The organism is Curtobacterium sp. RIT-PI-V (genome assembly GCF_025642935.1).
Taxonomy (GTDB): Bacteria; Actinomycetota; Actinomycetes; order Actinomycetales; family Microbacteriaceae; genus Curtobacterium.
This window is the reverse complement of the sequence record NZ_JANZKM010000019.1, coordinates 1-56,786: the sequence shown is the minus strand read 5'-3', so window position 1 is coordinate 56,786 and position 56,786 is coordinate 1. Positions and strand designations below refer to the sequence as shown.

At 71.3% G+C, this 56,786-nt stretch carries 55 protein-coding genes and 3 tRNA genes (1 of these 58 running past the window's edge); 24 read left to right on the top strand and 34 right to left on the bottom strand.

What is annotated here, in order from left to right:
* On the bottom strand, positions 1–1,104 hold the 5' portion of the coding sequence (locus tag OGL88_RS12520; RefSeq protein ID WP_263091586.1) for an LLM class flavin-dependent oxidoreductase. It extends 327 nt beyond the left edge of the window; 1,104 of the gene's 1,431 nt are visible here — the first part of the coding sequence; it begins with the start codon at positions 1,102–1,104; its stop codon lies beyond the left edge, outside the window.
* Positions 1,101–2,141, bottom strand: coding sequence for an LLM class flavin-dependent oxidoreductase (locus tag OGL88_RS12515; RefSeq protein ID WP_263091585.1), 1,041 nt, complete (start codon positions 2,139–2,141; stop codon positions 1,101–1,103). Before OGL88_RS12515 ends, OGL88_RS12520 begins: the two co-directional genes overlap by 4 nt.
* Before the next feature lie 235 nt (positions 2,142–2,376).
* Here OGL88_RS12515 and OGL88_RS18075 point away from each other — a divergent pair, with 235 nt between their 5' ends.
* Together OGL88_RS18075 and OGL88_RS12505 are read left to right on the top strand one after the other, a co-directional pair.
* Positions 2,377–3,384: a helix-turn-helix transcriptional regulator gene (locus OGL88_RS18075; RefSeq protein ID WP_263091584.1), complete on the top strand. Its 1,008-nt coding sequence runs from the start codon at positions 2,377–2,379 to the stop codon at positions 3,382–3,384.
* Between the two features lie 54 nt (positions 3,385–3,438).
* Positions 3,439–3,942, top strand: a complete 504-nt coding sequence (locus tag OGL88_RS12505) for a hypothetical protein (RefSeq protein ID WP_263091583.1) — start codon at positions 3,439–3,441, stop codon at positions 3,940–3,942.
* Positions 3,943–4,050: 108 nt separating this feature from the next.
* On the opposite strand, the gene OGL88_RS12500 is transcribed toward OGL88_RS12505, so the two are convergent.
* Together OGL88_RS12500 and OGL88_RS12495 are read right to left on the bottom strand one after the other, a co-directional pair.
* Positions 4,051–4,383: an ASCH domain-containing protein gene (locus OGL88_RS12500; protein ID WP_263091582.1), complete on the bottom strand. Its 333-nt coding sequence runs from the start codon at positions 4,381–4,383 to the stop codon at positions 4,051–4,053.
* 3 nt (positions 4,384–4,386) lie between these two features.
* Complete coding sequence (locus OGL88_RS12495; RefSeq protein WP_263091581.1) at positions 4,387–5,376, bottom strand: hypothetical protein; 990 nt, start codon at positions 5,374–5,376, stop codon at positions 4,387–4,389.
* A 130-nt stretch (positions 5,377–5,506) separates the two neighbouring features.
* Here OGL88_RS12495 and OGL88_RS12490 point away from each other — a divergent pair, with 130 nt between their 5' ends.
* Together OGL88_RS12490 and OGL88_RS12485 are read left to right on the top strand one after the other, a co-directional pair.
* Complete coding sequence (locus OGL88_RS12490; RefSeq protein WP_263091580.1) at positions 5,507–6,193, top strand: HAD family hydrolase; 687 nt, start codon at positions 5,507–5,509, stop codon at positions 6,191–6,193.
* 64 nt (positions 6,194–6,257) lie between these two features.
* Positions 6,258–7,424, top strand: a complete 1,167-nt coding sequence (locus OGL88_RS12485) for a N(5)-(carboxyethyl)ornithine synthase (protein ID WP_263091579.1) — start codon at positions 6,258–6,260, stop codon at positions 7,422–7,424.
* Positions 7,425–7,522: 98 nt separating this feature from the next.
* On the opposite strand, the gene OGL88_RS12480 is transcribed toward OGL88_RS12485, so the two are convergent.
* Positions 7,523–8,101: a TetR/AcrR family transcriptional regulator gene (locus OGL88_RS12480; protein ID WP_123292596.1), complete on the bottom strand. Its 579-nt coding sequence runs from the start codon at positions 8,099–8,101 to the stop codon at positions 7,523–7,525.
* An 81-nt stretch (positions 8,102–8,182) separates the two neighbouring features.
* On the opposite strand from OGL88_RS12480, the gene OGL88_RS12475 reads away from it, so the two are divergent.
* Positions 8,183–9,064 carry an NAD-dependent epimerase/dehydratase family protein gene (locus tag OGL88_RS12475; RefSeq protein WP_263091578.1) on the top strand — a complete coding sequence of 294 codons (882 nt, stop codon included), beginning with the start codon at positions 8,183–8,185 and terminating at the stop codon, positions 9,062–9,064.
* Between the two features lie 171 nt (positions 9,065–9,235).
* Here the strand turns inward: OGL88_RS12475 and OGL88_RS12470 are convergent, their stop codons facing one another.
* Positions 9,236–9,433, bottom strand: a complete 198-nt coding sequence (locus tag OGL88_RS12470; protein WP_205462265.1) for a hypothetical protein — start codon at positions 9,431–9,433, stop codon at positions 9,236–9,238.
* 25 nt (positions 9,434–9,458) lie between these two features.
* Positions 9,459–9,531, bottom strand: a tRNA-Val gene (locus tag OGL88_RS12465).
* Between the two features lie 111 nt (positions 9,532–9,642).
* On the opposite strand from OGL88_RS12465, the gene OGL88_RS12460 reads away from it, so the two are divergent.
* Positions 9,643–10,287, top strand: coding sequence for a SatD family protein (locus OGL88_RS12460; protein WP_263091577.1), 645 nt, complete (start codon positions 9,643–9,645; stop codon positions 10,285–10,287).
* Positions 10,287–11,144 (top strand): hypothetical protein, encoded by an 858-nt coding sequence (locus OGL88_RS12455; RefSeq protein WP_263091576.1) that lies wholly within the window; start codon positions 10,287–10,289, stop codon positions 11,142–11,144. Before OGL88_RS12460 ends, OGL88_RS12455 begins: the two co-directional genes overlap by 1 nt.
* A gap of 181 nt (positions 11,145–11,325) precedes the next feature.
* Here OGL88_RS12455 and OGL88_RS12450 read toward each other — a convergent pair whose 3' ends face one another.
* Positions 11,326–12,081, bottom strand: a complete 756-nt coding sequence (locus tag OGL88_RS12450) for a hypothetical protein (protein ID WP_263091575.1) — start codon at positions 12,079–12,081, stop codon at positions 11,326–11,328.
* A gap of 389 nt (positions 12,082–12,470) precedes the next feature.
* Here OGL88_RS12450 and OGL88_RS12445 point away from each other — a divergent pair, with 389 nt between their 5' ends.
* From OGL88_RS12445 to OGL88_RS12435, 3 genes are all read left to right on the top strand, one after another.
* Positions 12,471–12,998 carry a hypothetical protein gene (locus OGL88_RS12445; RefSeq protein ID WP_205462262.1) on the top strand — a complete coding sequence of 176 codons (528 nt, stop codon included), beginning with the start codon at positions 12,471–12,473 and terminating at the stop codon, positions 12,996–12,998.
* Positions 12,999–13,083: 85 nt separating this feature from the next.
* Positions 13,084–14,064, top strand: coding sequence for an aldo/keto reductase (locus tag OGL88_RS12440; protein WP_263091574.1), 981 nt, complete (start codon positions 13,084–13,086; stop codon positions 14,062–14,064).
* Positions 14,061–14,612: a hypothetical protein gene (locus OGL88_RS12435; RefSeq protein WP_263091573.1), complete on the top strand. Its 552-nt coding sequence runs from the start codon at positions 14,061–14,063 to the stop codon at positions 14,610–14,612. The genes OGL88_RS12440 and OGL88_RS12435 overlap by 4 nt, the downstream gene beginning before the upstream one ends.
* A gap of 87 nt (positions 14,613–14,699) precedes the next feature.
* Here the strand turns inward: OGL88_RS12435 and OGL88_RS12430 are convergent, their stop codons facing one another.
* Positions 14,700–16,274: a phenylacetate--CoA ligase family protein gene (locus tag OGL88_RS12430; protein ID WP_263091572.1), complete on the bottom strand. Its 1,575-nt coding sequence runs from the start codon at positions 16,272–16,274 to the stop codon at positions 14,700–14,702.
* On the bottom strand, positions 16,271–17,308 hold the full coding sequence (locus tag OGL88_RS12425) for a hypothetical protein (RefSeq protein ID WP_263091571.1): 1,038 nt from the start codon (positions 17,306–17,308) through the stop codon (positions 16,271–16,273). The genes OGL88_RS12430 and OGL88_RS12425 overlap by 4 nt, the downstream gene beginning before the upstream one ends.
* A gap of 103 nt (positions 17,309–17,411) precedes the next feature.
* On the opposite strand from OGL88_RS12425, the gene OGL88_RS12420 reads away from it, so the two are divergent.
* From OGL88_RS12420 to OGL88_RS12400, 5 genes are all read left to right on the top strand, one after another.
* Complete coding sequence (locus tag OGL88_RS12420) at positions 17,412–17,789, top strand: holo-ACP synthase (RefSeq protein WP_263091570.1); 378 nt, start codon at positions 17,412–17,414, stop codon at positions 17,787–17,789.
* A gap of 161 nt (positions 17,790–17,950) precedes the next feature.
* Positions 17,951–18,259: an acyl carrier protein gene (locus OGL88_RS12415; protein ID WP_263091569.1), complete on the top strand. Its 309-nt coding sequence runs from the start codon at positions 17,951–17,953 to the stop codon at positions 18,257–18,259.
* On the top strand, positions 18,256–19,431 hold the full coding sequence (locus OGL88_RS12410) for an acyl-CoA dehydrogenase family protein (protein WP_263091568.1): 1,176 nt from the start codon (positions 18,256–18,258) through the stop codon (positions 19,429–19,431). The genes OGL88_RS12415 and OGL88_RS12410 overlap by 4 nt, the downstream gene beginning before the upstream one ends.
* Entirely contained in the window at positions 19,428–20,378 is a 951-nt protein-coding gene (locus OGL88_RS12405; RefSeq protein WP_263091567.1) for an amino acid--[acyl-carrier-protein] ligase, read from the top strand. Before OGL88_RS12410 ends, OGL88_RS12405 begins: the two co-directional genes overlap by 4 nt.
* Positions 20,375–21,961 (top strand): alpha/beta hydrolase, encoded by a 1,587-nt coding sequence (locus OGL88_RS12400; RefSeq protein ID WP_263091566.1) that lies wholly within the window; start codon positions 20,375–20,377, stop codon positions 21,959–21,961. Before OGL88_RS12405 ends, OGL88_RS12400 begins: the two co-directional genes overlap by 4 nt.
* A 173-nt stretch (positions 21,962–22,134) precedes the next feature.
* On the opposite strand, the gene OGL88_RS12395 is transcribed toward OGL88_RS12400, so the two are convergent.
* Both OGL88_RS12395 and OGL88_RS12390 read right to left on the bottom strand, forming a co-directional pair.
* On the bottom strand, positions 22,135–23,061 hold the full coding sequence (locus tag OGL88_RS12395) for an alpha/beta fold hydrolase (RefSeq protein WP_263091565.1): 927 nt from the start codon (positions 23,059–23,061) through the stop codon (positions 22,135–22,137).
* A 53-nt stretch (positions 23,062–23,114) separates the two neighbouring features.
* The gene (locus tag OGL88_RS12390) at positions 23,115–23,603 is read right to left on the bottom strand and encodes a peroxiredoxin (RefSeq protein ID WP_111085695.1); all 489 of its coding nucleotides are present in this window, start codon (positions 23,601–23,603) and stop codon (positions 23,115–23,117) included.
* Positions 23,604–23,844: 241 nt separating this feature from the next.
* Between OGL88_RS12390 and aceE the strand changes: the two genes are divergently transcribed.
* From aceE to OGL88_RS12360, 6 genes are all read left to right on the top strand, one after another.
* Positions 23,845–26,589, top strand: coding sequence for a pyruvate dehydrogenase (acetyl-transferring), homodimeric type (aceE, locus tag OGL88_RS12385; RefSeq protein WP_263091564.1), 2,745 nt, complete (start codon positions 23,845–23,847; stop codon positions 26,587–26,589).
* A gap of 37 nt (positions 26,590–26,626) precedes the next feature.
* On the top strand, positions 26,627–27,841 hold the full coding sequence (locus OGL88_RS12380) for a PucR family transcriptional regulator (RefSeq protein WP_111085717.1): 1,215 nt from the start codon (positions 26,627–26,629) through the stop codon (positions 27,839–27,841).
* 78 nt (positions 27,842–27,919) lie between these two features.
* The gene (locus tag OGL88_RS12375) at positions 27,920–28,861 is read left to right on the top strand and encodes an ACP S-malonyltransferase (protein ID WP_263091563.1); all 942 of its coding nucleotides are present in this window, start codon (positions 27,920–27,922) and stop codon (positions 28,859–28,861) included.
* Complete coding sequence (locus OGL88_RS12370) at positions 28,858–29,862, top strand: beta-ketoacyl-ACP synthase III (protein ID WP_111085698.1); 1,005 nt, start codon at positions 28,858–28,860, stop codon at positions 29,860–29,862. Before OGL88_RS12375 ends, OGL88_RS12370 begins: the two co-directional genes overlap by 4 nt.
* A gap of 162 nt (positions 29,863–30,024) precedes the next feature.
* Positions 30,025–30,273: an acyl carrier protein gene (locus tag OGL88_RS12365; protein WP_017886710.1), complete on the top strand. Its 249-nt coding sequence runs from the start codon at positions 30,025–30,027 to the stop codon at positions 30,271–30,273.
* 83 nt (positions 30,274–30,356) lie between these two features.
* Complete coding sequence (locus tag OGL88_RS12360; RefSeq protein WP_123292578.1) at positions 30,357–31,601, top strand: beta-ketoacyl-[acyl-carrier-protein] synthase family protein; 1,245 nt, start codon at positions 30,357–30,359, stop codon at positions 31,599–31,601.
* A 168-nt stretch (positions 31,602–31,769) separates the two neighbouring features.
* On the opposite strand, the gene OGL88_RS12355 is transcribed toward OGL88_RS12360, so the two are convergent.
* The 6 genes from OGL88_RS12355 to OGL88_RS12330 form a co-directional block, all read right to left on the bottom strand.
* On the bottom strand, positions 31,770–32,270 hold the full coding sequence (locus tag OGL88_RS12355) for a DUF3145 domain-containing protein (protein WP_235035923.1): 501 nt from the start codon (positions 32,268–32,270) through the stop codon (positions 31,770–31,772).
* 169 nt (positions 32,271–32,439) lie between these two features.
* Positions 32,440–33,261, bottom strand: a complete 822-nt coding sequence (locus OGL88_RS18070) for a DUF1684 domain-containing protein (RefSeq protein ID WP_263091561.1) — start codon at positions 33,259–33,261, stop codon at positions 32,440–32,442.
* The gene (locus OGL88_RS12345) at positions 33,258–34,385 is read right to left on the bottom strand and encodes an AI-2E family transporter (RefSeq protein ID WP_263091602.1); all 1,128 of its coding nucleotides are present in this window, start codon (positions 34,383–34,385) and stop codon (positions 33,258–33,260) included. Before OGL88_RS12345 ends, OGL88_RS18070 begins: the two co-directional genes overlap by 4 nt.
* 7 nt (positions 34,386–34,392) lie before the next feature.
* Positions 34,393–34,467 (bottom strand) — tRNA-Ile (locus OGL88_RS12340).
* Between the two features lie 10 nt (positions 34,468–34,477).
* Positions 34,478–35,689 carry a glycosyltransferase gene (locus OGL88_RS12335; RefSeq protein WP_263091560.1) on the bottom strand — a complete coding sequence of 404 codons (1,212 nt, stop codon included), beginning with the start codon at positions 35,687–35,689 and terminating at the stop codon, positions 34,478–34,480.
* Between the two features lie 142 nt (positions 35,690–35,831).
* Positions 35,832–36,743, bottom strand: coding sequence for a DMT family transporter (locus OGL88_RS12330; protein WP_181437562.1), 912 nt, complete (start codon positions 36,741–36,743; stop codon positions 35,832–35,834).
* 39 nt (positions 36,744–36,782) lie between these two features.
* Here OGL88_RS12330 and def point away from each other — a divergent pair, with 39 nt between their 5' ends.
* A complete protein-coding gene (gene def, locus OGL88_RS12325; protein ID WP_263091559.1) occupies positions 36,783–37,355 on the top strand; it encodes a peptide deformylase in 573 nt (190 codons plus the stop codon).
* Positions 37,356–37,372: 17 nt separating this feature from the next.
* Here def and OGL88_RS12320 read toward each other — a convergent pair whose 3' ends face one another.
* The 11 genes from OGL88_RS12320 to dusB all read right to left on the bottom strand — a co-directional run bounded on the left by OGL88_RS12320 (position 37,373) and on the right by dusB (position 50,771).
* Complete coding sequence (locus OGL88_RS12320) at positions 37,373–37,861, bottom strand: hypothetical protein (protein ID WP_263091558.1); 489 nt, start codon at positions 37,859–37,861, stop codon at positions 37,373–37,375.
* A gap of 90 nt (positions 37,862–37,951) precedes the next feature.
* Positions 37,952–38,024: transfer RNA gene (locus OGL88_RS12315), tRNA-Asn, on the bottom strand.
* Between the two features lie 114 nt (positions 38,025–38,138).
* Entirely contained in the window at positions 38,139–39,140 is a 1,002-nt protein-coding gene (locus OGL88_RS12310) for a D-isomer specific 2-hydroxyacid dehydrogenase family protein (RefSeq protein WP_263091557.1), read from the bottom strand.
* A complete protein-coding gene (locus tag OGL88_RS12305; protein WP_205462250.1) occupies positions 39,137–40,066 on the bottom strand; it encodes an ATP-binding cassette domain-containing protein in 930 nt (309 codons plus the stop codon). The genes OGL88_RS12310 and OGL88_RS12305 overlap by 4 nt, the downstream gene beginning before the upstream one ends.
* A gap of 148 nt (positions 40,067–40,214) precedes the next feature.
* Positions 40,215–41,903, bottom strand: a complete 1,689-nt coding sequence (locus OGL88_RS12300) for an ABC transporter ATP-binding protein (protein WP_263091556.1) — start codon at positions 41,901–41,903, stop codon at positions 40,215–40,217.
* Complete coding sequence (locus tag OGL88_RS12295) at positions 41,900–42,907, bottom strand: ABC transporter permease (protein ID WP_263091555.1); 1,008 nt, start codon at positions 42,905–42,907, stop codon at positions 41,900–41,902. Before OGL88_RS12295 ends, OGL88_RS12300 begins: the two co-directional genes overlap by 4 nt.
* A 2-nt stretch (positions 42,908–42,909) precedes the next feature.
* On the bottom strand, positions 42,910–43,986 hold the full coding sequence (locus OGL88_RS12290; RefSeq protein WP_205464439.1) for an ABC transporter permease: 1,077 nt from the start codon (positions 43,984–43,986) through the stop codon (positions 42,910–42,912).
* 117 nt (positions 43,987–44,103) lie between these two features.
* Positions 44,104–45,735 carry an ABC transporter substrate-binding protein gene (locus tag OGL88_RS12285; RefSeq protein WP_263091554.1) on the bottom strand — a complete coding sequence of 544 codons (1,632 nt, stop codon included), beginning with the start codon at positions 45,733–45,735 and terminating at the stop codon, positions 44,104–44,106.
* A 527-nt stretch (positions 45,736–46,262) separates the two neighbouring features.
* A complete protein-coding gene (dnaG, locus tag OGL88_RS12280) occupies positions 46,263–48,176 on the bottom strand; it encodes a DNA primase (protein WP_131846214.1) in 1,914 nt (637 codons plus the stop codon).
* A gap of 112 nt (positions 48,177–48,288) precedes the next feature.
* Entirely contained in the window at positions 48,289–49,620 is a 1,332-nt protein-coding gene (locus tag OGL88_RS12275) for a deoxyguanosinetriphosphate triphosphohydrolase (RefSeq protein ID WP_263091552.1), read from the bottom strand.
* Positions 49,617–50,771: a tRNA dihydrouridine synthase DusB gene (gene dusB / locus OGL88_RS12270; RefSeq protein WP_263091551.1), complete on the bottom strand. Its 1,155-nt coding sequence runs from the start codon at positions 50,769–50,771 to the stop codon at positions 49,617–49,619. The genes OGL88_RS12275 and dusB overlap by 4 nt, the downstream gene beginning before the upstream one ends.
* 47 nt (positions 50,772–50,818) lie before the next feature.
* On the opposite strand from dusB, the gene OGL88_RS12265 reads away from it, so the two are divergent.
* Positions 50,819–51,304 carry an aminoacyl-tRNA deacylase gene (locus OGL88_RS12265; RefSeq protein ID WP_205462244.1) on the top strand — a complete coding sequence of 162 codons (486 nt, stop codon included), beginning with the start codon at positions 50,819–50,821 and terminating at the stop codon, positions 51,302–51,304.
* A gap of 118 nt (positions 51,305–51,422) precedes the next feature.
* On the opposite strand, the gene OGL88_RS12260 is transcribed toward OGL88_RS12265, so the two are convergent.
* From OGL88_RS12260 to OGL88_RS12245, 4 genes are all read right to left on the bottom strand, one after another.
* The gene (locus OGL88_RS12260; RefSeq protein WP_263091549.1) at positions 51,423–51,632 is read right to left on the bottom strand and encodes a hypothetical protein; all 210 of its coding nucleotides are present in this window, start codon (positions 51,630–51,632) and stop codon (positions 51,423–51,425) included.
* Complete coding sequence (locus OGL88_RS12255) at positions 51,629–52,363, bottom strand: DsbA family oxidoreductase (protein ID WP_263091548.1); 735 nt, start codon at positions 52,361–52,363, stop codon at positions 51,629–51,631. The genes OGL88_RS12260 and OGL88_RS12255 overlap by 4 nt, the downstream gene beginning before the upstream one ends.
* A 75-nt stretch (positions 52,364–52,438) precedes the next feature.
* On the bottom strand, positions 52,439–53,824 hold the full coding sequence (locus tag OGL88_RS12250; RefSeq protein WP_111085729.1) for a glycine--tRNA ligase: 1,386 nt from the start codon (positions 53,822–53,824) through the stop codon (positions 52,439–52,441).
* Positions 53,825–53,931: 107 nt separating this feature from the next.
* Positions 53,932–54,987 carry an aminotransferase class V-fold PLP-dependent enzyme gene (locus OGL88_RS12245; RefSeq protein ID WP_263091547.1) on the bottom strand — a complete coding sequence of 352 codons (1,056 nt, stop codon included), beginning with the start codon at positions 54,985–54,987 and terminating at the stop codon, positions 53,932–53,934.
* Positions 54,988–55,057: 70 nt separating this feature from the next.
* Here OGL88_RS12245 and OGL88_RS12240 point away from each other — a divergent pair, with 70 nt between their 5' ends.
* The gene (locus OGL88_RS12240) at positions 55,058–56,041 is read left to right on the top strand and encodes a LysR family transcriptional regulator (protein ID WP_263091546.1); all 984 of its coding nucleotides are present in this window, start codon (positions 55,058–55,060) and stop codon (positions 56,039–56,041) included.
* Between the two features lie 8 nt (positions 56,042–56,049).
* On the opposite strand, the gene OGL88_RS12235 is transcribed toward OGL88_RS12240, so the two are convergent.
* Positions 56,050–56,786 (bottom strand): isoprenyl transferase (locus OGL88_RS12235; protein WP_276583203.1); only part of this gene is annotated, 737 nt, incomplete at its 5' end.

The window sequence follows — 56,786 nt, the reverse complement described above, 5'->3', positions numbered from 1 at the left end:
CGGCAGGAACCGCCGGCGCAGGATCGTCCGGTAGACCTCGCGCAGCGTGGTGGCCTCGGCGGCGATGCGGCGGATCGACTCGTACACGGACTTCGACTGGTTGATGGCCGTCTCGTCGAAGACGTGCTCGAACGGTGCGTCGAGCGGCCGGTCGGACAGGTCGGTCTGCAGGTAGTGGGACAGCAGGTCGAGCGAGACGCGGTCCGGGGTCAGCTCCTCGATCTCGTCGAGCTGCCGCAGCGCGTCGGCCTCGGTGTCGCCGATCACCGGCGACACCGCAGGCAGGATGAGCATCGACGACGCGTCACGTCCGTGCTCGACGGCGCGGCGCTTGTAGTCGGCGTACAGGGCCTGCGCGTCGGCGAGGTCGTCCTGCCAGAGGGTGAAGACGCCCTCGGCCTTCGCACCGGCCAGCGCACGGCCGGCCTCGGACGCCCCGGCCTGGAACAGCACCGGGTGGGCCTGCGGCGGACGGGCGATGTTGAGCGGCCCGCGCACGCGGAAGAACTCGCCCTCGTGGTCGAGCACGTGCAGTCCGTCGCGCTTCGCGAAGTACCCGGACTCCTGGTCGTACAGGAACGCGTCGTCGTCCCAGCTGTCCCAGAGGCCCTGCACGACGTCGACGAACTCGGCACCCCGGCGGTACCGGACGGCGTGGTCGAGGTTCGCGTCGCGACCGAAGTTCCAGGCCTCTTCGTCCGAGGCGCTCGTGACGAGGTTCCAGGCGGCCCGGCCCTCGCTCAGGTGGTCGATCGACGCCAGCTTGCGGGCCACGTGGTACGGCTCGTTGTAGGTGGTCGAGACCGTCGCGGCGAGCCCGATGTGCTCGGTCCGCTGCGACAGGGCACCGAGCAGGGTGAAGGGCTCGGTGCGGATGTTCACGGCGTGGTCGATGCCCGACGCGAAGCGGTCCCAGACGTACAGCTCGTCGGCGATGAACAGCGTCGCGAACCCACCGCGCTCGAGCGTCTGCGCGAACCGGACGTAGTACTCGACGTCCAGGTAGGCGTCCGGTTCGCTGCCCGGCAGGCGCCAGCTCGTGACGTGCTCGCCACCGGGGTAGAACACCATCCCGCCGAGCACCAGGCCGCCGTCGCGGGTCATGCCGTCACCGCCTGGTGCGCCAGGACGGCGCCGACCTGCGGGGCCACCTGTTCGGCGAACAGCGCGAGGGCGTCCGTCCGTGCACCGACGTCGGCGTAGCCGTCGTCGACCTGCACGTTGAGCTGCGTCGCGTACCGCGAGTACGGCTTCGACGCGATCGACTCCGCGATGTCGTCGGCCGTGCCGTAGTGCAGGTTGAGCGATGCGGCCTTCTCGGCCAGGGTCGTCGCCGGCGGCAGGAACGACTCGCCCCACGCGTACTTCGCCTCGATGCCGGCACGCGCCTCGCGCAATGCGGTCTCGCGGTCCGGGGCCGGGTAGATCGCCGTCGAGAGTGCGACGCGGGGAACGGCGTCGTCCGGCAGCGCGGCGTAGTAGGCGTCCGCGGTGACCTCGGCCGGCACGGTCTGCGTGGTGCCGATCAGCACCCCGTGCCCCCGACGGGCGGCGATGGCGGCGCTCTCGGCGCTGAGCGTGGCGTCCCAGATCCGGTCGAGCAGCCCGCTGCCGTCCGGGTTGAGGCGTGCGGTCCCCGTGCCGAGTGACGCACCGCGCAGCGCGTCGAGCAGCCGTGCGAGCTGCTCGTCGAACGCTGCACGACGGGTGTCGTGGTCGGCGCCGACCAGACCGGGCGCGAAGACGTCGAGGCTCTCCGGGCCGCCACCGTTCGCGACGCCGAGTTCCACGCGGCCGTCGCTGATCGCGTCGAGGACGGCGGCGTCCTCGGCGACCCGGACCGGGTCCTCGTGCGGCAGCGTGACCGCGCCGAGCCCGAGTCGCAGGCTGGATGTCCGTTCAGCGAGGGCGGCGAAGAAGACGAACGGGGACGGTAGTCCGCCGCGAGCCGGTGCGTCGTCGTGCCGGAAGTGGAACTGGCGGACCCAGGCCCCGTCGTACCCGAGGCGTTCCGCCGCGGTGAACAGCTCGAGCTCCTCGCGGTAGGCCCGGGTCGCCGCCGGCGCCTCGGTGCCGTGCGAGAACACCGCGATCCGCAGCGGCACCGTGGCCGCGCGGGCGGTGCGTTCGACGTGCGTCATGCAACACTCCCTCGTCAGTGGAGCGATGCAAACACGAGCGAGCGACGCGCACGAGTGTCGACGTAACGCAGCGCAGTGATTCGTCACGGAACGTAGGAGAGCGCGCGCAGCTCGGGACAGGAGCATGATCACCGCTCTTGTGCCCGGAGCAGGACCGACGTAGCTTTGCGGCAGCTGCCCCGGACCCCGGTTGCCGGAACTCCTGTGTTCCTCGAGACGATCAGGGATCTTCACCGTGCCGCAGCAATCCGTCGACGAGACGTCATCCGCGAACACCACCGCGCAGACCACCGTCACCGCGGTGGCACCGGTCCGCCTGGAAGCGTCGGCGTCCTCGCCCGAACAGGCCCTCGAGCAGTTGCCGGGCCTCGTGACGGGCACCGCCTGGCAGACCCGGCCGACGACCGGCGCGTACTCGTTCCGGTACCTGGCCGTCGGTGACGGCAACGTGACGCTCCGCCGGTCGCAGATGCGCGGGTACGTCCGTGGCATCGTGGCCCCCGACGACGCGTACGTCGTCGTCCTGGTGCTCGGCGGTGTCGTCTCGCTCGACCTGCTCCGCGGCGGTGGAGCGGTCGACAACGGCACCCCCGCACTGATGCCCACCGAACGACGCGCCGTGGTCGAGGCCCGCAACCACGACGCGGTCATGGTCCACCTCGACCGCGCCTTCGTCCGCTCCGTCGCCGAGGAGCGCCACGGCCTGCCCTCGGGCGGCCTGCACCTCGACGAGCACACCGCACCGACCGCGGACGCCGTCACCCGGTGGCGTCAGGTCCTCGAGTCCGCGCGGCGGGTGCTCGCCGAGCACGGTGTCGCGACGACCGCGTGGTCGGACGCCACACGCGCCGTGGCCGTCGCGTTCCTCGCCCTCTACCCGCCGAAGGCCGCCGAACCGTCGAGCGCCCTGTGGGCACCGCGGAACGCCCGCATCCGCCGCGCGGTCGACCACGTGCACGAGCACGCCGCGGAACCCATCGCCGTGTCGGACCTCGCGGCCGTGTCCGGATTGAGCGTCCGCGCCGTGCAGGAGTCGTTCCAGCGGCTGTTCGGGATGCCGCCGTCTGCGTACGTCCGCTACGTCCGGCTGCAGCGGGTCCGTGGCGACCTGCTCCGCCTGGACGCCGCCAGCAGCTCGGTCAGCGAGGTCGCCCGGCGCTGGGGCTTCGCGCACCTCGGCCGGTTCTCCGCCGAGTACACGACCCGCTACGGGGAGTACCCGAAGACGACGCTGCACCGCTGACCGGCCGGACGCACCTGGGTCGCTGTGCACCGACCGTCGCCTACCGTCCCGGCCATGTCCCCGCGAACGAAGTCCACCGCCGCGCTGTTCGGTGCCGCCACCATCGCCTTCCTGCTGACCGGCTGCGACCCCGGCGGAGCCCAGAACCCGAACCCCGTCGGGCAGCTCCCCGGTTCCGAGGAGAAGTCGCAGGCCGCCGAGTGCGACCTCGCCTCGGGTGCCGCGGTCGACCTCATCGCGGACGCCGTCGGCCCGGACGACACCGTCACCGCCGCCAACATCCAGAAGGGCGACGGCGGCTGGTACCTCGGCGCCACCATCATGTCGAAGGGCGACGACGACACGAACGAGGACGACGAGGAGGACGCCGTGTCGGTCTGGGCGAGCACCGCCGACCCGACCGCCGACGACTTCGACGGGCCGCTCTACGCCGTCAACGACACCGCGCAGGACGCGGTGTCGGACACCGCCGCGACCGCGGCGCCGAACTCCTTCAGCGACGACTCGCAGCTCGCGCAGCAGGTCGAGGACTGCGTCGACGGCGAGACCGACGGCTGATCCTGCCACGCGCCCTGGGCAGGGCCGACGGGCGGACGGGAGGCGCGGGGCGGGCCCGGACCGCGCCTCCCGTCCGTCAGGTCGTCCCGTCCACCGCCCTGGCGGACGTCACGCAGGCGGTGTCGCGTCGAGCGCGATGACCGCGACCTGGACCACCGCGTCGTCCGGCATGTCCGGGTAGTAGTTGGCGCGCAGCTGTCGAGCAAAGTCGACCATGTCGGTGTCGGCCGGCTGGTGCGCCGCCCGAGGGGTGAGCTCCGCCAGGCGGTGGTCGGTCACCTCGGTGACCCGGCCGGCCAACGGGCTCGCCGAGGGGTGCTCGTCGAAGACGAACACCGCGGGGCCGGTGCGGACGTCCTCGTTCCAGCGCACCGTCGTGACCTTGTCGCCGCGGTGGACGGCGTCGTGGTGCTTCTGGTGGAAGTGGATCGTCTGGGGCACGGATCAAGTCTGGTCGATGTCAACCAGGTCCGCGTGCCGCGCGGCGTAGGCCGTCGCACGGCGGATCCGGCGGAGCGTCAGCGGGACGATCCAGACGAGCACCGCCACCATGAGCACGAGGAACACCGGCGGCAGGATCCCGAGGTCGCCGCGGATCCACGTCGACACCATCTGGAACGCGAGCGCCGTGTAGAGCAAGCCGATGTACACGAGCTGGAACCGCAGCGCGAGTGGGACAACCGTGGCGTACCGGACGACGCCGACCTGGTCAGCCGGTTCGAGCGGCAAGTCCGCGCCGCGGAGCACGATCTTCGAGAACCGGCGGAGCCGACCGAGGTCGTGGCCGGCGGACGCCCGCAAGAGCCCGTTCAACGGCAGCGACTGGAGCAGGGCCGCGAACGCGGTCGCAGTGAAGACCAGCTGGCCGGCGAGGAAGGCCGCCTGGGTGAGTCCAGCGGGGTCGTCCCCGGTGAAGGCGGCCAGGACCACCACGCCGATCGTCACGACGACGATGGACACGCCGAAGGTCACCGCGATCACCACGATCGTGTGGCGGAGTTCGGCCGGTCCGAACCGGTAGCCGACCGGGTACGCCGACGGCGACGGCTCCGTGCGCCGGAACAGCGCACCGAGTGGCCGCGCGATCACCAGCAGCACCGCCGCTCCCCCGATCAGCACGACCGGCACCCAGACCGGCGCGCCGGCCGAGACCGACGCGAGCACAACGACCACCGCACCCGCCACGTCCACGGCGACCACGCCCAGCAGCCACCATCGCAGGTACCGGGAACTGTCCGTGGACGACCGGTGGTCCCAGTAGCCCGCCAACGACCCGACCACCGCAGGTCCGACGACGAACATCGGGATGCTGACGCTCACCGCGATGATCAGGACGTCCGAAACGTCGCTGAGTTCGAACACCGCCAGCAGGGTGCCCCCGAGGGTGAGCGCCGTGATCAGCACGATGAGCAGGACGTAGCTCAGGACCCGCATGGGGTGACTCCTCTTCCGGCAGGACGACGCCTCCCAGTGCATCCTGGCCGAGCTCCGACGGGCCGGCCCACATCGTGCGGAGAACCGCAGCACGTCAGGTCGGCGAGGTCGCCGTCCCTACGCTGAGGACATGGCGCATCTGCGAGCGGTCGGGTTCGACCTCGACGGGACGCTGTTCGACCACCGTGGCGCAGCGACCGCCGGTGCCGCCCGGTTCCTCGAGTCGCTCGACGTGCCCGCCTCGGCGTTCGCCATCGCCCGCTGGTTCGCCGCCGAGACCGAGCAGTTCGAGCGGTGGCGAGCCGGGCAGATCAGCTTCCCCGAGCAGCGGCGCGAACGGCTCCGGGCCGTCCTGCCCGCGCTCGGCGTGCCGATGCCCGCCGACGACGGGGGGCTGGACGAGCTCTTCGACGCCTACCGGCGCCAGTACGAGGCATCGTGGCGCGCGTACCCGGGGAGCATGCCGCTCCTGCGGACGCTCCGTCTCCAGGGGTACCGCATCGGCGTGCTGACGAACGGCACCGAGACGCAGCAGGTCGACAAACTGCGCCGGACCGGCCTGCTCGACGCGGTCGACGTCGTGTGCACCTCGGAGCGGATCGGCGTGCAGAAGCCGGACCGTCGAGCGTTCGAGACCCTGTCCGCCGAACTCGGCGTCGAGCCGAGCGGCTGCTTGTTCGTCGGGGACAGTGTCGCGCACGACGTGGAGGCGGCCCGGTCCGCCGGGATGCACGGGCTGTTGATCGACCACGAGGCCCAGGACGGCCCCGACATGGAGGCCCTGGTGCTCACGGCGCTCGCCGACCGCCGCGGGTGACGTGGCCGCTCGGCGGCTCGGCCACTCGGCCGCTCGGCGGCGGCAAGCGGCCGTAGAGTGCACCATGACCCAAACACCGGCAGCATCGCCGCTGCTGCACCTCGGGGTGCTGGCCGAGTCGCGGAAACCCGACGAACGCCGCCTCCCGATCCATCCCGCCCACTTCGAGCGCATCGACCCAGACCTGCGCGCGAACATCATCCTGGAACGTGGGTACGGTCGCCGCTTCGGCGTCACGGACGACCACCTCGAAGCCCTCGTCGGCGCCATGGCGGACCGAGACGAGCTCATCGCCGCGTCGGACGTCGTCCTGCTGCCCACGCCCCAGGTGTCCGACCTCGAGGACCTGCGGGACGGACAGGTCCTGTGGGGCTGGCCGCACTGCGTGCAGGACCCCGCCCTCACCCAGGTCGCGATCGACAAGCGCCTGACCCTCATCGCGTGGGAGTCGATGAACCACTGGCGGTCGGACGGCGGGTTCAGCCTGCACGTGTTCCACAAGAACAACGAGCTCGCGGGCTACTGCTCGGTCATCCACGCCCTGCAGCTCTGTGGTTCCACCGGGGACTACGGCCGCCGCCTCACCGCGGTCGTGATCGGCTTCGGGGCCACCGCCCGCGGTGCCGTCACCGCGCTGAACGCCCACGGGATCCACGACGTCCGCGTCCTGACCAACCGCGACATCGCGGCCGTGGGGTCGCCGATCCCCTCCGTCGACATGCTGCAGATCAGCCAGGACGACCACGACCCCAGCGGCAACACGGTGAAGACCGAGGACGGTCCGGTGCCGCTGGCGCCGTACCTGGCCGAGAACGACATCGTCGTCAATTGCACGCTCCAGGACCCGAACGCTCCGCTCACGTACCTGCGCACCGAGGACCTGGGCGTGTTCCGTCCGGGCAGCCTCATCGTCGACGTCTCGATCGACGTGGGGATGGGGTTCGAGTGGGCGCAGGCGACGACCTTCGCGGAACCGATGACCACCGTCGGCGAGAGCACGAACTACTACGCGGTCGACCACAGCCCGTCGCTGCTCTGGAACTCGACGACGTGGGAGATCAGCGAGGCACTCATGCCGTTCCTCCGACCGGTCATGGAGGGCACGTCGGCGTGGGCCGACTCGGACACGATCCGACGCGCCGTCGAGATCGAGGACGGCCACGTGCGCAACCCGGCGATCCTCGCGTTCCAGGGGCGCTCGGACGAGTACCCGCACGTGGTGGGCGGCTGACGCGGGCGCTGGTCGGGCGCTGGTCGGCGCTCACCCGATGCGGAACGACGAGGTCGACGTCGTGCGACAACGGCATTGTCGTACCGCGTCGGCGGTGCTCACCGGAGCGCCGCAGCAGCCTCCCGCAGCTCGGCGAACGCTGCGAGCGCATGACCCGCGAGTCCGTCGTCATCAGCGCGTGCCGCACCGGCCCACCGGTCGAACCCCTGCTTGAAGGCGAGCACGCCCATCTCGCTCGCGAGCCGGGCCGTCGGTTCCGCGACCCCGCGCTCGATGAGCGCATCGGTCATCGCGGCGGCCATCCCGACGCTCTTCAGGGCATCGCGCTCCTGCAGCTCGGCGCTCGCGGCGACCGCGGCCTTGAGTCGCGGTCCCAGCTCACGGTTCATCGGACCCATCTCGCCCGATGCACGTTCGAGCCCAGCGGCGACGGCGTCGAGCGGTGAACGTTCGGGCGCTGCGTCGGTGATCCCCTCGGACAACAAGCGGCTCAGCGTCTCCTGCCCGGCGACGAGCAGTTCGCGCTTGTCCGGGAAGTGTCGGAAGAAGGTGCTCTTCGTGACCCCCGCTCGCTCGGCGATCTGCGTCACGGTCGTCTCGTCGTACCCCTGTTCGGAGAACAGGTCGACGGCGGCCAGGACCAGCCGTTCCCGAGCTCCCGGTTCCCATCGCGCCATGGGAGCATCCTACGGGACGGGACAATTGTCTCATCACGGGTGTACGGTGACGAGACACTTGTCCCATCACTGGAGGATCCCATGCGCGTCTTCATCACCGGCGGCACCGGCACCATCGGAACGGCCGTCATCGCCGAGCTCATCGCCGCAGGCCACAGCATCACTGCGCTCGCCCGCTCGGAACGCTCAGCTGCAGCCCTCACCGCGGCGGGAGCCGAACCGGTCCGGGGCGGCCTCAGCGAGCTCGACGTCCTCCGTGCCGGTGCGCGCGCCGCCGACGGCGTCGTCAGCCTCGCGTTCTCGAACGACTTCAGCTCGCCGGAGGCCCTGACCCGGGGCATCGCCGAGGAAGCGGCTGCGATGGCCGTACTCGGCGAGGAACTCGTCGGCTCCGACCGCCCGTTCGTCGTCGTGTCCGGCACGCCGTGGGTCCCGGGCAGGGCGTCGACCGAGGCCGACCCTCTGCCCCTCGAGGGACCGGTCGCCGGCCGCGCCCGATCGGTCCTCGCCGCGCTCGAGCTCGCGGAGCGCGGCGTCCGGGTGTCCGCGATCCGCCTGCCGCGGACCGTGCACGCCGACGGCGCGGGCGGCTTCGCGGGCATCCTCACCGAGACAGCCCGAGGCAGCGGTGTGGCCGGGTACCCCGGAGACGGCGAACAGCGCTGGCCCGCCGTGCACGCTCGGGACGCCGCCGTGCTCTTCCGGCTGGCACTGGAGGTCGCACCGGCCGGCACGGCCTGGCACGCCGTGGCCGACGAGGGCGACCGGGTGCGCGACCTCACCGAGGTGATCGGCCGACGGCTCGGACTGCCGGTCGAGCGCGTCGCGGACGTGACGTTCGGGGCGTTCGCCCCGATCTTCGTGATGGACCAGCCGGCGTCGAGCGAGCACACGCGTCGCACGCTCGGTTGGGAGCCGGTCCACGAATCGCTGCTGGCGGACCTGGAACACGTCGAGCGCTGACGTCGCGCCCTGGGCGCGACCGAGGGACGGATAGGAGGCGAGGTGCGGGCCCGCACCGTGCCTCCCGTCCGCCGTCGGCGCGCGTGACCTGCCCCGCCTCGGTCCCGCGGACCAGTGCGGTCGGTCAGGCGGTGCGGTCGGTCAGGCGGTGCGGTCGGTCAGGCGATGCGGTCAGTTCCCCCACACGAAGAACGCGATGACCCCGCCGATCAGGACCGCGCCGACCGGGACGAGGTACACCCAGTCGTGACGGATGGGACCCTGTCCGGGCTGGTGGTCGCGCTGGAACGGCGCGACCGGGTTCCCACTCGTTCCCGGCAAGGAGTCGACGGAGTGCTGTCGGACCGGCTCGTGTCGTCGGCTGTTCATCGGACCCCCGTGATCGCGTCTGCGGTGGGCTCTGGCGGGCTCGAACCGCCGACCACTTCGGTGTAAACGAAGTGCTCTACCAACTGAGCTAAGAGCCCGCGACACGATCCTAGAGGTCGATCCCCCGTATCGTTGCGCTGGACAGCCCGTCCGCTGGCCAGTTCAGCGCTCGACTTCATTTCGCCGATAGTAAGCCGTACACTTAACCCATGTCCGACGAGTCCGTCTACGCCGTGATCCTCGACCTCGTCGACTCACGCACGCTCGACGACCGCCCCGCCGCACAGCGCGATGTCGAGCAGGCGTTCCGCGAGACGACCGACGTCACCCCGGTGGACCCGGTGCACGCGACCGTCGGCGACGAGTTCCAGGTCATCTACGCCACGCTCACCGACGCACTCGTCGCCAGCACCGCCGCGATGCTCGCGCTGCCACCGACGGTGCAGGTCCGGCTCGGGATGGGGCGCGGGGCGGTGCACACGGTGGGGTCCGGCGCGAGCGGTCCGCTCCAGGACGGCCCGGCGTGGTGGTCCGCCCGCGACGCCATCAACGAGACGCACCGCCGTGAAGACGGCCGGACGTCCTTCCTCCGGTCGTGGTTCCACGCGTCCGACGACCGCAACGGCACCGAGGAGCGACTCGTGAACGCCTACTTCCTCAGCCGCGACCACGTCATCGCCCGCCTGACGCCCCGGGCCAGACGCATCGCGCTCGGCCTCGTCCAGGGGCGGACCCAGGCACAGATCGCCGCAGCCGAGGGGATCACCCCGTCAGCGGTGTCCCAGTCGGTGCAGAAGTCGGGTGCGGTCGCGATCGTCGAGGGCCTCCGGGTCCTCGTGGGACAGGAACGCTGATGCTCGCCGGGATCCTCCTCGCACTCATCGGTCTTGGCGACGTCGTCCGGGCCCGCACCGCTGTCGACGTGCACCGGCAGCGCACGCTGACCACCATCGCGGTCGTCGTGCTGTGGGCCGGGGTGTCCGCCGTGGCGTGGCTCGGTCTCGGAGTCCCCGTGTGGAGTGTCCTCGTCACGGTGGTGCTCGCGGCGGCGTGGATCGCTGCGACGGCGCCGGTCCGAGCCGGTGCCGGGACCGCCGACGACGACCGTGACGCGCCGACGACCCGGGGGTGGCTGCGGCGGTCCGGGTCCTGGCCCGCGGTCCTGCTCGCCGTCGCCGTCGCCGTGCTGCTGCTCTGGGGGCCACTGCCCGACGGCACGGGCTTCGTGGTCGACTGGCACGACGGCTCGGGTATGGCGTTCGTCGACGCCGTTCCGCTCGCCGCCGTCGTGGGCGGTGTCGGCTCGGCGCTGTTCCTCGTCGACTCCGCGAACGTGGTCGTCGCCCAGGCACTCCCGCCGGGACTGCAGCGCGGAGCCGTCACGGGCGCCGAGGCCGACGACCTCCGACGCCGGTTCGGGCGACGCCGACGCTCCGACGCCGACGCCGACGCGTCCGGGGGCAGCACGGTGCGCCTCAAGGGCGGACGCCTGATCGGCCCGATCGAACGGCTGCTGCTGGCCGGGTTCGCGGTGACGGGAGCCTTCCCGGTGGTCGCCGCACTGATCGCGGCCAAGGGCATCGTCCGGTTCCCCGAGATCCGACGCGAGACGACCGGCTACCAGGCGGAGTACTTCCTGATCGGCAGCCTGGTGAGCTGGGCGATGGCCTTCGCCGCCGCCGGCATGTGCTGGCTCCTGGCGCACAGCTGACCGCGCGGAGCCCGTCGCGTCTGCCCGCCCGTCCATCGGTCGGTCGGTCCCCGAGGTTCCGAAATCTCGGCATCTCGCGGCCTCGCGCAAGCAGCCGTGGAACCTCGGCGATGAGCGCACGGCGAGTCGTGGAACCTCGGCGCAGCAGGTCCGCCCGGCATCGGGGCGCTTCGGAGCAGCGTCAGGCCGCGCGGCGGGCCCGACCCTCGACCTGGCGTTGGACGAACGCCTGTCGGAGTCGCTCGAACAGCACGGCCGGACGCCCGGTGTCGGCAGCTGTCGCGTGGATGACGATCCAGCCGTTCACCGCGAACCCGTTCGACCGGCGTTGATCGTGTTGGAAGGTCCGGCGGTCACGGTGGTGGTCGCCGTCGTACTCGAGCGCGATCCGGAGCGTCGGCCACGCGAGGTCTGCTCGGCCGAGGAACGAACCACGGTCGTCCACGACGTCGACGTTCACCTCGGGTTCCGGGAACCCGGCGTCGACCACTCCGAGCCGGAGACGGGTCTCCATCGGTGACTCGACTCCTGTCCGCACCTTGTCCAGCGCCGCTCGTGCTCGTCGTGCCGAACGACTCCCCGCAACGACCGCGGCCGCCAGTCCGTCGATGGTGGCGAGGCCGCTCGGGCCGACGAGGTGGTCGCCGAGGATGACGAGTTCGACCGGGGTGAGCAGCGATGCTGACTCGAACCACGCGCGTGCCGGCGGGCTGACCGGGATGCCACGGACGAGATCCGGTCGGAAGCCCTCGACGCGCGTCCGGTGCGGGATGACCTGGGGCCTGCGCATGATCGGCGCGGTCCCGATCGCCGTCACGTGCACGAGCTCGTCGTCGAGACGCGACGGCAGCGGGGCTCCCCAAAGCCGAGACGCCGTGGTGTGGCTGACGAACTGGTCGCTCCGGAGGACGACGGCGATCGCTTCGACGACCGTCACGGGCACGTCCGCTCCGACGCGGACACCATGGACCGGAGCCTTGAGGTCGCGACGGGTCAACCGTGACGGTTTCGCTCCGGCGGCGATGGCCTGCCGCACGAGGAACGGCCTCGGCAGGTCGTCGTCTCGTGCTCGGCTCCCCATGACGAGAGCATCGCGTACGAGGCGCCGGACCCGACCACAGTCGGACGGATCTGTGGAGAACGACATGGGACGGGCCTCCAGTCCGAACCCGAAGGACGCGGTGAGGTTCCAGGACATGCCGCGCGACGATCGCCGAGGTGCCGATCCCGAGCGAACGGGGCCACGAGATGCCGAGATTTCGGAACCTCGGGGCGCACCCGCACCCGTACCCGAGAACCCCGGGGGTGGCGGGTACCCTCTCCCTCGTGAACGGTGCCGGTGTCCTCGACGAATCCGGGCGGCTGCGGCTCCTCGGCTCCGGGGTGACGGGTGCCGCGTTCGCGGTCGTCCTCGTCATGCTCGTGCTGTCGTCCTTCACCGAGGCGACCACCACCGTCCTGGTCTCGGTCGGCATCCCGTCCGCGGCGGCGGGTGCCGCGATCGCCGTGTACCTGCAGCTCCGAGCGTGGCGCGCCGAGGGCGGGTACGAGCGTTCGATCGCGGTGCGCGAGTGGATCGCCGACGGGCAGGTGCCGTACGGCGTGCCAGCCGAACTCTGGATCCCGCTCGTGCAGGCGCAGGCCGACCGCGAAGGAGCCGGCTGGGGCAAGGTCGTCCTCGGCACGCTGTGGATCGCGATGACGTGGTCGATGCGTGACCAGCACGACGCCCTCATCACGACGATGTTGATCCTGCTCTGGGCCGGCATGGTCCTGTGGGCGGCGGTGTGGGTGATCCCCCGCGCTCGAGCGGCCCGCGCGCTGCTCCGCCGCGGCGTCTCCACGATCGGCTGAGCGACCGCGCGAAACCATCGGCTGAGCGACCGCGCGAAACCATCGGCTGAGCGACCGCCGGAACCCACTGACTACGCTCGGCGGCATGCAGAGTCGCACCCTCGGTCGCACCGGCCGCGAAGTCTCCCCCATCGGTCTCGGTACGTGGCAGTTCGGCGGTGACTGGGGTCCGGTGAGCGAAGCGGACGCGAACGCCGTGATGGACGCCTCGGTCGAGTCCGGCGTCACGCTCTTCGACACCGCCGACGTGTACGGCGACGGTCGCAGCGAGCAGCTCATCGGTTCGTGGCGCGCATCGAACCCCGACGTGCCGCTGACGGTCACGACGAAGATGGGTCGCCGTGCCGAGCAGGTCCCGGCGAACTACGTCGCGGCGAACTTCCGCGAGTGGGTCGACCGCTCCCGCACGAACCTGCGACAGGACACGCTTGACCTGGTGCAGCTGCACTGCCCGCCGTCCGAGGTCATCGGCGACGACGCCGTGTACGACTCACTCGACGCGCTGGTCGCGGACGGCTCGGTCGCCGCCTACGGCGTCAGCGTCGAGACGACCGACCAGGCACTCGCCGCGATCGCCCGGCCCGGCGTCGCGAGCGTCCAGATCATCCTCAACGCGTTCCGGCTCAAGCCGCTCGACCGCGTGCTGCCGGCAGCCCTGGAGGCAGGGGTCGGCATCCTCGCGCGCGTCCCGTTGGCCTCGGGGTTGCTGTCCGGCAAGTACACGACGGAGACGTCGTTCGCCGAGGGCGACCACCGCAACTACAACCGCCACGGCGAGGCCTTCGACCAGGGCGAGACGTTCAGCGGTGTGGACTACGACGACGGTGTGCGCGCGGCGCAGACCTTCGCCGCGTCGCTGCCGGACGCCGTCTCGGTGCCGCAGGCGGCGCTCGCCTGGGTCATCGCGCAGGACGGCGTGACCGCGGCGATCCCCGGTGCCCGCAACCCGGAGCAGGCCCGGTCGAACGCGGCGGCTGGCGACCTGCCGGAGATCGACGGCCTGGACGCCACGGTGCGCGACCTCTACGACACGTGGTTCCGCGCCACGGTCCACGACCGCTGGTGAGGACCCGCGTCGTCGCGGTCGCGGTGGCCGCACTCCTGCTGCTGTCGGGCTGTGCCGCGCCGGGAGCGGGGACGTCGCGCGACGCCCCGCCGTGGCCACGGCCGACCGACCTGTCCGCCCGCGCCGACGCGGCGGGCCTGCGGAACGTGTGGGGCGAGCGGCTCGCCGAGCACGTCCACACCCACCTGACGATCCTCGACGGTGACACCCCGGTGACGGTCCCGGCGAACATCGGGCACTCGGACCGGGGGAAGTTCGCCGCCGAGATCCACACGCACGACACCTCGGGCATCGTGCACGTCGAGTCGCCCACGGAACAGTCGTTCACGCTCGGTCAGTTCTTCGACGAGTGGGGCGTCTCGCTCGGTCCGGAACACGTCGGCGGCCTGCGCGGCGAGCTCACCGTGTGGGTGGACGGGCGCCGGACGATCGGGAACCCGCGCTCGATCGAGCTGACGAACCGGCGCGAGGTCGTCCTGACCGTCACGACGATCGGCGAGGTTCCGCGCCTGCCGGCACCGTTCGACTGGCCGCCGCAGTACGGCTAGCGCGAACGGTGCGAGGTCCCGTCCCCGGTGCGCCCCGCCGGGAGTCGCACCGAAGACGGAACCTCGCACCGCACCGCACCGAACCGCTCAGGCCTCCTTCGGCGCGACCCACGCCAGGTCGAGCTCCCACTGCTCGACGGAGCCGGCCGGCAACTGCCACACGTACTCGTTCTTGAGCTTCTTGCCGTCCTCACGGAACGGGCCGGTGCGGTACGGGTAGAACGCCACCGTCGGCAGCGTGCCGGGCGGCGCGGTGCGGATCGCGTTCGAGAAGTCCTTGTTCAGCCGCCGCAGTTCGGCGATGACCGCGGGGCGCGCCGCGTCCGAGTCGAAGGACCCGGCGCCCGCAGCGAGCTGGAACGCGATGTGCAGCTGTCGGTCGCCCCGGTCGTCCTCGTAGCTGATGAGCCGGTGGTTCTCGACGGCCTCGAGCAGCTCCGGGTCGCCGTAGACCACGTCGCGCACGACGTCGGGTGCCACGACCGCGCCGTTGTAGTCGACGGACAGGTCGGACCGGCCGTAGTGGAACAGCAACGGCAGGTCGAGCTCGGCGGCGTCGGCGAGCTCGTCGAAGCCGTGTGCGCGGAGCGTCTGCCGCAGGGAACGCATCCGGACGACGTGCCCGCGGTCGTGGATGTTGTAGCGGATCCGCGGGCTGATGTTCTCGGATCGGGTGATGGTCACGACGAGCTCACCGAGGTCGTTCGTCTCGATCAGGTACCCGAACGGGTTGAACTGGAACACCATCGGCAGCACGCCGTACTCGGCCTGCTTCGTCAGCGCGGCGGAGAGCTCGGGCGACGCCGCGATCGCCCGGCGCAGCTGCACGCTGAACGGCGTCTCGATGCCGAGGTTGATCTCGAGGTCGCTCGCTCCGTACGACCCGAGGACGGCCTGCGCGTACTGCTCGATGTGGGCGCGCATGTTCTCGCTGATGCCCTCGCCACCGAACGCCGCGACGATCGTGTACTCGCTCCAGTCGAGCCGGTCGTCCTCGAACAGCGCCTTCAGGAACGGCGGGTAGCTGCAGATGATGTACGTGAAGTCGGTGCCGAACTCGCGCATCGTCTGCACGATCTTGTCGCGGTCCGGCCCGATCGACTTGATCATCGACGACTCGGTGAGCGACGCCGTCACGTTCATGCCCGTGGCCCACGCCCCGAGCGAGAACGCGTTGAGCACGAACGGCTGCTTCGGCAGGTCCTTCGCGGTGCGCGAGAACCCGAGCTGCAGCAGTTGCCGCGTGGCCTGCCGTTCGTCGGGACCGCGCACCCAGCTGGTCGGCGTGCCGCTCGACCCGCTCGACTCGTCGACGACGACCCCGCGTCGCGGCAGCCGTCCGTCGACGCACCGCTCGGGGATGCTCCACCGCTTGACGTACGACTCCTTGTCCATCTCGGGCAGCCCCGAGATCGCTGCGGCGATCCCGCCACGCGTGTCCAGACGGGAGGCCCGCCCCGCCTCCGCCAGGAACGCCCCGTACGCAGGCACCCGCTTCGCAGCCCGCTCCACGGTCCGCCAGGCACGCCAGCGTCCGAGGGTCCAGCGGAGCGGCTCGATACCCGGCGTGAGCAGGAGCTTGTGGGTGCCCACGCGCGGCATGAACAGTGCCACGAAGGTCTCGACGACCCACACGACCGTGAAGACCGCCGCGCGCTTCACCGTGCACCCCCGAGCGTCATCGCGGCCGCGGGTCTGCGGTGCGCCAGGGGCGGTGGCGCGCTGTGTCCGAAGCGGAACAGCATCCACGCCATCCGGCCGTCGGACTCGTCGACGCCGGCCCGCCGGACGAAGGCGGCGTGCGACCGGGGGTTCGTGATCACGGTGCCGAACGGGTGCAGGGCGATCCCCCGCGCGGTGAACTCGAGCCAGATCCGCATGAACACCCGGCCGGCCTCGACGTACTCGGCCGGCGTGCGGAACGGCCCTTCGAGCCAGCCGAGCTGCCGGACGCCGCGCATCGTCGACAGGTACACGCGCTTGAAGACCCCGCCGACGCCGGGTGCTTCCCACAGCCCGCGGTGCTCCATCGCGAACCGGAGCACCGGGCCGGGCATGAGCATGGTCTCGGCCGACAGCCCGTCGCCGGTGGTCGCCGCCTGCCGCTTCGAGAACCGCAGCCAGTGCAGGATCTCGTCGTGCACGGCGTCGTGCTGCAGGTCGTCGAACAGGGTCTCCTGGTTGACCCGCACGATCTCGTCGACGGTCGCCCGGTCGGACGTGGTGCGGAAGCGCTGACCGGCTGCCGTCGCGATGGCGGACGCGGCCTCGATCGCGGCGTCGTCCACCAGGGTGGCGTCGTACGGCCTGCGTGAGGTGCGCCGCGCGAGGAAGCGGGCCAGGGCCTCCCGGTCGTCCGCCGTGACCGCCCGCGGACGCAGGCGCACGCTGCCCAAGCGGTGCAGGTGGTCGTCGGCCGCGCCGTCCAGCCGGCCGAAGTCCATCTCGGCGTGGTCGAGCCGTTCCTGCACGGTGAAGCCGTGCGCCCGGGCGACGACCTCGAGCCCGGCCAGGAACACCCCCGCGCAGACGTGCCCGAACGGGATGCCGAAGGACTCTGCCGGCAGCCCCCGCCGCAGGTCGTAGAACACGGTCGCGGTGCGGTCGTCCTCGACGCGCACGACGATCGGTTGCGAGTTGTGCGGCGACGGGTAGTGTCGCGCGTCCTCGATGATGCCGGTCCACGGTGATGCCATCGGTTCCCCCTCGGTGGTCTCTGGCACCGATCATACGAACCCCCTCCGACGCTCATGCCGCTGCCGGCATGCGGTGCCACCCTGACCTGCGTAGCCTGCTGTCATGGGCACGATCCGGACCGGCACCGACCTCGCTGCGGTCGAGGACGTCGTGGTCGGCATCTCCGCCCACGGTGAGCGGTACCTCGATCGGCTCTTCACCGTGCGGGAGCGCACCGACGCGGGCGACGACCCGGAGCGTCTGGCCGCACGGTTCGCCGGCAAGGAAGCGGTGGTGAAGCTCCTCCGCCCCGCTCCGCACCAGGCGATCCCGCTGCGCGACGTGGCGATCGTCCTCGACGAGCACGGGGCGCCGACGGTCGAGCTGACCGGGGCCGCCGCAGCGCTGGCCGAGTCGGTCGGGTGCGGCCCGATCGCGGTGTCGCTCGCGCACGAGCGCGGTCTGGCCGTGGCCACGGCGGTCGCGCTCTCCGAACGCTGACGGTCCGGCAGGGCGGCCGCACCCCCGACCCGGAACGACGAACTCGATGTCGTACGACGTCGAGTTCGTCGTTCCGGGTCGGCCCAGCCCGCGCCAGCCGTGCGGTTTCGCGCACCCGCACGGCGGTTTCCCGAGGGCCGGTCTTCCTTATCGTTGCCCTCATGGACCAGGAACCGAAGCACTCCGGCGCGACCGCGCCGACGTCGACGACCACCGCGACCCTCGCCGACCCGGCGATCGAGCAGGCCGTCCGCCGCGCCCTCGCCGACCACGGGCGCCTGACCGTGGACGCGCAGGACGTCGCGTTGATCGCCGACCTGTACGCGCTCGGGCTGTCGTCGCACGCCACGGTGAACGTCATGCTCGCGGTCGAGTCCGAGCTCGACGTCGAGTTCCCCGACTCGGTCCTGAACCGGTCCACCTTCGCCACCGTCGAGTCGATCGTGGCCGCCGCGGAGCTCGCCTCGTGACCCTGACCCTCCCCGCGACGTCCGTCGTCGACCGGTTCGCCGAGCGTGCTGCCGCCGTCGCCGCGGTCGCCGCGCAGTTCGCGGACGAGGTCGACCGCGACGCCCGTCCGCCGCGCGAGGCCATCGCGGCGATGCGCGAGTACGGGCTGCTCGCCGCTGCCGTCCCCGCCGAGCACGGTGGCGAGGGCGCCTCGGTGTCCGAGCTCTCCGCGATCGCCACCGAGCTCGGGCGTGCCTGTGCCGCCACCGGGATGGTCTTCGCGATGCACCAGGGCCAGGTGATGGCCCTCTGGCGGCACGGCGGCGACGGTGCCGGCGTGCTCGAGACCATCGCTGCGGTCCGCGACGGCGCACTCGTCGCCTCCGCGACCACGGAGCGGGGTGTCGGCGGCGACGCCCGCCGTTCCACCTGCTCCATCGAGGCCACCGACGACGGCCGGATCCGCCTGCGCAAGGACGCGCCGGTGATCTCGTACGCGACCGAGGCCGACGCGGTCTTCGTCACCGCCCGCCGCGACCCGGATGCCCCGGCCTCCGACCAGCGGCTGCTCATCTGCCGGACCGACTCGATGGTGCTGTCGCAGACCTCCACCTGGGACACCATGGGGCTGCGAGGGACCTGCAGCAACGGCTGGATCCTCGACACCGAGACCACCGTCGACCGGGTGTTCCGCGACGACTACGCCGCGATCTCGGCGCAGACGGTCCTGCCGGTGTCGCACGTGCTCTGGGCCTCGGTGTGGCTCGGCATCGCCGCCTCGGCGAGCGAGCGCGCCCGGACGGCCGTCCGCAAGCAGGCCCGCGCCGCGATCGGGACGACCCCGCCCGGAGCGCTCCGGCTCGCCGAGCTCCTGGTCGACCTGCAGGGCCTCGCCGACTCCGTCCGGCACGCCGCCGAGCGGTTCGACGCCGCGGCCGACGACCCCGAGGTGCTCGCCTCGAGCGCCTCCGCCCTCGCCGCGAACGCCCTGAAGATCGGGGCGTCCGAGCGCGTCACCGACATCGTCACGAAGGCGATGCGGATCGTCGGGATCGCGGGCTACGCGGCCTCGGGTCCGATGAGCATCGCCCGACACCTCCGAGACGCCCACGGTGCCGCCGTCATGGTGAGCAACGACCGTCTCCTCAAGAACGACGCCGACCTGGCCCTCATGACGGGAGTGATCCTGTGACCATCACGGACCCCACCAGCACCACCACCGCGCCGGACCTCGACGCTGCCCGCGCCGCACTCCGTGCCCGCCTGCTCGCCGACCGTGTGCTCATCGACCTCGGCTCCCCCGGGCTGTACGGCCGCACCGGCGTGTTCGAGCGCGTGTACACGGCCGTCGACGCCGCAGCCGTGCGCAGCCAGCAGGACCTCGACGCCGAGGTGCTGCGGTTCCCGCCGGTCGAGCCGCTCGCCGCGTTCGAGCGCACCGACTACATCGCGTCGTTCCCGGACCTCGCCGCGTCGATCTCCGGGTTCACCGGCGACGACCGCACGCACCGGGCACTGCTCGCCGCCCGCGAGCGCGGTGAGCGCTGGGAGGGCTTCCTCGAGCCCGCCGACCTCATGCTCACCCCCGCGGTCTGCCACCCGGTGTACGGCCTGGTCGGCGACACGATCCCGCAGGAGGGCCGCTTCTTCGACATCGTCGGTGACTCCTTCCGCCGCGAACCGTCGCTCGACCCGATGCGCCTGCAGGCCTTCCACATGCACGAGTTCGTGCACATCGGCACGCCGGCCTCGGCCCAGCAGCACCGCGACGGCCGGATCCCGGTGATGCGCGAACTGCTCGAGTCGTTCGGGCTCGAGATCGACGTCGTCCCCGCCAACGACCCGTTCTTCGGTCGTGTCGGGCAGATGCTCGCCCGCAACCAGGTCGAGCAGGCACTCAAGTTCGAGTTCGTCACGCCCGTCTACGGCGACGACCACCCGACCACGGCGATCAGCTCGGCGAACCTGCACGAGGACCACTTCGGCACCTCGTTCGGCCTCCGCACCGCCGACGGCGAGGTCGCCCACAGCGCCTGCATCGCCTTCGGCCTGGAGCGCATCACCATCGCCCTGTTCGCCGCACACGGCACGGACGTCGACGCCTGGCCGGCGTCGGTCCGCGCGGCACTCGCGCTGTGACGACGCTGCACGGATGGTCCGGCTCGCCGGCTGTCCGCGCCGCCGTGCAGCTGCCGCCCGCGGCGCGGGCAGGCGTCGTCATCTGCCCGCCACTGGGACAGGAAGGAGTGATCGCCTACCGCACGCTCCGCCTCCTCGCAGACCGCCTGGAGGCCCGTGGCATCGCCTCGGTGCGCTACGACGCGTCCGGACGTGGTGACGGCGCACCCGACACCGACCCCGACGCGCAGGTCCGGTCCGCACGCCACGCGGCCGCCGTGCTCCGCACGTCGGGAGTGCAGCACGTGGCGTTCGTCGGGCTCGCCTCCGCGGCCCTCGTCGCCGCGGCCGCCGCCGAGGACACCGACGCCCTGCTCGTCTGGGATGCCCCGGCGTCCGGTCGGGGCTGGCTCCGTCGGCAACGTGCCCTCGCGACGATCACCATCGGCAGCGAGCGGATCGTCGACGGCGTCGAGAGCCTGATCGGCATCGAGGTCGAGCCCGACGAGGCCGCGGTGCTCTCCGCGCTCGCCTTCGCGCCGCGCACCGGTCCGACGGTGGCGCTGGTGCGACCGGAGACCCGCGCACCGAAGGCCCTCGGACCCGTCGAGACCGTCGAGGTGCCCGGCAGCGCCGAGTTGCTCGACGGCACCAGCATCCACGCCCGGATCCCCGGAGCCGCGGTCGACCGAGCCGTCGCCTGGCTCGATGCCTGGGCGCCGACCGCTGCGGCGCAGCTGGTGCCGCCCGTGCTCGACGAGGTCCTGGACGTCGACGGCCGCGTGTCGGAGCGCATCGTCCACCTCGGCCCCGACGCGTTGTTCGCCGTCGAGACCGTGTCGTCCGCCCAGCACCACGACGCCCCGCTCGTCGTCCTGCACAACGGCGCCGCCGAACACCGGGTCGGTGCCACCGACTACCAGGTCGACCTCGCCCGTGCGCTCGCGCGGGACGGCGCCCGCGTCGTCCGGGTCGACCGCCGTGCCACCGGCGAGAGCACCAGCGTGCGCGAGGACGAACGCAGCTTCCTCTTCGCCCAGGAGTGGGTCGAGGACCAGTCCGCCGTCGTCGCCGACCTCGGCACCCCCTCGGACCGCCTGGTGCTCGTCGGCATGTGCGCCGGCGCGTGGCTCGCCGGTCGGTCGGCGGACGAGGCTCCGCGCCTGGTCGTCGAGATCAGCCCGAACGACTACCGCCGGCAGCCGGCGGCACCGGGCAGCTACGAGGACGCCGTCCGCGCGGTCGACGCTCCCTCGGCAGGTCGGCTGTGGGTCCGTCGGCGGTACAACGCCGTCGTGCCGAAGGGCCTGCGCGAGTGGATCGCTCGGCGGGACCGGGTCGGCGGCGTCGTCGAGCACGTCCGACCGCTCGTGGAGCACGGCACCGACGTCGTCGTGATCGCCGCCCCGGAGGACGCCGCGCTGTTCGACCGGCTCGGCGGGCAGAAGGCGTTGCGCCGCTACGGCGGTGTCGGTCGGCGCGGTTCGGTGTCGATCGTGCGGGTCGAGGACGGCGACCACTCGCTGTTCTCCCCCGTGATGCGTCGCGCCGTGCGAGCCGAGGTGCGTTCCCGCGTCGCTGCGACGTTCCCCGTCCCCGCCTGACCTTTCCGTCCCGCTCCGGTGCGTGTGCATCGAGCGACGTTCCACGAGCGGATCGACTCGTGGTCTGTCGCAGTGTGCGCACGCATCAGGTGCGTGTGCATGTTCCGACGATCCACCAGTCGATCGACGCGTGCTTCGTCGGAACATGCGGGCGCAACGACAGCGCGCAGGGATCAGGCGAGTCCGAGCTCGCGCGCCACGGCGTCCGGGTGCTCGACGTGCGCGAAGTGCCCGCAGTCGTCGAGCAGCAGCGTGCGGACCTGCGGCACGAGCTCCCGCAGGGCCTCGAGGTCCGAGACGCGCGCGAACACGTCGTCGCGCCCGGCGATCGCGGTCACCGGGCACGTGATCCCCCGCCAGCGGCCGAGGTCGTAGCCCGCAGCGGTCCGCGCCGCGTCGGTGAACCGGGTCGGCCGGAGTTCCTGGACGAAGGCGTCGAGCACGCTGCGGTCGAGCTGCCGGACGTGCGTGAACACCGGCGCGGCGAGCAGCGGCAGCACCCCGACGCGGGACAGCGCCCGGAGCATCGGGCGCCCGGCCTCGCCGGTGATCGACAGGCCAGCACGCAGCAGGGTGAACGCCGGCAGCGTCCGGAGCCCTCGGAAGGGGTGCCGTGCGGCGTCCGCGGTCGCGACGGTCGTTCCGGACACCAGGGCCACCGACCGCACGAGCCGTGGCGCGACGACCGCCAGGTGCATCCCGACGAAGGCACCCATCGAGTGCCCGACGACGTCCACCGCGGTGATGTCGAGCCCGTCGAGCACCGCGGTCAGCGCGACCGCGACGTCGTCGAGGTCGAACGGGTGCTCCGGAGCCGGGGACGAACCCCAGCCCGGCAGGTCGACGAGCACCAGGCCACGGCCACCGACGCCGTGCGCCGCGGTCAGCAGCGGGGCCCAGGTCGACCACGAGCCCGCGACGCCGTGCAGCAGCAGGAGCGGGTCGGGACCCGCGCGGTGGTGCACCACGACGGGACCGGCGGGCGTCAGGACCTCGGTACGCCGGAGGTGCCACGTGGCGGGCGTGGGCGACACCGGGTAGGGGGCGTAGGCATCGGACGTGACCACACGGTCTCGTGCGTCCGTGTCGATGGCGTGCACCGGGCCTCCTGTCCGCTGTCGACGCGGATGCGTCGCAGGAGGGATTCGGAACGCTAGCCGACCGGGACGGGTGCGGTGCAGGCGGCGAGGCGGTCGAGCGCTGCCTTGTACTCGGCGACGTCGCGCTGCAGGCCCGGCTCCGTGATGATCGACGCCTTGATGCGGCCCTGCACGTCGATGACGAAGGTCGCGCGGGTGGCGAAGCCCTTGTGCTCGAGGAAGACGCCGTACTCCTTCGAGACGGCGCCGTGCGGCCAGAAGTCGGCGAGGAGCTCGAAGTCGTAGCCGTTGAGCTCGGCGAAGGAGCGGAGCGTCGCCTTGGAGTCGACCGAGATGCCGATCAGCTCGACGCGCTGGTCCTGGAACATCGCGACGTTGTCCTGCAGGGCGCAGAGCTCGTTCGTGCAGTTCGACGAGAACGCGAGCGGGAAGAAGACGAGTGCGACCGGGCGGTTGCCGCGGAAGTCGCTGAGTCGGACGTGCTCACCGAACTGGTTCGGGAGCTCGAAGTCCGGCGCGAGAGAGCCGATCTCGAGAGCCATCGGGACGTGTGCTTCTTCCTCGGGTGTGGGGTGTACCCGTCGGGTCCGTGCGCACGCGGGTCGCGTGTGCACGATCGGCCATGCTACGCCGACCGCACCCGAATGCAAGCACCCGCCACGTGCACCGCACCATCAGCATCACCGTCGGTGCTGGGGCCTAGAGTGGACGGGGCCCCATCCGGTCGTGACCCGACCACCGGAGCCACCATGTCCACCACCACGAGAACGAACGAGGTCAAGGGTGACGGTGAACGACCAGGACCCGTACAGCACCGGGGCGAACGACCAGGACCCGCAGGAGACCGCCGAATGGCGTGAGTCCCTCGACGGATTGGTCCAGACCCACGGACACCAGCGCGGTCGCGAGATCATGCTGAGCCTGCTCAAGCGGTCCAAGGAACTGCACCTCGGTGTGCCGATGGTCCCGACGACGGACTACGTGAACACCATCGCGCCGGAGAACGAACCCGAGTTCCCAGGCGACGAGGAACTGGAGCGCCGGTACCGCCGGTGGATCCGCTGGAACGCGGCCATCACGGTGCACCGCGCACAGCGTCCGGGCATCAGCGTCGGCGGCCACATCTCGACCTACGCGTCGAGCGCCGCGCTGTACGAGGTCGGCTACAACCACTTCTTCCGCGCGCAGGACCACGCGTCCGGCGGCGACCAGGTGTTCTTCCAGGGCCACGCCTCCCCCGGCATGTACGCCCGCGCCTACATGGAAGGGCGTCTCGGCGAGGACCAGCTCGACGGGTTCCGTCAGGAGAAGTCCCACGCCGGCGGCGGCCTGTCGTCGTACCCGCACCCGCGCCTCATGCCGCACTTCTGGCAGTTCCCGACCGTGTCGATGGGCATCGGCCCGATCAACGCGATCTACCAGGCGCAGCAGGCGAAGTACCTCACCAACCGCGGCATCAAGGACGCCTCCGACCAGCAGGTCTGGGCGTTCCTCGGCGACGGCGAGATGGACGAGGTCGAGTCGCGCGGACAGCTCCAGGTCGCCGCGAACGACGGCCTCGACAACCTGAACTTCGTGATCAACTGCAACCTGCAGCGGCTCGACGGTCCGGTGCGCGGCAACGGCAAGATCATCCAGGAGCTCGAGGCGTTCTTCCGCGGTGCGGGCTGGAACGTCATCAAGGTCGTCTGGGGGCGTGAGTGGGACGACCTGCTCGCCCGCGACACCGAGGGCGCGCTGCTCAACCTGATGAACCAGACGCCGGACGGCGACTACCAGACGTACAAGGCCGAGAACGGCGCGTACGTCCGCGAGAACTTCTTCGGACGCGACCCGAAGGCGCTCGAGCTCATCGAGGGCTACAGCGACGACCAGGTCTGGAACCTCAAGCGCGGTGGCCACGACTACCGCAAGGTCTACGCCGCGTTCAAGGCCGCGACCGAGCACAAGGGCCAGCCGACGGTCATCCTGGCGAAGACGGTCAAGGGCTACGGCCTCGGCCCGAGCTTCGAGGGCCGCAACGCGACCCACCAGATGAAGAAGCTCACGCTCGACAACCTCAAGCAGTTCCGCGACGAGATGCGCATCCCGGTCACCGACGCGCAGCTGGAAGAGAACCCCTACACGCCGCCGTACTACCACCCCGGCAACGACGACGAGGCGATCCAGTACATGCACGAGCGTCGTCAGGCGCTCGGCGGCTACGTGCCGGAGCGTCGCACGAAGTACACCTCGATCACCCTGCCCGAGGACTCGAAGTACCAGGTCGTGAAGAAGGGCTCCGGCAAGCAGGAGATCGCCACCACCATGGCGTTCGCCCGACTGCTGAAGGACCTGCTCCGCTCCCCGGACTTCGGCGACCGCGTCGTCCCGATCATCCCGGACGAGGCGCGCACGTTCGGCATGGACGCCTACTTCCCGTCGGCGAAGATCTACAACCCGAACGGCCAGCACTACACGTCGGTCGACCGCGAGCTCCTGCTGGCCTACAAGGAGAGCCCGCAGGGCCAGATCATCCACGTCGGCATCAACGAGGCGGGCGCCCTGGCGGCGTTCACCGCGGTGGGCACCTCGTACTCGACGCAGGGCGAGCCGCTCATCCCGGTCTACGTCTTCTACTCGATGTTCGGGTTCCAGCGCACGGGTGACGCGATCTGGGCGGCGGGCGACCAGATGACCCGTGGCTTCATGATCGGCGCCACCGCCGGTCGCACCACCCTGACGGGTGAGGGCCTGCAGCACGCCGACGGGCACTCGCTGCTCCTCGCGACGACGAACCCGGCCGTGGTGTCGTACGACCCCGCGTACGGGTACGAGATCGGGCACATCGTGCAGGCCGGCCTCGACCGGATGTACGGCACGAACGAGGACGGCTCGCCGAAGCACAGCGACCCGAACGTCATGTACTACCTGACGGTCTACAACGAGCCGATCGTCCAGCCGGCCGAGCCCGAGGGCGTCGACGTCGACGGGATCGTCAAGGGCATGTACCTGCTCAAGGCGAGCGAGCACGACGGCCCGAAGGCCCAGCTGCTCGCGTCCGGTGTGGCCGTGCCGTGGATCCTCGAGGCGCAGCAGCTCCTCGCCGAGGACTGGGGCGTCTCGGCCGACGTCTGGAGCGTCACGAGCTGGGGTGAGCTGTACCGCGACGGTCTCGACGCGGAGCAGCACGCGTTCCTCAACCCGAACGAGTCGCCGCGCACGCCGTACGTCACCGAGCGCCTGCTCGCCACCGAGGGGCCGGTCGTCGCCGTCAGCGACTTCATGCACCAGGTGCAGGAGCAGATCCGCCCGTTCGTGCCGACCGACTACGCCACGCTCGGCGCCGACGGCTTCGGCTTCTCGGACACCCGTCCGGCCGCTCGCCGCTTCTTCCACATCGACGGCCCCTCGGTCGTCGTGCGGACGCTGCAGCAGCTCGCCCGCCAGGGCAAGGTCGACGGCGCACTCGTCCAGCAGGCGATCGACAAGTACCGCCTGCACGACGTGACCGCCGGCACCACGGGCAGCGCGGGCGGCGAGAGCTGATCAGCAGGTGACGCCAGTCCAGCCGGACACCGAGGGCCTGTCGAAGGCCCAGAGCCAGGAGAGCGCGCGCGAGCGGGCGCTCTCCTGGCTCCGTCAGGTGTCCGGAGAACTCTCCACCGCCACGATCAAGCGGCTCGAGGACACCCTCCCCTGGTACAGCGAGATGCCGCCGGGGCGCCGCTCCGCCGTGGGCCTCGTCGCCCAGGCGGGCATCACCTCGTTCATCAGCTGGCTCGAGGGCACCGCGTCGACGCCGTGGATCGCCGCGGCCGACGTCTTCGGGTCGGCTCCGCGTGAGCTGCTGCGCTCGGTGAGCCTGCAGCAGACCCTGCAGCTCATCCGCGTGGTCGTCACGGTGGTCGAGGAACGCGCCGCCGACGACGAGATGCTGCAGGAAGCGATCCTGAAGTACTCGCGGGACATCGCCTTCGCGGCGGCGGACGTCTACGCCCGGGCGGCCGAGGCCCGCGGGCTGTGGGACGCCCGACTCGAAGCGCTCGTGGTCGACTCGATCCTGTCGGGCGAGTACGACGACGAGCTGCCGTCCCGCATCGCGGCCCTCGGGTGGCACGGGCACGGTGAGGTCGCGGTGCTCGTCGGCACGGCGCCGAAGCAGCTCGAGGTCGACCAGGTCCGCCGCACCGCCCGCCACATGGACGCCGACGTGCTCGTCGGGGTGCAGGGCTCGCGGCTCGTCGTGGTGATCGGCCGCTCCACCCCGCGGGACGACGTGCCCGAGGGCGAGGACCCGGTCTCGTTCACGGCCATCGCGCAGGCGCTCGAGCCGCTGTTCGGCGAGGGCCACCTGGTGCTCGGCAACGAGGTCCCCGGAGTCGTCGACGCCTCGACCAGCGCGAAGGCAGCCCTCGCCGGGTTCGCCGTCGCACGGGCATGGCGCGGGGTCCCCCGTCCGGCGCTGGCCGACGACCTGCTGCCCGAACGCGCGCTGGCCGGCGACCCGCTCGCCCGGTCCGCCCTGGTACAGCGCATCTACGTGCCGCTCAAGGACCAGTCCACCGAGCTCCTGCAGACCCTGTGGTGCTACCTGGACACCGGGCGGTCGCTCGAGGCCACGGCGCGCGAGCTCTTCGTGCACCCGAACACCGTCCGCTACCGCCTGCGCCGCGTCGCGGACATCATCGGGTGGGACGCCACGCACGCTCGGGACGCCCTGATCGTGCAGTCGGCCCTGATCCTCGGCGCGATGTCCGAATCGGCCACGGGTCGTCGCCGGATCACCCCACGCCGGTAGGGAACCGACAATGTCACGCGGGGTTTCGTGTGGGAAGCCCACACGGGCCCCGCGGTGCATGAGCGACAGGATTGTCCGGTGATCGTCGTCGTCGCGCCCGGACAGGGCTCCCAGACCCCCGGCTTCCTCGCCCCCTGGCTCGAGGACGCCGCCGTTCGTGAACGTGTCGGGCAGTGGTCCGAGTCGATCGGGGTGGACCTCGCCGCACACGGCACCACGTCGGACGCCGACACCATCAAGGACACCGCACTCGCGCAGCCCCTCATCGTCGCCGCCGGTCTCGTGACCGCCGACGCACTGCTGGCCGACGGCCGCCGTGCGCTCGTCGGTGGGGTCGCCGGGCACTCGGTCGGCGAGTTCACCGCCGCCGCGGTCGCCGGGGTCCTCGAGCCGACCGACGCCGTGTCGCTCGTCGCCGAGCGCGGCCGGGCCATGGCGGACGCCGCTGCCCTCGAAGCGACCTCGATGGCCGCTGTGCTCGGTGGCGACGCCGACGCGGTCGCCGCAGCACTGCAGTCCCACGGGCTCGTCCCCGCGAACCACAACGGTGGCGGCCAGACCGTCGTCGCCGGTACGGCCGCCGGCATCGCCGCGCTCGTCGCCGACCCGCCCGCCAAGGCCCGCGTGATCCCGCTCGCGGTCGCCGGTGCGTTCCACACCCACTTCATGGCCCCCGCCGTCGAGCGCGTCGCCCCGGTCGCCGCAGCCGCCACGGTGCACGACCCGACCCTGCCGATCTGGACCAACGCGGACGGTTCACGGGTCGAGGACGGTCGCCGTTTCGTCGACCTGATGGTCCAGCAGATCGCGAGCCCCGTGCACTGGGACGCCGTGATGGAGTCGTTCGCGGCCGCCCGCGTCACCGGCATCATCGAGCTCGCGCCGGCCGGCGCCCTGGTCGGGCTCGCCAAGCGCGGCCTGCGCGGCACGCCGTCCGTCGCCATCAAGACCCCCGAGGACCTGCCCGCAGCGATCGACCTGCTGCAGCGCGCGGACCAGGAAGCAGACGCCACCGCATGACCGAACGTCCCGCACTCTCCCAGCGCCGCGGCCACGAGTTCACCCGCATCCTGGCCTTCGGCGCCGCCCGCGGCGAGAACGTGGTGCCGAACGACGACCTGGTCGGCCCGATCGACTCGTCCGACGAGTGGATCCGCCAGCGCACCGGGATCATCACGCGCAAGCGTGCCGGCAAGGACGTCGAGGCCGTCGACCTCGCCGAGACCGCCGCGCGCGAGGCGATCGAGAAGGCCGGCCTGTCCCCCGACCAGATCGGTGTCGTGCTGGTCAGCACCGTGACGCACACCGTCGCGACCCCGTCGATGGCGTCGCTGCTCGCCGAGCGGATCGGCGCGACGCCCGCCGCCGCGTACGACATCAGTGCCGCCTGTGCCGGGTACGCGTACGGCATCGCCCAGGCCGACTCGTTCATCAAGTCCGGCCTCGCCGACCACGTCCTGGTCGTCGGTGCCGAGAAGCTCAGCGACGTCGTCGACCCGACCGACCGCTCGATCTCGTTCCTGCTCGGTGACGGTGCCGGCGCGGCCGTCGTCGGCCCGAGCGACTTCCCCGGCATCGCTCCGACCATCTGGGGCTCGGACGGCTCGAAGTGGGACGCCATCGGCATGACGGCGACCTACAACGAGTGGGAGGCCGGCGCGCCCCGCCCGACCATGCGCCAGGCGGGCCAGACGGTCTTCCGCTGGGCCGTGTGGGAGATGGTGAAGGTCGCCCGCGAAGCGCTCGAGACCGCCGGTGTCCGACCGGAGGACCTCGCGGCGTTCGTGCCGCACCAGGCGAACATCCGCATCATCGACGAGTTCGCGAAGCAGCTCGGCCTGCCCGAGTCGGTCACGATCGCCCGTGACATCACCACCACCGGCAACACCTCGGCCGCGAGCATCCCGCTCGCCACCCACCGTCTGCTCGAGGAACACCCCGAGCTGTCCGGCGGGCTCGCCCTGCAGATCGGCTTCGGTGCCGGGCTCGTGTTCGGTGCCCAGGTCGTCGTGTTGCCCTGAGCCCACCCGGCGATCGCGAGCCCAGCCACCCGGCGAACCCGAACCCACCCGGCCGCGCATCCCGCGCGACCAGCGACCACCCCGACGAGTCTCCGGGCGCGAGCACGCTGCGTGCCCTAGGCTGGTCCACGGTCAAACGACACCCCCCTCAAGGAGAAACTCATGGCCCTGTCCAACGAAGAAGTCCTCGCCGGCCTGGCCGAGCTGATCAACGACGAGACCGGTATCGCCACCGACACCGTCGCCGCCGACAAGTCCTTCACGGACGACCTCGACATCGACTCCATCTCGATGATGACCATCGTGGTCAACGCCGAAGAGAAGTTCGACGTGAAGATCCCGGACGAAGAGGTCAAGAACCTCAAGACCGTGGGCAACGCGGTCGACTACATCGTCAAGGCCCAGGCCTGACACGAGCTTCCTGAGCGCCGCGGCCAGCGGTCACCGTCGGCCGCGGCGCTCATCTTGTTCCCCAACGAAAGAACCGTCGTTCCATGACCAAGAAGACCGTCGTCGTCACCGGGATCGGTGCGATCTCACCCCTCGCCGCGACTGCCCCGGAAACGTGGGACGCGCTGCTCGCCGGCAAGTCCGGCATCACCCGCATCGAGGACCCGCGCTACGCCGAACTCGAGCTCCCCGTGGAGTTCGCCGGCCAGGCACGTCGGTTCCTCACCGACCAGCTCACCCGCCCCGAGTCGAAGCGCCTGGACCCCTCGTCGCAGCTGTCGCTCGTCGCGGCGCGTGAGGCGTGGGCCGACGCCGGCATCGACGCCGAGTCCGTCGTCCCCGAGCGCCTCATCGTCGACTGGGCGACCGGCATCGGTGGCGTGAACACCCTGCTCGACGCCTGGGACACCCTGCGCGAGAAGGGCCCGCGCCGGGTCCTGCCGATGACGGTCCCCATGCTCATGGCGAACGGTCCGGCCGCTGCCATCGAGATGGAGTTCGGCGCCCGTGGCGGCGCGCGCACCTACCTGTCGGCCTGCGCCTCGTCGACCGAGTCCCTGGCCGAGGCGTACCGCCACGTCGCCGACGGGGACGCCGACATCGTCATCACCGGTGGCGCCGAGGCCGCACTGCACCCGCTGCCCCTGGCGGCGTTCGCGGCGATGCAGGCCCTGTCGCGCCGCAACGACTCGCCCGAGACCGCGTCGCGTCCGTACGACGTCACCCGTGACGGCTTCGTCCTCGGTGACGGCGCCGCGGCGCTCATCCTCGAGTCGAAGGAGCACGCCGAGGCCCGCGGTGCGACCATCTACGCCGAGGTCGCCGGCGCCGGCATCACCTCGGACGCGTTCCACATCACGGCACCGGACCCCGAGGGCAGCGCGGCCGCTCGTGCGGTCCTGCAGGCCCTCGACCACGCCGGTGCCAGCCGCGAGGACGTCGTGCACGTCAACGCGCACGCCACCTCGACCCCGGTCGGCGACGTCGCCGAGTACCACGCCATGCGCCGCGTCTTCGGCGACCACCTCGACGACATCGTCGTGTCGGCGACCAAGGCGTCGACGGGCCACCTGCTCGGTGGTGCCGGCGCGATCGAGGCCGCGTTCACGGTCCTCGCGCTGCACAACCGCGTCGCGCCGCCGACGATCAACCTCAACGACCAGGACCCGGAGATCGTCATGGACGTCGCGCGCGAGCCGCGTGCGTTGCCCGACGGCGACCTGCTCGCGGTGAGCAACTCGTTCGGCTTCGGCGGCCACAACGCCGTGGTCGCGTTCCGCAGCGTCTGATCCGTCGCACCCTGCCAGGAGGCCCGTCCCGCGTCGTCGGGGCGGGCTTCCGTCGTTCCGGTGCCGGTCGGAGTGCCCGGCACGACTCTCGCGGTGCGCGACACCTCCCGCGCGGCGGGCCGCGAGGACGGTCGCACAGGCCGAGTCTCGGCCAGCGCGGCCCGAGTCTCAGCCGACGCGGTGCAGCCAGACGACGGGGTTGCCCTCGGCCGCGTGGCGGAAGGGCTCGAGCTCGTCGTCCCAGGCCTGTCCGAGCGCGAGCCGGAGCTCACGGTGGAGTTCGAGCGCGTTGCTGCCCGCGACCTCCATGGCGTAGCGGACGCGGTCCTCGGGGATGACCATGTTCCCGGTCACGTCGGTCTGCGCGTAGAAGACGCCGAGGTCAGGCGTGTGCATCCAGCGGCCACCGTCGGACTCGGTCGTCGGTTCCTCGGTCACCTCGTAGCGCAGGTGCTCCCAGCCACGCAGAGCGGAGGCGATCGCGGCACCGGCACCGACCGCGCCGGTCCAGGTGAACTCGGTCCGCCGGGCACCGTCCTGTGCCGGCTGGTCGAGCCACGAGAAGTTCACGGCGCGGTTCATCGCGCGACCTGCTGCCCATTCGACGTGCGGGCAGAGCGCGCGGGGTGAGGAGTGCACGTAGAGCACTCCTGTCGTCGTTCCGTTCACGGTTCCTCCGATACGTCAGGTGCGACTTCCCCATCGACCTGGTGCGGAGGATCCGAGCGGCGGTGAGCCTCGGAACCATTCGGTATGCGATTGTGATGTCCGGACGGACACGCCCATTATGCAGCGTTCCGGCTGGGAACGGCAAGGACCCCGCTGAGCGCGGTCTGGTTCAGTGCAGGACGGTGCCCGCAGCGTGGACGGGGTGCCGCTCCCCCGCCGTGATCGGCACGGGCACGCGGTTCTCGGCCGGCGGGATCGGGCAGGCGAACTGGTACGAGAACGCGCAGGGCGGCAGCACGAGCAGGTTCCAGTCGAGCTCGACCGTGCCCGCGGTGCCGGGGTCGTCGAGGTACAGGAAGCGGCCCATCGAGTACGTGCTGCCGGGGTCGTCCTCGGCGAGGGCGCTCGTGGCGTCCTGCACGATGAGCTGCAGCCGGGGTGCGCCCCGGAACGCTGCCGACCGGACCGCGACGAACCGGACCGTGGTGCTGCCGACGGCCGTCTCGATGTGCCCGGCGACCGGCAGGGCGTCGCCGGCGGCGTCGAGGACGCTGCCACGGGCCTCCCGGTCGTCACCGGGACCATCCCCCAGCGGGACGTACGTGCCGGACCGCACCCAGCCGTCGGACCGGTCGAACCGGGCGATCCTCGCGAACCGCTGGATCGGCTCCGCCGCCGGGTCCCAGACGCGCAGCGTCGAACCGGACACGGTGCCCGCGAAGCCGTCGGGGAACACGACGACGGACGGCACCACGGCGGTGTCACCGGCGACGAGGACGGTGCCGTCCACCGGGACGCCGTCCACGACGACACCGTCAGTGGCGGCGGCCGTCACCGCGAGGCCGCCGACCGTCGGTGCCCAGGTGCCGGGGACCGGCCACACCGACTGCGGGTGGTCGACGTGCTCGGCGTTCACGAGGGCCAGCGGGCCACGGGGCCCGCGTGCCCAGCGATCGCGTTCCGCGACGTGGTCGGCGAAGCCGTCCGTCACGCCTGCTCCTGGCGCGGGTAGATGACCTTCTGCACGATGATGATGACCGACGCAGCGACGGGCAGGGCGACCAGGGCACCGAGCACGCCGCCGATCGTGCCACCGGCCACCGCGGCGATGACCACGAGGGCTCCGGGCACCTGCACGGCACGCGACATGATGCGCGGCGAGATGAGGTACGCCTCGACCTGCATGTAGACGAGGTAGTAGATCGCCGCGGCGAGGGCGGTCGCGGGCGACGCGAACAGGCAGAGCAACGAGATGACGACCGCTGCGCCGAGGGTGCCGACGAGCGGGATGAGCGAGCCGAGGAACGCGAACGACGCCAGCAGCACCGGCAGCGGCGCACCGATGATGAGCAGGAACACCAGGCTCAGGATGCCGTTGATGAGCGCCTGCGACACCTGGCCGACCACGTACCGACCGACCGCCTGGGTGATCTGCTCGCTGACGTCGATGAAGTTCTCGCGGCGGGACGCCGGCACGAACCGGTACGCCGCACGCTTCATCCCCCGCATCGACGCGAGGAAGTAGAGCATCAGGATGAGGACGATGAGGACGCCGGTGAGCCCGGACAGGATGCCGCTGCCGACCGCCAGGATCCCGCCACCGACGCTGAGCAGGTTGCCCGGGTTCTCGACGAACGACTGCACGGACTCGAGGGCGTGGTCGATGTCGAACGACCCGGCGAACTGCTTCGACAGGTCCTGTACCCACTGCTGGTTCGAGATGTCGTCGACGACCTCGGGGAAGTTCTGGATGAGGTTCGTCGCCTGCTCGACCAGGATCGGGACGACCGCGAAGACGACAGCGGCGAACACTGCCAGGACCCCCACGACGACGACGGTGATCGCCGCCCACCGCGGGATGAGTCGCTCGAGGAACGACACGAGCGGGTCGATGCCGAGCGCGAGGAACAGCGCGACCCCGATGTAGACGAGGACGGTGCTGAGCTCGCCGATGATGGTGCCGGCGAGCAGCGCGACGAGCACACCGATGGCACCCATGAACCCGATGCGGAAGGCGTTGACGCGCACGCCGGTGCCGCCACGGGTCACCTCGAACGTCACGTTCGGCGTCGGGCTGTGGTCCTCTTGCTGCGGTGTGTCGCGCTTTCTCGGCAGGTGCACGTAGGGCGGGCGGGACTTGAACCCGCGAATCGTTCGGTTATGAGCCGACTGCCTTGACCAGCTTGGCTACCGCCCCTCGACGACCGTCAGGCCACCGGTTCCCCACGATACAGCGCCTCGAACGTCGTGAGCGTGCGGTTGATGTCGTGTGCCTCGATCATGGCCGAACTGCGCTCCCGCATGGCCGTGTACTCCGCGTCCGACGCCGTGAGCACCGCCTCGAGCTTGGCGGCGAGGTCGTGTTCGTCGCCGGGGGTGAACAGGTACCCGTTGCCGTCGATCAGGTGGGGCAGCGCCATCGAGTCGGCGGCGACGACCGGCAGCCCGGACGCCATGGCCTCGAGCGACGAGATGCTCTGCAGCTCGGCGGTGGAGGGCATCGCGAACACCGTGCCGTTCGTCAGGGCGGTGCGCTTGGCCTCGTCCGAGACGAACCCGAGGAACCGGACGCGGTCCTCGAGCCCGAGCTCCTTCGCCAGGGCGGTCAGCTTCGGGATCATCTCGCCGTCGCCGACGATCGTCAGGGTCGCCGCGAGCGAACCGGGCAGCAGCGCCACGGCCCGGACCAGCACGTCGAGGTTCTTCTCCGGCGCCACGCGGCCGACGAACACGATGTCGTTGCCCACCGGACGCCCCTCGCGCGCGACGTACCGCGACGCGTCGATCCCGCACGAGATCGCGAGCACCCGCTGCCCGGCGATGGCCTTCCGCAGGTAGTCGGCGGCCAGGTTCGTCGGCGTCGTGATGGTGTCGGCGAGCCGGTAGGTCTTCGCGGCGTCGCTCCACGCGATCTTCAGCGCGATGGGCAGCGTCCACTTGCCGAACGGCGTGTACTCGAGCAGGTTCTCGGGCATGAAGTGGTTCGTCGCGACGACCCGGATGCCGCGCGCGTTCGCCTCGGGGACGATCCCGCGGCCGATGACGACGTGCGATTGGATGTGCAGGACGTCGGGCTTCACGGCGTCGAGGATCGGGCCGGTCCACTTCTTCACGCTCCACGGCCACACGAAACGGAGCCAGGCGTGCAGCGGCCACTTGTACGACTTCAGGCGGTGCACGACGAGGGTCACGCCCTGGTGCTCCTCGTCGAAGGTGCCGTGGTGTCGGCTCGACGCCGGGGCGACGACGTGGACCTCGTGCCCGCGCTCGGCCAGGCCGACGGCGAGCTGCTCGGCGAAGGTGGCCGCGCCGTTGACGTCCGGCGGGAAGGTGTCCGCGGCGATCAGGATGCGCAAGGGTCGGTGTCCGCCCGTCGCACCCGTCGGTTCGGCGGTGGCGGTGGTGACGTCTCCTGACACGGCTGGCGTCGTCCTCTCGTGGGCGATTGCTGGTCGGACTGCCGACGGTACCGCACCTGGTTCGGCGGCCGCGTCAGCCGCGCGGAGGACCCCGTGGTACCGCGGGGTGACGCGGCCCGCGCGGCCCCCGCGACCGGCGCGGTCAGGCGCGGGTCTGCGGGTGGTGCTTGGCGAGCAGGAACACCCCGGTGATGGCGATGCCGGCCGCGACCACGAACCCCGCGACCGCACCCCACGGCGCCCCGGATGCTTCGTCGAGGACGACCACGCCGATCCCGACGGCGACGATCGGGTCGATCACGGTCAGCCCCGCGATGACGAGGTCCGCCGAACCGGCCGAGTAGGCGTTCTGCACGAAGTACCCGCCGAGCGACGCCGCGACGACCACCCCGATGATCGCCAGGACCGTCAACCAATCGAACGTGCCGTTCACGAACCGGTTGAGCACGACCTTGGCGAGCGTCGCGACGAACCCGTAGAGGATGCCCGCGCCGACGATGTAGTAGAGCGCGCTCTTGTGCTTGGCCACGAGTCGGAACGACACCAGCACCAGCACGAGCACCACTGCCAGGATGATCAGCACGGTCACCAGCTGCTGCCGGGTGATCGCGCTCTCGTGCCCGACGAACGCCGCGATGCCGACGAAGATCGCGACACCGATGATGCACGTCCACACCGCACGCTTCGCCCGACGGCCCAGTGGCACACCCGACGACCGGGAGGAGAACCACGTGGTGATCACGAGCGCGACCGCCCCGAGCGGCTGCACGACGATGAGCGGCGCGTAAGTGATGCTGATGAGCTGCAGCACGACGGCGATGCCGAGCATGAGCGTGCCGAGCACCCAGTAGCCGCTCGAGACCAGCCCGACGACGTGCCGGACGCTCAGTCCCTTCGACTGGCGCCCCAGCCGCGCCTCGACCCGCTGCACGCCCCGGCTCTGGAACTGCGCTCCCAGCGACAGGAACACCGCACCGATGAGCGCCACGGGGATCATGAGCGCCTGGAACGGCGTGAGGTTCACTGCGTCCGGCAACTGGAGGTCCGTCGTCACGCGTCGAGGCTACCGTCCACCGCCGGATAACCTGGGTGAATGGCCGTTCTCCCGATCCGCATCACCGGCGAACCCGTCCTGCACGAGCGTGCAGCCGAGGTCACCGAGTTCGATGACGACCTCCGTTCCCTCGTCGCCGACATGTTCGAGACCATGGACCTCGCCCCCGGCGTCGGGCTGGCCGGACCCCAGGTCGGCGTCGGCAAGCGCCTGTTCGTGTACTCGTACACCGACGACGACGTCCTGCACCGTGCCGCCGCTGTGAATCCCGTCCTCTGGATCAGCCCGCCGGTCCCGGAGTCGGTCGACGAGCTCGACGAGGACGACGAGTCCGAGGGGTGCCTGTCTGTGCCGGGCGAGCGCTTCCCGCTCCGACGCTCCGGCAGCGCACTGCTCCGCGCGTTCGACGAGCACGGCGAACCGTTCGAGGTCCGGGCCGACGGCTGGCTCGCGCGCATCTTCCAGCACGAGTACGACCACCTGGACGGCTGGCTCTACGCCGACCGCCTGGTGCACCCCTACGCCAAGCAGGTCGCCAAGGCCATCCGCAAGAACAGCTGGGGCGGCCCCGGCCAGTCGTGGCTGCCGGGTCGCGACCACCCCGAGGGCTGACGGCCAGGAGGCCCGGCTCAGCTCCGGTACGTCGACAGCGCGTCGCGCAGGTGGTCGGTCTCCGGGTGCCCCGGGCAGTACTGCAGGAGGCCGGCGGCGACGTGCGCTGCGCCGTCGTCGGCCACGGCCGACGTCCACGGGTCCGTGCCGGTCACGGCGCAGGTGCTCGCGAGCTCGACGAGGGTGGCGTCACCGCGGGTCGCGTCGACCGCGGCCTGCTGTTGCATCGACGGCACCGAGCCCGTGAGCCGCTTCGCGGTGCACGAGGTCCGCTCGTCCTCCCACACCGCCGAGTACGTCGTGTAGGTCTCGCGGTCGCCGTCGTCGCACACGAAGGCGAACACGACCGGCGAGGCGCCCGAACCGAGCCCGGTCTCCGAACTGGTGGGTTCCTCCGACGAATCGGTGTCCGGTCCGGCACCGCTGCACCCGACCAGCACGGGCGCGATGACCGCCGCGAGCAGCGCGCCGACGAGCACGGCGCGGGGCGGACGAGATCGGTGCACCTGTGAACGCTAACAGCAAGCACCGGGCAGCAAGCACCGAGCAGTGCCGAAACGCAGAAGACCCCCACCCGAGAGGATGGGGGTCTGTTGCTCCCCGAGTTGGACTCGAACCAACAACCTGCCGGTTAACAGCCGGCTGCTCTGCCAATTGAGCTATCGAGGATCACTGTCCGCTGGCGAATGTCGTGCGAACAACGGGTAACAGCATAGCAGCACCGCAGGGCCCCTCACCGCATCGGACACACCGCCCGGGCGCGCCGCGGTGCAGCGCCGTCCCTCAGTACCCGGCGACCGGGTCGACGACGCCGACGAAGCCCACGCCGCCGCCGTCGAGGAACGCCGTGGTGTTGAGTCGCACCCGCTCGGCGAGCAACGGCGCGACCATCTCCGGGGTGTCCGCCTGGTGCGGCGTGATGACCGCGCCGGGCTCGGACCAGAGCGGGTGGCCGTCGGGCAACGGCTCGGGGTCGGTGACGTCGAGCCCTGCGGCGGCGATCGCACCGGTGCGCAGGGCCTCGACCAGCGCGACGGTGTCGACGAGTCCCCCGCGGGCGATGTTGACGAGCCGGGCGGACGGCTTCATGATCGCGAACTGCCGCTCGCCGAAGAGCTTCGCGGTGCCCGAGGTCATGGCCGCTGCGATCATCACGACGTCGGCGTCCGGCAGGACGTGATCGAGCTGGTCGGTGGTGACGGTGCGCGATGCGCCGTCCACCGGGTCGGCCGAGCGACGCACCACGGTGACGTCGACGTCGAACGGGGCGAGCAGGCGGATGTACTCGAGCGCGATCCCGCCGGCGCCGATGACGACGACGTTCCGGCCGTAGAGCGACACACCCTCGGGCTCGGTCGCCCACGAGTGTGCACGAGCGCGCTTCTGCAGGACCCGCAGCGTCCCGAGCGTCAGCGCCAGGGCGTGCTCGGCGACGGGCTCCGCGTACGCGCCCTTCGCCGAGGTGAAGAGCACGCGGTCGCCGTGCTCCTGGATGAGGTGCGCGAAGGCGTCGACCCCGGCGAACGGCAGCTGCACCCAGCCGATCCCCGGAGCGGCGTCGAGCGCGTCCGCCAGGCCGGACGGGTCGCGGGGGTCCAGCCAGACGAGCCCGCGGGTGTCCGCGTCGAGCGGCACGACGGTCCCGCCGGCCTCGGTCACCGCGGTGACGTGCAGGTCGGTCGGCTCCGGCAGCACGGCGACGGGGCCGGGCTGCGGTGCGTCGATCGGCAGCGGGGCGCCGGAGGTGGGGACGACGGCGCGGTGGCCTCGGGCGGCGGTGCTCACGGGTTCTCCTGTCGGTCCGTGCGGGGGCCGGTGCCGGCGGCGACCGGTCGGCGTGGCGCCGTCGAGCGGCGCGGAGTGGTGGGCGCCGGGCGACGCTTCACGCCGCGGGCCGCGGTCGCCGCAAGGGTCTTGACGTAGGGGTCGACGGGGTTGTCGAGGACCTCGTCGAAGGTGCCGAGGCCGACCAGCCGGGCATCGGCCATCACGGCGACACGGTCGGCCAGGGCGCCGGCTTCGCGCAGGTCGCTGGACACCACGACGGCGGAGAACTGCCGGTTGCGCTGCAGGGTCGCCAGGGCCTCGAGCACCGACTGGCGCACGAGCACGTCGACGCCGCGAGCGGGTTCGTCGGCGACCAGGAGCTGGGGTTCGAGCACGAGGGCCCGCGCCAGGGCGACGCGCTGCCGCTGCCCGCTGGAGAGTTCCCAGGTGTTCAGCCGCATCACGCCGAGCGGCAGGTGCACGGCGTCGACCAGGCGCGCGACGATCAGGCCGGCCTCTTTCCGGTCGAAGCGGCGGTCACGCTGGTAGATCGGCTCGGCGATGGCCTCGCCGACGGTGAGGTCCGGGCTGAGCCGGTCGGCGCCGTCCTGCGGAAGGTAGCCGATCCGGCCGCTCAACCGCTCGAGCTTGCGGGACGAACCGCGCAACCCGCGGGTCTTCTGGCCGAGGACGGTCAGTTCGCCCCCGACGATGTGCCGGCGCAGCGCCCCGTCACCCTCGCCGTGCGACCCGAGCTGCCCCGCGATCGCGGCGGCGAAGGTCGACTTGCCAGACCCCGACTCACCGAGCAGTGCGAGGATCTCGCCCTGCCGCACCGTCAGGCTGACCCCGTCGACGGCTCGGATCGACTCGGACCCCCGTCCGCCCCGGTACTCGATCGACACGTCGTCCGCGACGACCGCCGGTCCGTTGACCGCGATCATGGGTCCCCTTCCACGCCGCCCCCTGGCGGCGGTTCGCGACGGACCGCGCTGGCAGGACCGTCGTGCGTACAGCTGTGGAGACGACCGTCCAGGAGGCCCGGCGTGCGTCGACGACGCTGGACGGGCCTCCTGGGCGGGTCACGTCGGGTCAGGACCCGGCGTTCTCCAGTTGCTCCAGCGTACGCCGTCGCTCGGCCTGCTCCGCAGGGTCCGGCACCGGGAGCGACGCCAGCAGGCGCTGCGTGTACGGGTGCTGCGGGGCGCCGAGGACCTGCGCCGTCGTGCCCATCTCGACCAGGTCGCCGCGGTAGAGCACGGCGATCCGGTCAGACAGCGCGCCCACGACCGCCAGGTCGTGGCTGATGAACAGCGAGGCGAAGCCCAGGTCCTGCTGGAGTTCGAGGAAGAGCTCGAGTACGCGGGCCTGCACCGACACGTCGAGCGCACTCGTCGGCTCGTCGGCGATGAGCAGCTTCGGTCGGAGCGCGAGCGACCGGGCGAGCGAGGCACGCTGGCGCTGCCCACCGGAGAGCTCGTGCGGGTAGCGGTCGCCGTACGCCTTCGGCAGCTGGACCGCCTCGAGGAGTTCGTCGACCCGCGCCCGTGCTGCACGCGGACTCGAGACCTCCTTGTGGACGACCAGCGGCTCGGCGACGCACTCGGCGATCGTGAGCAGCGGGTTGAACGACGTCGCCGGGTCCTGGAACACGAACCCGATGTCCTTGCGCAGGTGCTTGAACTCACGCTCCCGGTAGCCGAGCATCTCGGCGCCGAGGACCTTCAGCGAGCCGCCGGTGACCTTCGTCAGTCCGGCCATGGCGCGACCGATCGTGGTCTTGCCGGAGCCGGACTCCCCCACCAGCCCGAGGACCTCGCCGGGACGGATCGCCAGGTCGACGCCCTTCACGGCGCGGAACGCGGGCGAGCCGAGGCGGCCGGGGTACTCGATCTCGAGCCCCTTCGCCTCGACCAGCGGGGTGACGTCCTCGGTGATCGCGGCGCGGCGGGCGGTGCCCGTCGACGCCTCGAGTCGGGGCACCGCCGCGAGCAGCCGCTTCGTGTAGTCGGCTTGCGGACGCGCGAAGAGGTCCGTCGCCGATGCCTCTTCCACGATCTCGCCCTGGTACATGACGGCCACGCGGTCGGCCAGGTCGGCCACCACGCCCATGTTGTGGGTGATGATCACGATCGCCGTGCCGAACTCGTCGCGGCAGCGGCGGAGCAGGTCGAGGATCTCGGCCTGCACCGTCACGTCGAGCGCCGTGGTCGGCTCGTCGGCGATGATCACCGACGGCTCGAGGGCCAGGGCGCTCGCGATGACGACCCGCTGCTTCTGGCCGCCGGAGAACTGGTGCGGGTAGTGGTCGACGCGGGTCTCGGGGTCGGGGATGCCGACGCGGCCGAGGTAGTCGATGGCCTTCGCCCGCGCTTCCTTCTTGGACATGCCGCCGTGGGCGCGGAGCCCCTCGGCGATCTGCCACCCGACCGTGAAGACCGGGTTGAGCGCGGTCGACGGCTCCTGGAAGACCATCGCACCGGCGGTCCCCCGCAGGCTGCGGAGCTTCTGCGCGCCGACGGTGACGACGTCGGTGCCGTCGAGCAGCACCGCGCCGCCGAGCGTCGCCGTCTCGGGCATCAGCCGGAGCATGGCACGAGCCGTGACGGACTTGCCGGAGCCGCTCTCGCCGACCAGGGCGAGGACCTCGCCGGGGCGGACGTCGAGGCTGACGCCCTTGACCGCGTCGACGGCGCCGCCGTCGGTGGCGAACGTGACGGTGAGGTCGTCGACGACGACCACGGGTGCGTGCTCGTCCTGGGTGACTGCTGCGTTCGTCATGCGCCGGTTCCTTCCGCGCGTGCTGCCGTGTTGCGCGCGTCGCGCGTGGACACCAGCTGCTTCAGCCGTCGGCGCGCACGCAGACGGGGGTCGGAGATGTCGTTGAGGCTCTCGCCGATGAACGTCACACCGAGCACGAGCACCACGATCGCGACACCCGGGTAGACACCGGTCCACCAGACGCCGCTCGCGACGTCGGACAGCGCACGGCTCAGGTCGTAGCCCCACTCGGCGCCGGACGTCGGCCCGATGCCGAACCCGAGGAAGCCGAGGCCGGCCAGGGTCAGGATCGCGTCGCTGGCGTTGAGCGTCAGGATGAGCGGCAGGGACCTCGTCGAGTTCCGCAGCACGTGGCGGATCATGATGCGCCACGGGTTCGTGCCCATCACGCGCGCCGACTCGACGAACGCGTCGTTCTTCAGGCGCACGGCCTCGGCACGGACCACCCGGAAGTACTGCGGCACGTAGACGACGGTGATCGAGATCGCCGCCGCGATGATGCCGCCCGAGTAGCTCGAGTTGCCACCGGAGATCACGATCGACACGACGATCGCGAGCAGCAGCGAGGGGAACGCGTAGATCGCGTCGGCGACCACGACGAGGACCCGGTCGAGCCAGCCGCCCAGGTAGCCGGAGACCAGGCCGAGCAGGACGCCCACGATGATCGACACGACGACCGCGACGATCACGACGAGGACCGCGGTCCGGGCCCCGTAGATCACCCGGCTGAACACGTCGAACCCGCCGACGGTGGTGCCCCAGACGTGCTCGGCGCTCGGTGCGCCGGTCCGTGGGAAGCTCTCGCCGTCCGCGCCCTGCAGCTGGCCGAAGCCGTACGGGGCCAGGAGCGGCGCGAAGACCGCGACGAGCAGGTACAGGGCGCAGATGACCACGCCGACGATGAGCATGGCGCGCTGCCAGCCGGTGCTCTTGCGGAGCTGGACCACCACGGGCAGCCGCTTCCAGAGCGGCTCGTGGCGGTCGACGAGGGTGGTGTCGGCCATCGTCAGAACCTCACTCTCGGGTCGATCAGGGCGGCGACGACGTCGACGATGAAGTTGGTCACCGCGACGATCACCGCCAGCATCGCGACGATGCCCTGGACCGCGACGAAGTCGCGGGCCGACAGGTACTGGTTGAGCTCGAAGCCCAGGCCGCGCCACCCGAAGGTGGTCTCGGTCAGGACCGAACCGCCCAGCAGCATCGCGATCTGCAGGCCCATCACGGTGATGATCGGCACGAGGGCGGGGCGGAACGCGTGCGTCCGGACCAGCCGCGACTCGCGGACGCCGCGGGAGCGGGCCGCGTCGACGTACTCGGAGCCGAGCGATCCGATCATGTTCGCGCGCACCAGGCGCAGGAAGATGCCGGCTGTCAGGAGTCCGAGGGTCAGCGCCGGCAGGACGGCGTGCTGCAGCACGTCGCCGATGACCGCCGCGTTGCCGGTCCGGAGCGCGTCGATGATGTAGATGCCACTCGCGCCGGGGATGCCGTCGAGGATGAGCTCCACCCTGGTCGACGCGCGGTCGCCGAGCGGCAGCCAGCCGAGCCACACCGAGAAGACGAGCTTGAGCAGCAGACCGCCGAAGAACACCGGGGTCGCGTACGTCAGGATCGCGAGGGCACGGAGCAGCACGTCGGGCCACTTGTCGCGCGTGTACGCGGCCAGCATGCCGAGCGGGATGCCGAGCACGAGCGCGACGATGAGGGCGTAGAAGACGAGCTCGGCGGTCGCGCCGCCGTACTGCAGGATGATCTCGGTGATCGGCCGGTTGTCGGTCGACGCGTTGCCGAAGTCACCGCGCAGGATGCCGCCGAGGTACTCGAAGTACTGCACGAGCACGGGACGGTCGTACCCGGCGGCGTGCAGGCGTTCCTGCAGCTGCGTCGGGGTGAGTCGGCCGCCGACCGACGCGGTGATCGGGTTCCCGATGACGCGCATCAGGAAGAACACGAGCGTCACCAGGATGAAGACGGTCGGGATGATGAGGAGGAACCTGACGAGGACGTACCGGCCGAGTCCGCCGCCACTGCTCTTGGCACGACGTTGTGCCTGCGGCTTGGTCGGATCGGTGCCGTTCACGTCCTGGGTCGCCTCGGGGGTGCTCAGGGTCACGGGGAGGGGTGCCTTTCATGCCGGTGCGCAGGCACGCGGGCGTTCCTCGTGGGAACGCCCGCGGCCTGCGCGAGGGGCGTGGTGCTACTTGCTGAGGGTGGCGTACCGGAACTTGAACGAGGCGTCGAGGGTCAGGCCCTTGACGTCCTTGCCGGCGACGGCGACGGACTTGCCCTGCAGCAGGGGCAGCGTCGAGATCTGCGATGCCTCGCGCTCCTGGGCCTGCTCGATCAGGTCGGCACGCTTGTCCGGGTCGGACTCCGCCTGCTCCTTCGCGATGAGGTCCTGGATGACCGAGTCGTCGTAGTGGTTCTGGACGAAGTTCTCCTTGGTGAAGAACGGCGACAGGTAGTTGTCGGCGTCGGAGAAGTCCGGGAACCAGCCGAGCTGGTACTCCGGGTACGCGTCCTTCGTGCGCTCCTGGGCGTAGGTCGTGTAGACCGTCGACTGGATGTTGACGGTGAACAGGCCCGAGTCCTCGAGCTGCGTCTTCAGCAGCGCGTACTCGTCGTCCGAGGCCGAACCGTAGTGGTCGGGCGCGTACTGGATGTCGAGCTGCACCTTGCCGGAGACACCGGCGTCGGCGAGGGTCTTCTTCGCCTTGTCGACGTCGGGGCCACCGTCGCCGTCACCGTACATGTCCTTGAACGGCTGGACCGCACCGGTGAGGCCGTCCGGCACCATCGAGTACAGCGGCGTGAAGGTGTCGTTGTAGACCTCCTTCGCCAGGGCGGAACGGTCGACCACGTCAGCAGCGGCCTGGCGGACGGCGAGGGCCTTCGCCTCATCGGCGTCGTCCTGACCGGTGCCGAACGGCTGCGTCTTGAAGTTGAAGACCACGTAGCGGATCTCGCCGCCGGGGCCGTCGGTGACCTTGAGCTTGTCGTCCTTGCGCAGGTCCGAGATGTCGGTCGGTGTCAGGGAGCGGTACGCCACGTCGACGTCGCCCTTCTGCACGGCGAGCTTGAGGTCGGTCTCCTTGGTGTAGTAGTTGGCCGTCACCTCGGACGTCTTCGCCTTGCCGAGCAGGCCGTCGTACTTCGGGTTGGTCTTGTACTGGATCAGCTGGTTCTCCTTGTAGGAGCTGATCTGGTACTGCCCGGCGAACGCCTTGCCCTTGACGATGTCGTCGGCGCTGGTGAGCTTCGTCGCGCTGAAGACGTCCTCGTCGACGATCGGGCCAGCGGGGCTCGAGAGCACCTGCGGCCAGGTCTGGTCGGCGTGGTCGAGGTTGAACACCACGGTCGTGTCGTCCGGGGTGTCGATGCTCTTGAGGTTGGCCAGCAGCGACTGCGGGCCGTTCTCGTTGTTGATCTTGAGCTCGCGGTCGAACGAGAACTTCACGTCGCTCGAGGTGAGCTTGTTGCCGTTGGCGAACTCGAGGCCGTCCTTGAGCGTGACCTCGTACGTGGTCGGGCTGGTGAACTCCGCCTTCGTGGCGATGTCCGGCTCGACGTCCGGGCTGCCCACGGGCGTGTTCATCAGGAACGGGAAGACCTGGTTCTGCACGGCGAAGGAGCCGTTGTCGTAGGAGCCGGCCGGGTCGAGGGACGTGATCTTGTCCGTCGTCCCGATGCTCAGGCCGTTCAGCTCGGTGTCGCTCACGCTGCTGCTCGCGCAGCCGGTCAGCACCAGCGCCGTCGCTGCTGCTCCGGCGCCGAGCGCGATGCCGCGCCTGCCCCACGTGGCTGTGTGCTTCTTGAACACGGATGCCATGTTCGATGCCTCTCTTGAAGATGGGTGCAAGTGTCCTGGCCGGCGGGTGGTACGTCTGTGTGCCCGGCCAGGAACGCTCATTGGTATCACCCTGTCACGGAACAGATCGAACCGGGAGCGATTTGTTTACACCGCTGTAATGCAAGCACCCGTCGCGTGATGCATCATCCGTGCGCATCGCCCCGGCGCCGCACACGAATGTTGCGCGCTGCAACCTGGGTGGTCGCCCCCGCCGACCGGTCACGACACACCGCCCGTCCCTCCCCGAGCGGTCACGTCCCGTCGGCCGGACCCAGGCCAGTCGACGACTTGCGACCACTCGACGCCCAACACGCGGCACGTCCGGCCTGGAGGCTCGCCCCGCGTCGGCCCCGTCCCTCGCGCCCGCCGACCGGTCACGACACACCGCCCGTCCCTCCCCGAGCGGTCACGTCCCGTCGGCCGACCACAGGCCAGTCGACGACTTGCGACCACTCGACGCCCAACACGGCCGCGCGCCAGGCGCCCGGCACTCGGGCGGCGAGGGGCTAGGACGCCTCGGCGTCGGCGCGGAGCCGCATGCGCTGCGCGTCGATGTCCACGAGCTGCCGCTGGATCTCGGCACGCCGCTCGGCCTGCTCGTGCGGGTCCGCACGCTGCAGTTGTCCGAGCAGCGAGGCCTTGCGGGCGAGCAGGTCCCGCTCGACCAGGGCGACGACGATGCTCCGGCAGTACGCGGCGAGGTCCTCGGCGTTGCGGGCGGGGATCGGTGCCAGGGCCAGCTCGTGCGTCAGGGTGCGCAACGGGGTCGGCACGTCGGCGAGCAACCGGTCGAGCCAGTCCCCCGCCCCGATGACGTCGACGTTGGCGACCACGGCGTCGCGCACGACGGCGAGCATCGGCGCCGAGAACGTGGCGGAGGCGGCCAGCCCGAGCAGCGGCGCTCCGACCGAGGTCGGCTGCTGCACCATCGCCATGACGGCGTCGCGCTCCATGCGGCTGATCGGGTCGTTCGGCAGCGAGCGGATCCCGGCGACGGGCTCCTCGACCACACCGGCCCCGTCGGTGGCGTGACCGGCGCGACCGTCGCGCCCCGGGCCTCCTGACCGATCGTCCGTCGACCCCGCACGCCGACGCGCGGTCTCGACCGATCGACGGACCTCGGGCATGTCCATGCCGAGCCAGCCGGCGAGCTCGCGGACGTAACCCTGCGTGAGCGAGCGGTCGCGGATGCCGGCCAGCACGGGCGCGGCGGCGCGGAGAGCGCTGACGCGGCCCTCGACCGTCTCGAGGTCGTGGCCCTCCAACGTGCGGCGGATCATGAACTCGAACATCGGGCGCTTGTTCGTGATCAGACGGCGGATGGCGTCGTCGCCGCGGGCGAGCCGGAGGTCGCACGGGTCGAGGCCACCGGGCGCCACGGCGACGAAGGTCTGGGCGGCGAACCGCTGTTCCTCGGCGAAGGCGCGGGATGCGGCACGCTGTCCGGCCTCGTCCGGGTCGAAGGTGAAGACGACCTCACCGTTGGCGTTCGGGTCGGCGCCGGCCAGGTCGCCGAGCATCGGGCGGAGCACCTTGATGTGGTCGACGCCGAACGAGGTGCCGCACGTGGCGACCGCGGTGGTGATGCCGGCGACGTGGCAGGCCATGACGTCGGTGTAGCCCTCGACGATCACGACCTGCTTCTGCTTCGAGATGTCGCGGCGGGCCAGGTCGAGCCCGTAGAGCACCTGGCTCTTGTGGTAGATCGGGGTCTCGGGCGTGTTGAGGTACTTCGGCCCCTTGTCGTCCTCGAGCAGGCGACGGGCACCGAACCCGATCGTCGCCCCGGTGACGTCGCGGATCGGCCACATGAGGCGCCCGCGGAACCGGTCGTACGGCGATCGGTCGCCCTGGCTGACGAGCCCGGCCGAGGTGAGTTCCTCGAGCGTGAAGCCCCGACCGCGCAGGTGGTCCTTGAGCATGTCGAACGACTTCGGGGCGAAGCCGACACCGAAGTGCTGCGCCGCCGAGGGGTCGAACCCGCGTTCCCCCAGGAACCGCCGTGCGGGGTCCGCCGCGGCGGTGGTGAGCTGCGCCGTGTAGAACTCGAGCGCGGCTTCGTTGGCGGCGATCAGCCGGGCGCGGGTGTTGTAGTCGGTGCGCGGCCCGTCGCCCTCTTCGTAGTGCAGGGTGAAGCCGATCTTCGCGGCCATGCGCTCGACGGCCTCGGCGAAGGTGGTGTGGTCCTGCGCCATGATGAAGCTGAAGACGTCGCCGTCCTCGCCGCACCCGAAGCAGTGGTAGCGGCCGACCTGGGGCCGGACGTGGAACGACGGAGACCGTTCGTCGTGGAAGGGGCAGAGCCCCTTCATCGAGCCGACGCCCGCGTTCTTCAGCGTGACGTAGTCGCCGACGACGTCGGCGATGTTGACACGCGAGCGGACCTCGTCGATGTCGTTCCGCGCGATCCTGCCAGCCACCCTCTGATCCTAGTTCGTGGGACCGACCTCGGCCGACCGCGGACCCGAGACGTGGACGAGCCACCGAGGCCGACCGCGGACCCGCGACGTGGACGAACCGCCGAGGCCCCGCTCACACCGGTATGTGGACGGCTTCCCGCTCGCCGACGACCAACCGACGGTGCCAGGCGATCGCCCCTTGGTCCGTCAGGCTCGCGACCTGGTCGACCACGGCGCGGAGCCGCCCGTCGTCGTCGGACGCCGCACGCCAGTCGGCCGCGAAGCCCGGCTCGAGGTCCGACGCACCCGACGCCGCCAGGGCGTCGAGCAGCTCGGTCAGGATCCGACGCTGGTCTTCGTACACGGGCTGCCGGTCGCCCTGCGTCATCACGAACGCCGCTACGATGCCCTTGAGGACCGCGATCTCGCCGATGATCTCGGGCGGTGTCACCACGGACGCCGCGAACCGGACCAGGGACCCGGAGGCGTAGGACTCGCGGGTCGCGGCCGTCGCCGTCCGCGCGAAGCGGCCGATCAGCTGCGAGGTCAGGTTCTTCAGGTGTGCCGCGTCGCGCCGGGACCCGTCGTACGAGGTCATCCAGAGCGGCAGGGCCCGGAGGCGGTCGAACGCCTCGAGCAGTTCCTCACGACTCAGGTCGTCGCCCACCCACGCGTGCATCGCGGTGACGATGTCGTTCTCGCCGACCCGGTCGCCGAGCGCCGCGACGTCGATGAACCCGGCGACGACGGCGTCCTCGAAGTCGTGCACCGAGTACGCGATGTCGTCGGACAGGTCCATGACCTGCGCCTCGATGCACCGCTGCCGCCGGGGCGCCCCGGCACGGAGCCACTCGAAGGCGTCGTGGTCGTCGTCGTAGAAGCCGAACTTGGTCCGACCCGATGACGATTCGGAGACGCCCTGCGCAGCCGGCCACGGGTACTTGCAGCTGGCGTCGAGCGACGCGCGCGTCAGGTTGAGCCCGAAGGGACGCTCGACGCCAGCGCCAGCCCCCGCGCCAGCCCCGGCAGCGGCGCCCGACCCCGGACGGAGCCCGTACACCTTCGGCTCGAGCCGGGTGAGCAGCCGGAGCGTCTGCGCGTTGCCCTCGAACCCGCCGATGCCGGCGGCCCAGGCGTTGACGGCGGTCTCACCGTTGTGGCCGAAGGGCGGGTGGCCGATGTCGTGCGCCAGGCACGCGGTGTCCACCACGTCGGGGTCGAGGCCCAGCGAGTCCGCGAGCTCGCGACCGACCTGCGCCACCTCGAGCGAGTGGGTCAGGCGGTTGCGGGCGAAGTCGAGACCGGTCGTCGGGCTGAGCACCTGGGTCTTGGCGGCGAGACGGCGCAGCGCGCTGGAGTGCAGCAACCGGGCGCGGTCACGGGCGAAGTCCGATCGGCGGTTGCCGTGCTCTTCGGGGAGCCAGCGCTCGGCGTCGGCCGGGCCGTACGAGGCGGTGGCGCTCATCCGCCGCTGTGGTGCAGCTCGGCGGCGGCGAGGACCTTGCGGAACTCGCTGTCGACGTCGCGGGACTCGAGCCAGCGGTCGGGCAGGGCGGTGCGCTTCGGGTTGCCGGAGCGACCACGGGGGCCCTCGGCGCCCTCGCCCGGGTACGGTGCGTCGCGGTCGAGCTGGCCGAGCAGGTCGTCGATCTCCTGCAGGCTCGACGACAGCGCGAGACCGGACCGCACGTCGCTGCCGATCGGGTACCCCTTGAAGTACCAGGCCACGTGCTTGCGGGCGTCGCGGCAGCCGTGGTCTTCGGAGCCGAAGAACTCGACGAGCAGTTCGGCGTGCCGACGGAACCCGTCGGCCACCTCGCCCAGGGTCGGCATGTACCGCAGCCCTTCGCCGCGGAACGCCGCAGCCAGGTCGCCGAACAGCCACGGACGCCCGAGGCACCCGCGCCCGACGACGACGCCGTCCGCGCCGGTCTCGTCGATCATGCGGAGTGCGTCGGCTGCCGACCAGATGTCCCCGTTGCCGAGGATCGGGATGTCGGTGACGGCTTCCTTCAGCGTCGCGATCGCCGACCAGTCGGCGTGCCCGGAGTAGTGCTCGTTCGCGGTGCGCGCGTGCAGCGAAACGGCTGCGACGCCGGCGTCCCGCGCGATGCGTGCGGCGTCGAGGTAGGTCAGGTGGTCTTCGTCGATGCCCTTGCGCATCTTCACGGTGACCGGCACGTTCCCCGCGGCGCGGACGGTCTTCGTGACGAGTTCACGGAACAGCTCGGTCTTCCAGGGCAGGGCCGCCCCGCCGCCCTTGCGGGTGACCTTGGGCACCGGGCAGCCGAAGTTCAGGTCGATGTGGTCGGCACGGTCCTCGCCCACCAGGATCGAAGCGGCCTCGGCCACGGTGTTCGGCTCGACGCCGTACAGCTGGATCGACCGCGGGGTCTCGGACTCGTGGTGCTGGATGAGCTGCATCGACACGGGGGTGCGTTCGACCAGTGCGCGCGAGGTGATCATCTCGCAGACGTAGAGACCGGCGCCGTACTCGCGGCAGAGCCGGCGGTACGCCATGTTCGTGATGCCCGCCATGGGCGCGAGCACGACCGGCACGTCGACCTCGATCGGGCCGATGCGCAGAGGCCGTGCTGGGGCTTGTGTGATCGTCATACCTGTTCCATCCTCCCACGTCGGTGCTCGCCGGTAGCGTTCTCCACATGACGATCGACGCCAGCACCCGGTTCGACACCGACGCAGCAGCCCGCGGCCTGACGGTCGAGGTCGTCGAACGCCCCGCCGCGGACTCCCTGCAACAGGCCGCCGAACTGCTCGGCATCGATCCCGGCGACATCGTCAAGACGCTCGTCGTGAAGCGCCACGACGGCGGCTTCCTGCTCGCGCTCGTACCGGGCGGACGGAGCATCGCGTGGAAGAAGCTCCGCACCGTCGTCGGGGTGAACAAGCTCTCGATGCCCGACGCGCAGGCCGCGCTCCAGGCGTCGGGCTACGAACGCGGCACGATCACGCCCATCGGAGCGACCGGCGACCTGCCCGTCTACGCCGACCAACGCATCGTCGGTCGACGGGTCGCCCTCGGCGCGGGCCGGCACGGCGCGAGCGCCTTCGTCGATGCCGACGACCTGGTCGCCGCGTACGGCGCGACGGTCGCCGACATCACCGACGAGGAACCGCAGCGCGACTGATCGATCCGGCGACCGACGGATCGCGCCCCCGCACAGCCGTCGCGCCCCGCAGAGTCGGGGCGCGACGACAGCACGGGGCGCGACGGCACCAGCGCGCAGCGCGCGACCGACGCAGCCGTCAGTCCGGCACCTCGGTCCAGTCGCCCTCGGCACCGGCGAACGATCCGGCGTCGATCAGGCACGAATCACCGTCGCAGACCGGCGCACCGCCGGGCGTGACCAGCGTGAGCAGGCCGGGGCGCGCCTCCAGACCGGAGATCGCGTCCGGGACCGACGTGGCGGACGGGAGGCCCGCCCCACCCCCGACGGTGACCGTCGCGCCCGTCATCGGGTCGCCGCCACGTCGGCGCTCGCGTCGTCCGCAGCGCGTTCGGTCGCCGAGGCGACCTCGTCCGGAGCCGTCCCGCGCAGCGCGACGACCTGCGTCAGCACCTGCTCGAACGCTGCCGGGTCCTGCGCACCGGAGACGCCGTACTTGCCGTCGATGACGAAGAAGGGGACGCCGTTGATGCCGAAGGCCTGCGCCTGGGCCTGGTCGGCGCGGACGGCTGCGAGCTGCGAGTCGTCGCGGAGCGTCGCGAGGACCTCGTCGCGGTCGAGCCCGATCTCGGCGGCCAGGTCGGCCAGCGTCGCGTCGTCGCCGACGTGCTCGCCGCGCTCGAAGTAAGCGGTGAACAGGCGTTCGACCATGTCGAGCTGCTTGCCGTGCTGCTTGGCGAGGTGGATGACCTGGTGCGCCTTCACGGTGTTCGTGTGGTGCATGGCCTCGAAGTCGTAGTCCAGCCCGACCGAGGCCGCGATGCCGGTGACCTGGTCGAGCATCTGCTGCGCCTGCTCGACCGGCATGCCCTTGTGCTCCGACAGGAACTCGGCCTCGGTGCCCTCGAAGTCGACGGGGGTGTCCGGGCTCAGCTCGAAGGAGTGGTACTCGACCTCGACGGGTCGGCCGTCCGCCGAGGCGCCGAACGCGGCGACGCCGGCCTCGAACTTGCGCTTGCCGATGTAGCACCAGGGGCAGGCGATGTCCGACCAGACATCGACCTTCACGGAGTCGTTCATGCTGATCCCAACGCGGGCGTCGCGCGCGCATTCCCGCAGAACCTGGTTCCGGCGATTGCGACGCCCGCGAGGTCCCTACGCGCCGAGCAGCCGCTGCGCCAGGTAGCCCTGCAGCTGGTCGAGGGCGACCCGCTCCTGCGCCATGGTGTCGCGCTCGCGCACGGTCACGGCCTTGTCCTCGAGCGTGTCGAAGTCGACGGTGATGCAGAACGGCGTACCGATCTCGTCGTGGCGACGGTAGCGACGGCCGATCGCACCGGCGTCGTCGAAGTCCACGTTCCAGTTCTTGCGCAGGTCGTCGGCCAGGCCGCGGGCGACCGGCGAGAGCTGCTCGTTGCGCGACAGCGGCAGCACCGCGGCCTTGACGGGCGCCAGACGCGGGTCGAGCCGCAGCACGGTGCGCTTGTCGACGCCGCCCTTCGCGTTCGGTGCCTCGTCCTCGTGGTACGAGTCGAGCAGGAACGCCATGAGTGCACGGGTCAGGCCGAAGGACGGCTCGATGACGTACGGCACGTACTTCTCGTTGGCCGCCTGGTCGAAGAAGCGCAGGTCCTGCCCGGACGACTCGATGTGGTTGTTGAGGTCGAAGTCGGTGCGGTTCGCGACGCCCATGAGCTCGCCCCACTCCGATCCGGTGAACCCGAAGCGGTACTCGATGTCGGCGGTGGCGTCGGAGTAGTGCGCCCGCTCGCCGTCCGGCACGTCGAAGCGGCGCAGGTTCTCCGGGTCGATGCCGAGGTCGGTGTAGAACGCGACCGAGTCGGCGATCCACTGCTCGTAGTGCTCGCCCGCCTCGGCCGGCGGCACGAAGTACTCGATCTCCATCTGCTCGAACTCGCGGGTGCGGAAGATGAAGTTGCCGGGCGTGATCTCATTGCGGAACGCCTTGCCGACCTGCCCGATGCCGAACGGGGGCTTCATGCGGCTGGTCGTCACGACCTGCGCGAAGTCGACGAAGATGCCCTGCGCGGTCTCGGGGCGCAGGAAGTTCAGGCCCTCTTCGGACTCGACCGGGCCGAGGTACGTCTTGAGCATCCCGGAGAACTCGCGGGGCTCGGTCCACTCACCGCGGGTGCCGCAGTTCGGGCAGGCGATCTCGGCCATGCGGCCCTCGGGGTCGCGGCCCTTCTTGGCGACGAACGCCTCGATCAGGTGGTCCTCACGGAACCGGTGGTGGCAGTGCAGGCACTCCACGAGTGGGTCGGTGAAGGTCGCGACGTGGCCGGAGGCCTCCCACACCTTGCGGGGCAGGATGACGGCGGAGTCGAGGCCGACCATGTCGCCGCGGCCGCGGACGAACCGCTGCCACCACTGGCGCTTGATGTTCTCCTTGAGCTCCACACCGAGGGGCCCGTAGTCCCACGCGGAGCGGGAGCCTCCGTAGATCTCACCCGACTGGAAGACGAAGCCGCGGCGCTTGGCCAGGGCGATGACGCTGTCGAGACGGGAGGGCTGTGCCAAAGGGTGCTCCAGAGGTCGCCGAGCTGGGTGCTCGGTGCGGAAACGGTCCGGGCAAGACTACCGGCGTTCGTGGCCCGGGAGGCCCGCCCTGCGTCCGCCGTGCGCCCTCACGATCGCGACGCGGCGGGTGCGACCCCGACCAGCACGTCCGCCACGTCGGTCACGTCCACCTCGTCGTTCCACAGGTGGAACGCGATCCGGAGTCGCCCGGCACGCCCCGACGCGGTGATCCCGGCGGCGGTGAGTGCCCGGAGGGCCGACCCGTCGGCGTCCGCGAACGTCACGATCGCCTGCCCGTCGCCCTGCCGAGGCGACCCGAGAACGTCGCACAGCCGGTCCGCGAGACCGGTGGCGTGCCTCCAGACCGCCTGCTGGTCGAGCGCGACCGCGTGCTCGAGCGCGGCCACGGCACCGGGCCACGCCTGCCAGGCCGGCGAGACGTCGAAGCGACGGGCGTCGTCGGCCAGACGCATGTCGGGGCCGTAGCAGGACGACCAGACGTCCGCGCCGGCGTACCAGCCGGCCTGGACCGGGCGGAGCCGACCGAGGGCGGTGTCGGAGAGCGTCGTGAAGGCGACGCCGCGCGGCGCGCAGAGCCACTTGTAGGCGTGCGTGAGCGTCACGTCGAACAGTGCGGCGTCGACGGGCAGGACACCGGCTGCCTGCGTGAGGTCGCAGAGGGTGAGGGCGCCGACCCGCCGGGCGGCGGCGACCACCGGGTGGGGGTCCGTGACGGCGCCCGTGGCGGACTGCACGGCGGACCACGCGACGAGGGCGGTGTCGGACCCGACGGACGCGGCGAGTCGGTCGAGCGGGACGTGCCGGACGCGGACGCCACGGTGCGCCTGGGCGAGGAACGGGAAGACGACCGAGCTGAAGTCGCCGTCGGGGACGACCACCTCGGCACCGTCCGGCAGGGCGTCGGCGACGACCGCGGCCATCACCGAGGTCTGCGAGCCGGTCGCCACGTGGGTCACCGGCACCCCGACGAGGGCGGCGAACAACGCGCGGCCCTCCTCGACCAACGCTCCGTAGTGGGCCGGCGAGGTCTCGGCGCGGGACCACGCGTCGAGGTCGGCCCGCTGTGCGGCGAGCGTGGCCCGGGTCGGCAGACCGGCGGTGCACGCCGCGAGGTAACCACGGCCAGCGGGGAAGGAGTCCATGCGGACAGCGTCCCGGCTCGTGCCCCATCACACCAGGCCGGGTTCGTTGTACAGCCGATAACATCGCGTGATGGACGACATCGATCCCCAGCTGCTCCGGGTCCTCCGCGCCGTGGCCGACGGCGGATCGATCACCCGCGCCGCCGCAGCACTCGGGTCGAGCCAACCCGCGGTGAGCCAGTTGCTCGCCCGGGCCGAACGGCGACTCGGGCACACCCTGGTGCTTCGGTCCGGGCAGGAGGGTCGCGGCGGGCGCGGCGCCACCCTGACGGACGCCGGCCGGGTGCTCGCGGACCACGCCCTGCACGTGCAGGCCGCACTGACCGCCGCGCGCGAGGACCTCGACGCCGTCGGCGGCCTGACCCGTGGCCGAGTGCGCCTCGCCGGGTTCCCGAGCGCGTCCTCGGCCCTCGTGCCCGCGGTGCTCGCCCGGCTTGCCTCGACGGCTCCGGGCGTGACGACGTCGTACATCGAGGTCGAACCGCCCGAGGCGCTCGACCTGCTGCGGAGCGGGGAGGTCGACGTCGCCCTGACCTTCACCTACGTCGGCGACGAGGTCGGGTCCGCCCCGGACCCCGGGCTCGTCACGCGGGCACTCGGGCGGGATCCGCTCGCCCTGGTGACACCGTCCGGAGACCCGGGCGGCGGTGCCGTGGACGCCGGTGGCGCGGGCTCCAATGCCGGCTCCCGCGCCGTGGACCTCGCGTCGCACCGCGACGCCCGTTGGATCGGCGGCTGCCCCAGGTGTCGCGGCCACCTGCTCGCCTCGTGCGCGACCGCCGGGTTCACCCCGGACATCGTGCTCGAGACCGACAACGCGGCTGCGGTGGTGGGACTCGTCGCCGCCGGACTCGGCGTGGCCCTGCTCCCCCGGCTGGCGCTCGCGACGACGGTGATCCCCGCTGAGGTCCGGGTCGACCCCGTGGACGACGACCTGGCCCGACGGGTCGAGGTCGTCGTCGCCCGAGGGGCCGACCGCGTCCCGAGTGTCCGTGCGGCCCTGGACGCGGTGCGGTCGGCGGCACACCTGCTCGACGGGCCGCTGCCCGGCTGATGGTCCCGCTACGCCGTCGGGGCGTCGACCGCGCCGCCGTAGCGACGGTCGCGGCGTGCGTACTCCTCGATCGCGCCCCACAGGTCGGTGCGCCGGAAGTCCGGCCACAGGCGGTCCAGGAACACCATCTCGGCGTACGCCGACTGCCACAGCAGGAAGTTGCTCGTGCGCTGCTCCCCCGAACTCCGCAGGAACAGGTCGACGTCGAGCATCTCGGGCACGTAGAGCCGCTTCGCCAGGGCCTTCTCGGTGACCTGGCTCGGCTTCAGGCGTCCGGCGGCGACCTCCTCCGCCATCCCCCGCACGGCGTCGACGATCTCGTTCCGGCCGCCGTAGTTGACGCACATCGTCAGGGTGAGCACGTCGTTGCCCGCGGTCATCTGCTCGGCACGGTCGAGCTCGTCGATGACGCTCCGCCACAGCCGAGGACGGCGTCCGGCCCACCGCACCTTGACGCCCCACTCGTTCAGTTGGTCGCGCCGACGACGGATCACGTCGCGGTTGAAGCCCATCAGGAACCGGACCTCTTCGGGCGAACGCTTCCAGTTCTCGGTCGAGAACGCGTACGCCGAGATGTGCTTGACACCGATCTGGATCCCGCCGGCGACGACGTCGAGCAGCGAGGCCTCGCCCGCCTTGTGCCCTTCGATCCGGGTGAGCCCGCGGCCGTTGGCCCACCGGCCGTTGCCGTCCATCACGATCGCCACGTGGTCCGGCACGAACCGGGCCGGGATCGCCGGAGGCG

What these genes read in the sequence shown, in the direction of transcription:
- OGL88_RS12245 (WP_263091547.1), bottom strand. Translation starts at nt 54,987, where the DNA reads ATGGACTCCTTCCCCGCTGGCCGTGGTTACCTCGCGGCGTGCACCGCC.
- OGL88_RS12440 (WP_263091574.1), top strand. Translation starts at nt 13,084, where the DNA reads ATGCAGAGTCGCACCCTCGGTCGCACCGGCCGCGAAGTCTCCCCCATC.
- OGL88_RS12505 (WP_263091583.1), top strand. Translation starts at nt 3,439, where the DNA reads ATGTCCCCGCGAACGAAGTCCACCGCCGCGCTGTTCGGTGCCGCCACC.
- OGL88_RS12460 (WP_263091577.1), top strand. Translation starts at nt 9,643, where the DNA reads ATGTCCGACGAGTCCGTCTACGCCGTGATCCTCGACCTCGTCGACTCA.
- OGL88_RS12515 (WP_263091585.1), bottom strand. Translation starts at nt 2,141, where the DNA reads ATGACGCACGTCGAACGCACCGCCCGCGCGGCCACGGTGCCGCTGCGG.
- OGL88_RS12485 (WP_263091579.1), top strand. Translation starts at nt 6,258, where the DNA reads ATGACCCAAACACCGGCAGCATCGCCGCTGCTGCACCTCGGGGTGCTG.
- OGL88_RS12365 (WP_017886710.1), top strand. Translation starts at nt 30,025, where the DNA reads ATGGCCCTGTCCAACGAAGAAGTCCTCGCCGGCCTGGCCGAGCTGATC.
- OGL88_RS12360 (WP_123292578.1), top strand. Translation starts at nt 30,357, where the DNA reads ATGACCAAGAAGACCGTCGTCGTCACCGGGATCGGTGCGATCTCACCC.
- OGL88_RS12285 (WP_263091554.1), bottom strand. Translation starts at nt 45,735, where the DNA reads ATGGCATCCGTGTTCAAGAAGCACACAGCCACGTGGGGCAGGCGCGGC.
- OGL88_RS12305 (WP_205462250.1), bottom strand. Translation starts at nt 40,066, where the DNA reads ATGATCGCGGTCAACGGACCGGCGGTCGTCGCGGACGACGTGTCGATC.
- OGL88_RS12370 (WP_111085698.1), top strand. Translation starts at nt 28,858, where the DNA reads ATGACCGAACGTCCCGCACTCTCCCAGCGCCGCGGCCACGAGTTCACC.
- OGL88_RS12455 (WP_263091576.1), top strand. Translation starts at nt 10,287, where the DNA reads ATGCTCGCCGGGATCCTCCTCGCACTCATCGGTCTTGGCGACGTCGTC.
- OGL88_RS12480 (WP_123292596.1), bottom strand. Translation starts at nt 8,101, where the DNA reads ATGGCGCGATGGGAACCGGGAGCTCGGGAACGGCTGGTCCTGGCCGCC.
- def (WP_263091559.1), top strand. Translation starts at nt 36,783, where the DNA reads ATGGCCGTTCTCCCGATCCGCATCACCGGCGAACCCGTCCTGCACGAG.
- OGL88_RS12300 (WP_263091556.1), bottom strand. Translation starts at nt 41,903, where the DNA reads ATGACGAACGCAGCAGTCACCCAGGACGAGCACGCACCCGTGGTCGTC.
- OGL88_RS12470 (WP_205462265.1), bottom strand. Translation starts at nt 9,433, where the DNA reads ATGAACAGCCGACGACACGAGCCGGTCCGACAGCACTCCGTCGACTCC.
- OGL88_RS12420 (WP_263091570.1), top strand. Translation starts at nt 17,412, where the DNA reads ATGGGCACGATCCGGACCGGCACCGACCTCGCTGCGGTCGAGGACGTC.
- OGL88_RS12295 (WP_263091555.1), bottom strand. Translation starts at nt 42,907, where the DNA reads ATGGCCGACACCACCCTCGTCGACCGCCACGAGCCGCTCTGGAAGCGG.
- dusB (WP_263091551.1), bottom strand. Translation starts at nt 50,771, where the DNA reads ATGACGATCACACAAGCCCCAGCACGGCCTCTGCGCATCGGCCCGATC.
- OGL88_RS12275 (WP_263091552.1), bottom strand. Translation starts at nt 49,620, where the DNA reads ATGAGCGCCACCGCCTCGTACGGCCCGGCCGACGCCGAGCGCTGGCTC.
- OGL88_RS12495 (WP_263091581.1), bottom strand. Translation starts at nt 5,376, where the DNA reads ATGCGGGTCCTGAGCTACGTCCTGCTCATCGTGCTGATCACGGCGCTC.
- OGL88_RS12475 (WP_263091578.1), top strand. Translation starts at nt 8,183, where the DNA reads ATGCGCGTCTTCATCACCGGCGGCACCGGCACCATCGGAACGGCCGTC.
- OGL88_RS12490 (WP_263091580.1), top strand. Translation starts at nt 5,507, where the DNA reads ATGGCGCATCTGCGAGCGGTCGGGTTCGACCTCGACGGGACGCTGTTC.
- OGL88_RS12240 (WP_263091546.1), top strand. Translation starts at nt 55,058, where the DNA reads ATGGACGACATCGATCCCCAGCTGCTCCGGGTCCTCCGCGCCGTGGCC.
- OGL88_RS12265 (WP_205462244.1), top strand. Translation starts at nt 50,819, where the DNA reads ATGACGATCGACGCCAGCACCCGGTTCGACACCGACGCAGCAGCCCGC.
- OGL88_RS12260 (WP_263091549.1), bottom strand. Translation starts at nt 51,632, where the DNA reads ATGACGGGCGCGACGGTCACCGTCGGGGGTGGGGCGGGCCTCCCGTCC.
- OGL88_RS12425 (WP_263091571.1), bottom strand. Translation starts at nt 17,308, where the DNA reads ATGGCATCACCGTGGACCGGCATCATCGAGGACGCGCGACACTACCCG.
- OGL88_RS12255 (WP_263091548.1), bottom strand. Translation starts at nt 52,363, where the DNA reads ATGAACGACTCCGTGAAGGTCGATGTCTGGTCGGACATCGCCTGCCCC.
- OGL88_RS12415 (WP_263091569.1), top strand. Translation starts at nt 17,951, where the DNA reads ATGGACCAGGAACCGAAGCACTCCGGCGCGACCGCGCCGACGTCGACG.
- OGL88_RS12390 (WP_111085695.1), bottom strand. Translation starts at nt 23,603, where the DNA reads ATGGCTCTCGAGATCGGCTCTCTCGCGCCGGACTTCGAGCTCCCGAAC.